We start from the raw sequence: 56249 nt of genomic DNA, 5'->3' as shown, positions 1-56249 counted from the left end.
GGCACCAGCGCCGCGCCGCCCAGCCGATCGGCCCTTCGGTCGCGATATGGACGATATCGGGCGCGAAGGCGGCGATGCGGCGTGCCGCCACCGCGCCCGGTTTCAGCGCCAGACGGATTTCCGAATAGAACGGCATCGGCATGCTGAGGAACTGGTCGGGCGTCAGCATCTCAACCACATGTCCGCGCCCGCGCAGGCGCGTGACCGTTTCCTGCAGCGTGCGGACCACGCCATTGACCTGCGGCACCCATGCGTCGCTGGCGATCAGGATACGCATCAGGCGGGCTCTTTCTCGCGCTCCGGCTTGAGCGCTGGCGCAGGCGTCAGCTTCGCGCGGGCTTCGCGTTCGCGCATGTCGGCTGCGTGGTCGATGATGCGCATTTCGCCGTCGGCTTCCTCGACCAGAGCGGTGCAGCTTTCGACCCAGTCGCCGTCATTGTAATAGGTGATGTCGCCGATCTGGCGGATTTCGGCGCAGTGGATATGGCCGCAGACCACGCCATCCACGCCAATCTCGCGCGCGGCATGGGCGACGGCCTCTTCATAGTCGCAGACGAACTGGACGACGTTTTTCACCCGGTGTTTCAGGTAAGCGGACAGCGACCAGTACGGGAGCTTCAGCATCCGCCGGGCGGCGTTGAAACCGACATTGGCTTTCAGCAAAAGCTCGTAAGCCTTATCACCCAGAAACGCGAGCCAGCGGGCATAAAGCACGACGCCGTCGAAGGCATCGCCGTGAGTGACCAGCAGGCGGCGGCCATCGGCGGTGACATGAATGGCCTCGTCCGCGATCTCCACGCCGCCGAAGTGCATGCCGGCATAGGCGCGCAGCATCTCGTCATGATTGCCCGCGACAAGGATCACGCGGGTGCCCCGGTGCGCCATCTTCAATATGCGGCGCACGACTTCATTATGTTCGTCGGGCCAATACCAGCCCTTTTTCAGCCGCCAGCCATCGACGATGTCGCCAACGAGATAGAGCGTCTCGCACTCGATCCCCGACAGGAAGTCGATGAGCAGGCCCGCATTGCAGCCCTTCGTTCCCAGATGCACGTCGGAGATATAGACGGTGCGATATTTGCGTTTGGGGCGAAAGCCGCGCGGTTCGGGATGGCTCAGCCAGTCGGGCAGCGATCCCGGCATGGGCATGGCGGTGGTCAGGCCGTTCTCGATCAGCTTCCGTGCAAAGGCATTGTGTTTCATCGTCCGGACCCCCTTTGGATCTGCGCCAAACCCTTGGCGAGTGACATGAACTTCGTGCTGATGCCGCCATGTCAGGCCGGTGTTGCGGTTTGGTGGCGATGTGACGGGGGTGTGACGGCGCGCTGGGCAAAGCTGTGGAAAAGCTGGGGGCGACTTGTGCGTTGCCGCACGCACCGGTGGCTATCGCCTGAGATGACAGGCAATACTGGGCCTTGAAATGCTGACCAGCTTGCAGATCCGCAATATCGTGCTGATTGAAGCGCTTGACCTTGCCTTCCCGGCAGGACTCGGCGTGCTTACGGGCGAGACGGGGGCGGGCAAGTCGATCCTGCTCGATGCGCTGGGTCTCGTGCTGGGGAACCGCGCCGAAACATCGCTGGTGCGCGCCGGCGAAGCGCAGGCGAGCGTGACCGCGACTTTCGAATTCACCCCCATGCCCGCCTTGATCACCGAGGTGCTGGACGATGCCGGCGTCGAGATGGAACCGGGCGAGCCGCTGGTATTGCGCCGTCAGGTAAAGGCAGATGGCGGGTCGAAAGCATTCATCAACGGCCAGCCTGTTGGCGTTGCCGTGCTGCGCGCCTTGGCCCCGGCGCTGGTCGAATTGCACGGTCAGCATGACGATCGCGGTCTTGTGAACCCGCGCGGGCATCGCCTGCTTCTCACCCGCTATGCCGGGATGGACGAGGGCGAGGTGGCTTCGGCATGGAACGCTTGGCGCAAGGCCGAGGACGCGCTGGAAGCCGCCATCGCCGCCATCGCCAATGCGGAAGCCGAGCAGGAACTGCTGGCAGCGCATGTCGAGGAGCTGGAAAAGCTGGGGCCCATGCCGGGCGAGGAGGAGCAACTGGCTCTGGCTCGCGCCGACATGCAAAAGGGCGAGCGGCTGGCCGATGATCTGAAAGACCTCGGCCATGTCTTTACCGGCTCTGACGGCCCGCTGGCGCAATTGCGTAGCGCCGCGCGCAAGCTGGACCGGATTGCCGAGGATCATCCCGCGCTGGGTGAGGCGCTGGAGGCGCTGGACCGCGCGCTGATCGAAGGGGGTGAGGCGGAAGAGGCGCTGAACCGCGCAAGCGAGGCGCTGAGCTTCGACCCGCAGGTTCTGGACGATACCGAAGAACGCCTGTTCGATCTGCGCGCCGCCGCGCGGAAACACGACACCACGGTCGATGCCCTGCCGGCGAAGCTCGAAGAGATGAAGGCCGCGCTCACCGATATCGAGCATGGCACCGAGCGCGTGGCCGAATTGAAGCGCAAGGCGTTCGACGCGGGCGCGCATTACCACGCGATCGCCGAAACGCTGTCGACCGCGCGGGTGGAAGCGGCGCGGCGGCTGGACAAGGCGGTCGCGGCAGAGCTGGCGCCGCTGAAGCTCGATGCCGCGAAATTCCGCACCGCGATCCAGCGCCTGCCCGAAGATCGCTGGGGCGCGCATGGCATCGACGCGGTCGAATTCATGATCGCGACCAATCCGGGCGCGCCTTTTGCGCCGCTGAACAAGATCGCATCGGGCGGGGAACTCTCCCGCTTCATCCTCGCGCTGAAAGTCGCGCTGGCAGAGGAGGGCGGTGCGGCCGTCATCATCTTTGACGAGATCGACCGCGGGGTGGGCGGCGCGGTGGCCGATGCCATCGGCGACAGGCTTTCGCGGCTGGCGAGCGGCACGGCCAATGGATCCGGCGCGGCGGGACAACTTCTTGCCGTCACCCACAGCCCGCAGGTCGCCGCACGTGGCGGCAGCCATTACATGATCGCGAAATCGAGCCAGGGCATCGTCACTCGCACCTCCGTCCGCCAGCTGGACAAGGGCGAGCGGGTCGAGGAAATCGCCCGCATGCTTTCAGGCGCGGAAATCACGCCCGAAGCGCGCGCGCAGGCCGAACGCCTGCTCGAAAAGGTCTGAGGGGGCAGGCGATGAAGGAACTGACCGAAGAGGAGCGCGAATTGCGCACCGACCGGGTGGAGCGCGGCGGCTTCCTGCTGTTCCTTGCGGCCATCACCGTGCTGCTGGCCGTGATCGCATGGCCATTCCTGTCACCATTGTTCTGGGCGATGCTGGCTGCGATCATGTTCCAGCCGCTGTTCCGGCGCATCCATTCGAACATGCCCGGAAAGCGCAATCGCGCCGCATTTTTGACCCTGTTGATCATCACATTCGCGGTCGTCATCCCGCTGCTGATCATTGGCATCATGATCGTGCGGCAGGCGACCGAACTTTACATCCTGCTGCAGGAGCAGCAGCTTAACGCGGTCGATTATTTCCAGTGGGCCTATGACGCATTGCCCGCGCGGGTGCAGGGCTGGGTCGACAATGCGGGCTATAATGATTTCGAGGCGATCCAGGAACGGATCGAATTGCTGATCGAAGCCAGCGTCGGGCTGATAGCGCGGCAGGCGCTGGCGATCGGCGGCGGGGTCGCGGGCTTTGTCCTGTCGTTCGGCGTAGGCCTGTACGTCACTTTTTTCCTGCTGCGCGATGGGGAGATGCTGGGCCCGCAATTGCGCGATGCGCTGCCCTTTCCGCCTGCGGTCTCCGTGCGGCTGGCTGACAGCTTCGTCGCGGTCGTGCGTGCCACCATTAAGGGATCGCTGGTCGTCGGGCTGGTGCAGGGCGCGCTGGGCGCGATCACCTTCTGGATCGCGGGCGTGCCCGCTGCGCTGCTGTTCGGCCTGTTGATGGCGATCCTGTCGCTGCTTCCGGCGGTGGGCACCGCGCTGGCGTGGATTCCCGTGGCGATCTGGCTGCTGTCGACGGGGCAGATCTGGCAGGGCGTGGTGGTTGTCGTTTCGGGTGTCTTCGTCATCGGGATGGCCGACAATGTGTTGCGCCCGATCCTGGTGGGCCGGGACACCGGCATGCCCGACTGGATCATCCTGATCACCACGCTGGGCGGCATCGCGATCCTTGGCATGACGGGGATCGTGGTGGGGCCGGTGGTTGCGGGGCTGTTCCTGTCAAGCTGGACGATCCTGCGCGAACAGCGCGACGCCCAAACCCAAACCCGGCCCCAATCAGTGCCTGCCGACGGTGAGGGCGCCTAGGCCCCCGCGAAAGAGCGTGAGATAGGTGCATGGCTTGGCCCTCTCCGGCTCACCCTTCGGCACGACGGTTCGTGTCGTCAGCTTGTCCGGCGGCTATCGCTAAAATCATGCAAATCGCCGCAATATGCATGATCTGCGAGCGGAAATTCACGGCCTGAAATTATACAAAATATGTATTTATCGCCGTTTGCGTCTGGTCGCGGCGAATCGGATTCTGCCTGCGAATCCGGTCGACACGCACAGGCTTTTGCCCCATGCCAGAAACCGTTCTGACGCAGAAAGTCACGCATCGACAAGCTATTAACGGAATTGTTGCCGGGCGCGGCTTGTGGTGCGGGGGCCGCGCCCGGCGCAGTAGGGGTTGGCTACTGCTGATGGCACTATGCATAAGTCGCTGTCGAATGGCTAATTAATACGTAGTTATTCGCAAAAATATGTAAGAGGTGGTCCATTATGGAACCGGGTCGTCTGAGCCTCATTCCCTCTGCATGAACCATCCCGATTTTCCCGGCTGGCTGCATGCTCTGGCCATGGTCTCGCTTTCCCTCGCCTTTGTTTCCAGCGCCATCATCATGTTCGACATTCGCCGTCATCCGCAAAAGATGGCGGTGATGAACTGGGTCTGGCCGCTTACGGGTCTGTTCGGGTCGGTGCTGTGGCTATGGCTGTATTGGCGCCACGGTCGGGCCGATGGATCCGGGGTCGGGGGCAATGCCGGCCGGCAGCCGGTCTGGGCAAGGTCGCCAAGGGCGCGAGCCATTGCGGCGCAGGCTGCACCCTGGGCGACATTATTGCCGAATGGGCGGCCTTTGCCTTTCCGGCCATCGCGGTGTGGCTGGGCTATCGCAGCATCTTTGCCGAGGAGATATTTGCCGTCTGGGTGCTGGATTTCATCCTCGCCTTTGGGATCGGCATCGTGTTCCAGTATTTCGCCATCGCGCCCATGCGCGACCTTTCCTTTGGCGAGGGGATCCGCGAAGCGATCAAGGCCGACACATTCTCCATCAGCTCGTGGCAGGTGGGCATGTACGGGATGATGGCGATCATCCAGTTCGGCTGGTTCCGCGCCGCGTTTGGCGCCGTTGCCCCGGTCGACACGCCCGAATTCTGGTGGGCCATGCAGGTCGCCATGCTGGCAGGGTTCGCCACCGCCTTTCCGGTCAACTGGTGGCTGATCCGCAAGGGCGTGAAGGAGGCGATGTAGCCTGCCCGATCATCGGGCGCGTTCAGTCGGCGGCGGGTCTTGCCACCGGCAGGCTGAGATAGATCAGCGAAATCGCTGCCATCGCGCCATATTGCCACGACCCGTGATCGGGTCCCGTGCCCAGCGGCATCTGCCATAGCTGGTACCCGGCGATCGCGATCACCTGAAACAGGCCCCACCAGTTGGCAATGGCGCAGCCCAATCCGATCTTCGCCCATTTCTTGCCTGCCTCGAATGCCTCGTCATCGGCCGCGCGCAGGAAAAACAGGACGAAGCCACCATAGATGCACGCGGCAGCGGCCGCACCCTCCAGCGCGAAGACGAGGGCCATGGCGATCACGATCGCCCAAGCGGGCGCCACTGGCAGCAGCGTGACCGGATAGGCGGCCTGATCCGCATGGCTGGTGGTATAGGTGAAGAAGTCGAAGGCCGCGCCGACATTGGCGATATTATGGGCAAGATAAAGCAGCGCCATGGCGCCGATGATAAAGCTCATCAGCGCCTTCAGTATCCGGTCGATCATGCTAACAGTCCCCCCGTTTACATCTGATCGTGCGCCCCTATGGCGGGTGCATACCATGCCAGAGGCAAAAGGACGAACCGAGTGGCGCTTGACGGGATCACCGAGGCCGAGGCCGCGAACGAGCTGATGCGGCTGGCGCGCCAGATCAGGCGGCACAACAAGCTTTACCACGCCGAGGACGCGCCCGAGATTTCGGACGCCGAATATGACGCGCTTGTCCGCCGCAATGCCGAGCTGGAAGAAGCCTTCCCGCATCTGGTGCGCCCGGATTCCCCGTCGCAGGAGGTGGGGCACGAGGTCGCGGCCTCGCCCCTGTCGAAGGTTCGCCACGAGGTGCGGATGATGAGCCTCGACAATGCGTTTTCGGACGAGGAAGTCGAGGATTTCGTCGCTCGCGTGCGCCGTTTCCTGCGGCTGGATGCTGATGAGCCGGTCGTGTTCACTGCAGAGGACAAGATCGACGGGCTCTCCTGCTCGCTGCGCTATGAGGACGGCAGGCTGGTCCGCGCCGCCACGCGCGGCGATGGGCAGGTGGGGGAGGATGTGACCCCCAATGTCGCGCATATCGCCGACATTCCGCAGCAGCTCACGGGCGACAATATCCCGGACGTGTTCGAGATCCGCGGCGAGGTCTTCATGGCCAAGGCCGATTTCCTCGCGCTCAACACCGCGCAGGAGGAGGCGGGGGGCAAGATCTTCGCCAATCCGCGCAATGCCGCGGCGGGCTCACTACGGCAAAAGGACGCGAGCGTCACCGCCAAGCGACCCCTTCGTTTCTTCGCGCATGGCTGGGGCGCGGCGAGCGAGGTGCCCGGCACCACCCAGATGGGCGTGATGCAGCAGATCGCGGACTGGGGCGTGCCCATTTCTTCCGCCTTGATCCGGTGCAAGAGCGTGGAGGCCATGCTCGACCATTACCGCCTGATCGGGCGCGACCGGGCCGGGATGCGCTATGACATCGACGGCGTGGTCTACAAGGTCGACCGGCTCGATTGGCAGCAGCGGCTGGGCTTCGTGGCAAAGGCGCCGCGCTGGGCGATGGCGCACAAGTTCCCGGCGGAAAAGGCCGAGACGGTGGTGGAGCAGATCGATATCCAGGTCGGGCGCACCGGCAAGCTGACGCCGGTGGGCCGCCTTGCCCCCGTGCTGGTCGGCGGGGTCACCGTCACCAATGTCACGCTCCATAACCGCGACGAGATCGAGCGGCTGGGCGTGCGCCCCGGCGACCGCGTGGTGATCCAGCGCGCGGGCGACGTGATCCCGCAAGTGGTCGAGAACCTGACCCGCGAAGACAAGCGCGACCCATTCCCGTTCCCGGACCATTGCCCCGAATGCGGCAGCGAGGCCGTGGCCGAGGAAGGCGAAGTCGATGTGCGCTGCACCGGCGGCCTGATCTGCCCGGCCCAGCGAACCGAGCGATTGAAGCATTTCGTCAGCCGCGCCGCATTGGATATCGAAGGGCTGGGCGAGAAGACCATCGACGAATTCTTCGGGAAAGGCTGGCTCGAAAGCCCCGCCGACATCTTCCGGCTGAAGGACCGGCGCGAGGATATACTTGCGCTGGAGGGGTGGCAGGACAAGTCTGTGGACAATCTGTTGGCTTCTGTGGAAGCCAAGCGCCAGCCGGACGCGGCGCGGCTGCTCTTCGGTCTGGGCATCCGGCACATCGGCGCGGTCACGGCCCGCGACATCATGAAGGGGCTGGGCGATATTCACCGCCTGCCCGATGTCGCTGCCAGGCTTCACGCCTATCGCACCGAAAATCCGCAAGGGGCCAGCGAAGCGATCAGCCCGTTCAAGGCCCGCATGGCCGAAACCGCCAAGGAAATGCTGGGCGGCGCGGACGGCATCGGCTGGGCCGTGGGCGAGGCGCTGGCCGATTTCTTTCACGAGGAACACAATCGCGAGGTCTGGGCCGACCTGATCGGGGCGCAGCCGGGCGAGGGCGTGGTGAACCCGCCGCCCTATGTCGTCGAAACACAGGAGAGCCGCGTATCGGGCAAGACGGTGGTCTTCACCGGCAAGCTTGAGACGATGAGCCGCGACGAGGCAAAGGCGCAGGCCGAACGACTGGGCGCGAAGGCGGCAGGGTCCGTCAGCGCCAAGACCGACCTGCTGGTCGCTGGCCCCGGCGCGGGGTCGAAGATGAAAAAGGCCGAGGAGCTGGGCATCGAGATTATCGACGAGGCGGGCTGGGCCGCGATCGTCGCCGAAGCTGGCTGAGCGCCGCCTGAGACAAATTGCCCGCCTGAGACAAACTGCCCGCTTGAGCCGTCGCCGCGGCAGGGATAGAGCACAGGCCATGGAGGGTTTCCGCCACAGCAGGCTTCATGCCGTGTGGATCGCGCTGGCGCTTGCCTTTGCGGTGCGTGCGCTGGTGCCTGCCGGGTGGATGCCTGCCGAGCTTGGCGGCGGGTCGGTGCTGATGCCGTGCCCGACCGATGCGCCCATGGCGCGCCTGTTCGGTGATGTGACCGCGCCCCAAAGCGCGCATGCCATGCATGGCGGTGAGATGGCCGAGGCGGCCAGCGGCGATCCGCATGACGCGCCGCCCTGCGCCTTTACCGCGCTGGCGGTCGATACGCCGCAGCCTCCCTTCGCCGATCTGCCGCAGCCCCCTTTGCCCGAAGCGCAGCGCGCCATTCCCGTGCGCGCGGCAATCATCCTTGCCCGCCTGTCGCGCGAACGGCCGCCGGGCCGCGCACCCCCTGTCATCGCCTGATCCGCTGCTGGCCCATGGCCGGCAACAGACACGCGAAAAGACAGGACTATATTCATAATGAAACGCATGATCCTGCGCGGCACCGCCGCGCTTTGCGCCATGGCGGCCGCGATGCCCGCCATGGCTGATGACACTATCAAGGCCCCCAACGATGCAGCCGATAGCGCCGCCATGGCGGCCATCGCCGCTGGTGAACCCATCGTCGTCGAACCGACGCTGATGCACCCGACGGCGGGTCTGATGAACGACCACATGCACGAAGGCGGCGAATTCATGATTGGCCTGCGCTGGCAGCGCGACCGTTTCGACGGCGCGAACCAGTCGGGCACCGGCAAGATTAGCGACGAGGCGATTTACGACGCGGGCTATGCGGTGAAGGCGCGGTCCATGACGATGGACATGGTGATGCTCGACCTGATGTATGCGCCGACGCAGGATATCACGCTGATGGTGATGCCGATGTGGATGCGCCACGCCATGACCATGGAGGGCATCGACCCGATGTCGGGCATGGACGAGATGGACATGAACTCGATGGCGATGGAGGACATGTCCACCGGCCACTCCATGCTCGGCTATGGCGAGACGATGAGCCATGCGACCGAGGGCTTTGCCGATACGCTGGTCTCGGCCTCCTATCGCCTTGTGCGCAGGCCCGGTTTGGATGCGCATGCGACATTTGGCGTGTGGGTGCCGACCGGATCCGTTTCGAAACGCGGGCACAGCGGCAATTACGTCCATTATTCGATGCAGCCCGGCAGCGGGACATGGGATATCGAGCCTGCGCTCACCGTCTCCTTCCACGATGGCGCGTTCGGCTATGGTGCGCAGGGCAGCTATAAATGGCGGGCCGAGGACCGGAACGCGCGCGGCTATCAGCTGGGCGACCTGGCGAAACTGTCGGGCTGGGCCAGCTATGCATTAAGCCCGCGCGTGGGCGCGGTCGCCCGTCTGGGGTGGGAACACAAGGGCGCGATCGAGGGGCAATATGAAAGCGATTTCAGCGTCGCTTCGCCCGCCGACAATCCTGATAATTACGGCGGTGACACGGTGCGGCTGGGGCTTGGCTTCAACGCGCTGCTGCCCTTTGGCGGCAGCCCTTCGCCGCAGATCGGCGTGGAGTTCAACGTGCCCCTCTATCAGGACCTCAATGGTATCCAGTTGCCGCAGGACTGGCGCCTGTCGGTCGCGCTGACCCGCACCTTCTGATCTATCGGGTGCCGCCGCCCTCTGGCTGCGGCACCCATTTCATGACCGAGCTTTCGAATGGCGTCCATGCGCCGGTGGGCAGGCCCGCCTGCCGCAATGTTGCGCCGGTCCATTCGTTGCAGGTGAGATACGCGGTATAGGTGCCGCGCGCGTCGTAGAAGACATCGTTCGTGCCATAGCCGGGATAGCGCTGCCGCTCTGGCGATCGGGGCGGCAGGTCGCGCAGCAATGCGCGGACCAGCGCCCGGTACTGATCGTGAGAGATCCGCAAGGGCCGGTAATTGGCACCCGGCTGCGGGTTCACCCAATGCTCCACATGCATCAGCCCATCGCCGCCCAGCGCCACGACCCGCAGCACCAGCCAGGGCGACAGGTCAGCCCATGTCGGCGTGTCGATGAAGACTTCCTTCTGCCCCCAGCTGATGCCGAGATGGGTATAGGGGCGCGACGGATCGGCAAGCTCGCTGGCGGGGAAGATGCGGCTCCAGTCCATGTCGGGCGACTGGATCGGCACCACGACCATGGTGTGAACGCCATTGGTGCCGATCATGATTTCGACGCCGTCAGCGGCCTGCCGGAAATCGCGGTTCGACGGGATGGACGATCCCACCCATCCCGCGAAGAAATAGGCGCCCAGCAATAGCGCCGCCCAGCCGATGACGGCGCGGGCGATCCGCCCCGTGCGCTTCAGGGCGCGGATCAGCGCGCGGCGCGTCGGCGCAGCCACAGGATCGACCAGTCGCCATTGACCACGCGCTTTGCCAACCGGAACCCGGCGCGGAAACAGGCGCGGCGAACCGCCTCCTCCTGCGTGGTCAGCAGCCCTGCCAGCAAGAGATTGCCGCCCGGCGCGCAGATCTTTGCAAAATCGGGGGCCAGCTCGATCAGCGGCCCCGCAAGGATGTTGGCGATGACAAGGTCATAGGGCGCACGCCCCTGTATCAGCGCATTGTCGCAGCCCGCCGCGATGGTCATCACCAGCTCACCCGCGCCGCCGCCCATGGTGAAACCGTTGGCGGCGGCATTGTCCTCCACCACCTGCGTGCACACCGCGTCGATATCGGATGCCAGCGCCAAGGCGCGCGGCCACAGGTCGAGCGCGGCAAAGGCCAGCAGGCCGGTTCCCGTGCCGATATCGGCGATGTTGCGGGCGGTGACGCCTTCGCCTTTCATATGCGTCAGCATGGCAAGGCAGCCCGCTGTCGTCGCATGCTGGCCGGTGCCAAAGGCCTGGCTGGCGGGGATCAGGAAATCGCGCACGCCGGGTTCGTCGATGGCGGGGTGGTCGCCGGTATGAACGTGGAAGCGCCCGGCGCGGATCGGTTGAACCTGCGTCTGGCTCATCACCAGCCAGTCGGTTTCGGGCAGTTTTTCGGCGGTCAATTCGGGCGCGCCATCGGCGAACAGCGCGGCAACTGCGGCCTTGTCCTTCTTGGTGGGCTTCCTCGGCAGCCATGCCTCCAGCTGCCAGTCGAGCGGCCGCTGCTCCTCGATCTCGCTCCCGGCGAGCACGATCTCGGGGTCCCAGTCCCACACCTCTTCATGCGCAAGGAGGGCGGCCTGAACCACGTCGCGTGGGGCAAAAGCGGTGATCTTCCAGCTCATTGCGAAGCTTCCTTGGCAAGCAGCCGGTCCAGCCCGGCTTCGGCGCGCTGCGCATAGGCCTTGCAGCCATCAGCATCGACCAGCGGCTTGTCGCCCTCGATCCGCTGATACATCGATGTCGCCTGCGGATGCGGGCTCATCACGATGTCGCAGGGAAGCGCGGCCACTTTGGCAAAGGCGGCGCGTGCGGCGGCCACGACTTGCGGGTGGTCGGTGAAGCGATAGCCGCCAAGCCCGAATGTCGTGAGCGAATCGACATAGGCCATGCGCTGGCACGTCCCGCTAGCGCAGCTTTCCCATGTGTAGCTGGCGGAGCCGGGCGCATGGGCAGGGGTGGCGTGAATGGTGACGGCGATAGGGCCGACCTGCATCACTTCTCCATCATGCACGATGCGCGTTACCGCCACCGGCGCCATGCCGCGCAACTCGCTCGCCTGCGGGTCGGCGGGGTCGGCCTTGCCGCTTTTCAGCAGCTCCGCGGTATGGGGCAGGGCTGCGACCGGCGCGCCCGTGATCTGCGCCAGTTCGGCCAGACCGCCCGAATGATCGAAATGTTCATGGGAGAGGAGGAGAAGCTTCACATCCTTCGGATCGAAACCCAGCGCGGCGATATTGCCTGCGATGATCTGCGCGCCCGGCGTGTCGGCGGCGTCGATCACGACATGCCCCTCCGGCGATGCAATCAGCAGCGCCGTGATGCCGCAGGTGCCGATATCATAGACATTGGCATAGACATGCACCGGCGGGGCGGGATCGTCCCAGCCGCGACCGTCGCAATCGCCCAGCACGCCGGTTGGCGCATGCTCATGCACATCGTCCTGCGCCTTCGCGGGGGTGGCCGCGGCCAATGCAGCGATCAGGGCAAGCGCCTTAACGAACATAGCTGGCTCCATTGGCGTCGAGCACTGCGCCGGTCATGCTGGGCGGGGCGTCGCTGGCGCAGAACGCGGCCATGGCGGCGATTTCCGTGGGCAAGGCCACGCGGCCCAGCGGGATGTCGTTGAGAAGCGCCGGCCCGCCCCGGCTGGCGAGATAATCCTCGGCATTGCCGCCGCTGGAATCGGTAAAGCCCGGGCAGATCGCAAAGGCCAATATGCCCTTCTTCGCATAGGCGCGCGCGATGGTCTTGGTCATGGCGACTTCGCCCGCCTTGGCCGCGGCATAGTGCCAGTGATCGGGCGAATCGCCGCGATAGGCGGAGCGGCTGGCGATATTGACCAGCCGTCCCGGCAAGCCGCCTTCCAGCCACCCCTTGACCGCAAGGCGCGAAAGCTGCGCCGCGCTGGTCAGGTTGACGCGCAGGCAGCGTTCCCATTCGGCCAGCCAGTATGCGTCGGTGCCGCTGATGGGGCTGGCTTCGAAAACGCCGGCATTATTGACCAATACGTCGATGCGCCCCGATGCGGTATCGGCGGCCAATGCGCAGGCATCGTCCCAAAGCCGCGCGGTCGCGGCTGCGTCGGACAGGTCGGCGGCCAGCGTCATGGGGCCGGCGGCGCGGGTTCCGTGGCGGATCACGGCAAGGCCGCGCGCTTCCAACGCGCTGGCGATGGCCGCGCCGATGCCGCGACTCGATCCGGTGACAAGCGCGGTCGGCATGGGCTGGCCCGCAGCAGGAGAGGTTTCAGGCTTCATGGCGGCTGCGGTAATGATGGCGGGCCGCCGCATCAAGTCATGGCAGCGCGCCCATGCGTCGGACAGATCCCGGATGTGCGGCCCGCCGAGGGCACCCTTGGCAGCAGCCCTTGCCGCAAAGGCGCGATTCGCCGGTCGCAACTGCGGCGAAACGACTGCCCAATGGTTCAGGAACTGCGATAAACCCTTGCCTCTGTGCCCGCGTCCTGTCATTCGCGCCCGCAGCACCTATTGAAAGGCGGCGCCCTTGCATGCCCTGTATGCATATCCAGCGCGCGCCGCAGCCGCAGGGGATTGATTACCATGGGTCATCCAACGGGAGCCGCGAAACGGCCTCTCTCTCCGCATCTCTCGATCTGGAAATGGGGTCCGGCGATGGCCGTCTCCATCCTGCACCGCGTGTCCGGCAATGCGCTGGCGGTTGCGGGCCTTGCCGTTTTGCTCTGGTTCGTCGGCGCGATCGCCGGCGGCGCGGCTTCCTATGAGACGTTTCAGTCCGTCATGGGCAGCCCGATCGGCATCATCGTCCTGATCGGCATCAGCTGGTCGTTCTTCAACCACCTGATGAGCGGCATTCGCCACCTCGTCCTCGACGTTGGCGCAGGCTACGAGGTGGAACGCAATAATCGCTGGTCGGTGATCACCATCCTGCTCGGCATCCTTCTTACCGCCCTGTTCTGGGCGGTGATCATTCTCGTCTGACGGAGGCGGTTCATGGGTAACGGAACTCGCATCGGCCGTGTGCGCGGGCTAGGCTCGGCGCATGAGGGCGCGCATCACTGGCTGCTGCAGCGCTTCACCGCGATCGGCAATCTCATCCTCGTGCTGTGGCTGGTCTTCAGCCTCGCCATGCTGCCCGATTACAGCTTCGCGACCGTGTACGGCTGGCTCTCCAGCCCGTTCTCGGCCACCGCGATGGTGCTGCTGATCATCTCGACCTTCTGGCACGCACGCCTGGGCATGCAGGTGATGATCGAGGATTACCTCGGCGGCGCCAATCGCTTTGCCGCGATCCTGCTTCTCAATCTCGTATTCCTCTCGCTGGGCGTCTTTGGCGTCATCAGCGTGATCCGCATCGCGCTGGGAGGCGCGTAAGATGGCTGAAACAACTGCACCCGCCTACAAGATCATCGACCACACCTACGACACCGTCGTCGTCGGTGCAGGCGGTTCGGGCCTGCGCGCCACCATGGGCAGCGCCGAAGCTGGCCTCAAGACCGCGTGCATCACCAAGGTGTTCCCCACCCGCAGCCACACCGTGGCGGCGCAGGGCGGCATCGCGGCTTCGCTGGGCAACAACACGCCCGACCACTGGACCTGGCACATGTACGACACCGTCAAGGGGTCGGACTGGCTGGGCGACCAGGACGCGATCGAATACATGGTCCGCGAAGCGCCGCAGGCCGTGATCGAGCTGGAGCACGCGGGCGTTCCGTTCTCGCGCAACCCCGAGGGCACGATCTACCAGCGCCCCTTCGGCGGCCACATGCAGAACATGGGCGAAGGCCCGCCGGTGCAGCGCACCTGCGCCGCGGCCGACCGTACCGGCCACGCCATGCTCCACGCGCTGTATCAGCAGTCGCTGAAATATGACGCGGACTTCTACATCGAATATTTCGCCATCGACCTGATCATGGTGAATGGTGAGTGCAAGGGCGTGATCGCCATGTGCATGGACGATGGCTCGATCCATCGCTTCCGCGCGCATGCCGTCGTCCTCGCCACCGGCGGCTATGGCCGTTCGTATTTCACCGCCACTTCGGCCCATACCTGCACCGGCGACGGCGGCGGCATGGTACTGCGCGCTGGCCTGCCCCTGCAGGACATGGAATTCGTGCAGTTCCACCCGACCGGCATTTATGGCGCGGGCGTGCTTATTACCGAAGGCGCGCGCGGCGAGGGCGGCTATCTCACCAACTCCGAGGGCGAGCGGTTCATGGAACGCTATGCCCCCTCGGCGAAGGACCTGGCATCGCGCGACGTCGTTTCGCGTTCGATGGCGCTGGAAATCCGCGAAGGCCGCGGCGTGGGTCCGCACAAGGACCACATCTTCCTGCACCTCGATCACATCGATCCCAATGTGCTGGCAGAGCGTCTTCCCGGCATTACCGAAAGCGGCAAGATCTTCGCGGGCGTCGACCTGACGAAGCAGCCTTTGCCGGTGGTGCCGACCGTCCACTACAACATGGGCGGCATCCCCTGTAACTATCACGGCCAGGTCGTGACCATCGGCGCCGATGGCGATCCCGAAACCGTGGTCCCGGGCCTGTATGCCGTGGGTGAAGCGGCCTGCGTGTCGGTCCATGGCGCGAACCGCCTCGGCTCCAACTCGCTGATCGACCTTGTCGTGTTCGGCCGCGCAACCGGCCACCACCTCAAGGACAACATCAAGCCGGGCACGGCGCACGACAACCTGCCCAAGGACAGCGCGGACTTCGCATTGTCGCGCCTCGACCACTTCCGCTACGCCAAGGGCGGTTCGCCGACCGCGGTCATCCGTGACGAGATGCAGCGCTGCATGTCGGCCCATGCCGCCGTGTTCCGCACCGACGAATCCATGGCCGAGGGCAAGGAAAAGCTGGCTGCGACCTACAAGAAGATGGAAGACATCTCGGTTGCGGACACCTCGCTGATCTGGAACTCGGACCTGATCGAGACGATGGAACTCGACAACCTGATTTCGCAGGCTTCGGTCACCATGCACTCGGCCTTCAACCGCAAGGAAAGCCGCGGCGCCCACGCGCACGAGGATTACCCCGAGCGCAACGATGCCGAATGGATGAAGCACACCGCCAGCTGGTTCGACGGCTGGGGCGGCAAGGGCGGCGGCGTGAAGCTCGACTACCGCCCGGTGCATGAATTCACGCTCACCGACGATGTCGACTACATCAAGCCGAAGAAGCGCGTTTACTAAGCCGCTTTGTTCGCTGCCGAAAAGAGGGCCGGGGGCGCAAGCCTGCCGGCCCTTTTCCTTGTCTTCGAGATTAGCTGCATACAGCGCGGCGCTTTGCTGCTAGGGGATTGTGCATCGCAGCAAAGATCCCCCTGTAGGCTTCTGCGACTGAGAGACCCGATGTGCTCCCGCTTACGACGAGGAGGACATCATGTCCCTGCCCAGCCATTTTTTCGATCATCATGACAGGGCTGCCAGCCCCGCGGCGATGGATAGACTTGGGGTCCCGCTCGATCACCGCCTTGGCGCGGCGGCTGCGATCAGCTGGACGGCCAGTGCCAGCAGGCGCGTTCTCAGGGACCGTGTCGTCATGGCTCAGGAAGCGAGGCGCGCATGAGCAGCGATGTCATCCGCCCCTTCCTCATCGCCAAGGATGAAACCGGCGCCTACCGCCTTACGGTCCGCGATGTGCATTATAATTCGCAGGACTACCCGGTGGTGACCTCGCATCTCCAGGATGAGAGTTTCACGACCATGGGCGCGGCCAAGGCGTTCGCGAAAGAGAAGTTCAAGGCAAAGACCGGCGAATTCGCGATGAAGTGATCGCCTGCCATCGTGCCGATGGGTAGGGGCTGATCGTCAGACCACAGCCAGCACGACAGCGGCGAGAAGATGGGTCGCCATGTGCGCCATCATCGCGGCTTCCAGCCCGCGGCGCACGAATAGCATGCCGAACAATATGCCGGGAATGGCATTGCCCAGCAGCACTGCCATCACCAGCGCGCCATCGGCCCCGCTTTCCAGAGCGTAAAGCGTGGGCAGGTGCCCGGCTGCGAACAGCGCAGCGGCAAGTCCCACCGCCATGGCGGCGATACCGGGCGGCAGGCTGGCAGGCTTTCGCCACATCAGCCAGCCCAGCCATGCGAACAGCGAGACGAGGCCCCAGCGGGTCATGATCTCCTCGGTAATTCCGCCATACAGGACGCGGGTGAGGAGCGGCGTGTCGAAGCCGGTCGAGCCCGTCAGCGAAGAGCCGGGGCCGAGCTGATAGAGCACCAGCACTGCCGCCCCGATCACGCCGACGACCAGAGCGGGCAGCCACTGCCGCTTTAGCGCGGGCAGCGGGCTTTCGCCGTCGACGACCGCGCGAATGGCGGGGGCCTGCAGCCCGATTTTAGGCGCGGTCAGGCTGCCCACCAACACGGCAAGGCAGGTCAGAATCGCAGGCTGGATCAGCGCCAGCGCGCGCAATGCGATCGGCGAAAGCTCGGTATCGACCAGCAGTTCCATCGGCAGCAGCATCAGCGATGCCACGCCGACCAGCCCCAGCAGCAGGATCAATTGCCAATGTTTCACGCGCATCGTTTCCCCGTATTTCACAGGGCGCGATCTAGCGGCAGGAGCGGGACGTGTACAAGCGCCGATCAGGGCTTTGCCATGGCAGCGATGGCCTCATCCACCGGCACGTCGCCCTCGGTCAGCTCGATAATGGTGCGCGACACCTGCGGCGCGTCAACGATCGCGGCCAGCGCGGCGGCGACATCGTCACGCGGTACGGTGCCATATTCCAGCGCCAGCCCGGCCTTGACCCGGCCCGTGCCCGCATCGTCGCGCAGCGTGCCCGGTCGCAGGACCACCCAGTCGAGATCGCTTGCGGCCAGATGCGCATCGGTGCGCTTTTTCACGCGCATGTAGTTTTCGAAACCGGCTTTCGGTTCGGAATCGCGGCCCGCTTCGGGAAAGGCGGAGACATGGATGAAGCGGCTGATGCCTGCCTGCCGTGCGGCTTCGACCGCTTTTTCAAGGCCATCACCGTCGACTGCATTGGTAAGGTCATAGCCTGCCCCGCCTGCGCCTGCGGAAAATACTACCGCATCGCTGCCCTGCATCGCGCCGGCCAGTTCGGCAGCGCTCATCTCGACAAGGTCGGCCTCGACCGACGACGCGCCATCGGCTTCCAATTGCGCTGCCTGTTCGGGCTTACGGTGCATCGCCATGGCCTTATGCCCGGCGCGGGAGAGTAGCGGCACGAGGCGCGAGCCGACCTTGCCGGCGGCCCCGATGATGAAGATCTGCATGGGTAATTCCGTGAGTGGGGAATGGGGGAGTGCCCCATCTGGCCCCGAAACTCACAAATGTAAGGGGCGCTTACTCCGCTGCCGTCTCTACCCGGCGGACCGAGAGGATCTTCACCGGCTCGGCCAGCATCTGCCCCTTCATCCAGCCTTCGCCCTTTTCAGGGTCGATGGGCGCGTTCCAGATCGCCTCCACCACCTCCATGCCCGAAACGACATGGCCGAATGCGGCATAGCCTGCGCGCCGCGCCGGGTCTTCATTGTCGGGATCGGCGTCGAGGCCGTACATGTCGCCCAACAGGATCGACCAGTCCCCGGTCGCACTTCCCGGCTCCAGCATCGCCATCGAGATCGCGCCCTTCGTGTGTTTCACGCCCGTCTCGTTCGTGGGTTCGTGCGGGATCGGGGGAAGGAGGCGGGCCGGATCGTTCTGCGCGCCGCCCTGGATCAATCCGTTGGGCTGCTCCCCCCATTTCAGATGCATGGCGCGATAGAACACCGTGTCGTCGAACCGCTTTTCGTCGGCATAGCGCAGAAAATTCGCCGCCGTGACCGGCGCGCGCTCGACCTCCAGAGCGAGGGTGATCGTGCCCATGGTGGTGGTGATCGCGACCAGTTCGGTCGCCGGTTCCGCCGCCGGGTTCGCGGCTGTGGGTGCGATCGGCTCGGCCTGCGCCGCGGCGGTCGCAGGCGTCGTCATTTCTTGCGCCTGCGGAGCGGCGGGCGGGGTATCCTGCGCGGCGGCGGGCACCGGGATCGAGGCGAGGAACAGGGCGGGCAGGAGAGCGAGCGCTTTGATCATGGCGGCCTTTATCGCCAGCAGGCCCGGCCAGCACAAGTGGTCAGGTCAAGGTCCATCCGCCGACGAACGACATATGCCTTTCGACCGGCGACATGGTTGCCCGGCCTCCACCGTTTACAAGCGTAATCGAATCCGTTTACACCTGTAATCGTAGTGAAGGGGGCAAGGCCCCCGCCAAGGGAATCACCATGACAGACAACGCCGCCCATCCCAATGAACGCATTTCCGAAGCCGAGCAGGCCGTATTGGAAGCGCTGTGGGACGCAGGCGAGCCGCTTACCGCCGCCAGCGTGGCGCAGCGCGTGGGTGAGAGCAGGGGGTGGAGCCTTGCCACGGTCAAGACGCTGCTGTCGCGGCTAGTGGGGAAAAACGCCATTGCCACCCAGCCTGACGGCCGCCGCTTTCTCTATTCGCCGCTGATCGCGCGTGAGGATTTTCTGGGCCACGAATCGCGCCGGCTGGTCGACCGCCTGTTCGGCGGCCGCGCCGCCAGCCTGTTCGCCCATCTGGCCGAGGCCGAGGCGCTGACCGAAAGCGACCTCAGCGAGATCGAAACACTCTTGAAGGAGCTGCGCAAATGACGGGGACTGCCTTGCTCGACTTCGCGATGGATACGATGATCGGCACCAGCTTGCTGATCGCCGCCGCCCTGCTGCTGCGGCGGCCTGTCGCCCGTTTCTTCGGCCCGCGCGCCGCCTATGCGCTGTGGCTGCTGCCATTGGCCCGGCTGATGATGCCGCCGCTGGTGCTGCCCGCGTGGATCGGGCCCTATATCGATCCGGGCATGGCGCGGGCAGCCGCATCTGCCGAACCGGTCGCCACGGCGCTGCCGGTCGATACCGTGGCTCCGGTCGCTGTCCCTGCTGCCATGGGCGATCCTGCGCCCGCCTTGATCGCGCCCGAAATCCTGACATCCGGCCTCATCGCCATCTGGCTCGGCGTTGCCATCGCCTTCCTTGTCTGGCGCTGGCGGTCCTATCACGCGATGCGCCGCATGTTGCTGGTCGGCGCGCGCCGGGTGGGGCAGTTCGAAGATATCCGCATGGTCGAGACCGCCGCTGTCGAGGCGCCCGTAGCCTTCGGCGTGCTGGACAAGGTCATCGCCATGCCGATCGGATACATGGCCAATGCTGACCGCGAAGGTCGCGATCTGGCCATCGCGCATGAAATTGCGCATCACCGGGGCTACGATCTCCTTGCCAATATCGCAGCGCAGCCGCTGATTGCGCTGCACTGGTTCAATCCGCTGGCCTGGGCCGGATGGCGCGCCATGCGCCGCGATCAGGAAGCGGCCTGCGATGCGCGCGTTATCGATACCCATGCCGATGGCGGCCGCGATGTGCAGGCCCGCGCCCGCTATGGTCAGGTCATCGCCGCTGCGGCGAAAGCCAAGAGCCAGTCGCCCGCCCTTTCGTCACCCCTTGCCATTGCCGCACCCATGGCCGGTTTCCGCGAAATCGCGCCGCGCCTGGGTGAAAAGGCCATTGTTCACCGTCTCAGGAGTCTTGCCATGTCCCCCAGCCGCCTGCGCCGTCGTCTAGGCATTGGCCTCGTTTCCGCCGCCGCGCTGGTCGCGATCCCGCTGACCGCATCGGTCTCCTATGCCGAGGCCGAGCAGAGCACCGTCAGCAGCGTTCCCGTCCCGCCTTCCGCACCCGCCGCCCCGGCTGCGCCCGAAGCCCCGCTTCCGCCCGAGGCACCTGCCGCACCGGAGGCTCCGGAAGTTGCCGACGGCAAGCATTTCGTCTGGATCAGCGAAGAGGATGGCGGCAGCGAAGATGGCAAGATCCGCAAGGAGGTGCGCGTCATCCACAAGGGCGAGATGACCGAGGCCGAGCGCATGCGTTTCGAGGCCGAGATCGAGCGCGCCACTGCCGAGGCGACCCGCGCCGGGGTCGAGGCCGCCAAGGCGGGTGCCGAAGCCGCCAAGGTCCACGCCTATGCCCATGCTCAAACGATGCGCGTCGCGGCCAATGCGCCCGAGGTCGAGGAAAAGATCTCCGCCGATGGCAAGGTCCGCACGATCCGCGTGTTCAAGACCATCGACGGTAATCGCGAACTGGTAAGCGAGAACATCGTCGATGAGGGCGCGATCCACCGCGACGCGATGAAGGCCGCGATCAAGGGCATCATGGCGGCCCGCGCCTCGCTCGCGACCAGCACATCGCTTTCAGCCGAAGAGCGTGCCGAAGTGTTGGCGGAACTGGACAGCGAAATCGCCGAGCTGAAAGCCGAGATGGCCGAGCCCAATTGAGCGCGACCACAGTTCACATTCAATTCATCGCCAAAATAGCACGGTTCGTCGCTCCATCAGGGGAGATGAACCGTGTCCGATTCCGAACTACCACACCGCCCGGCGCGTTCGCCGGGCATGAAATTGCTCTTCGTATTGCTTGTCGCAGGCTCGCTCGTCGTGCCTTTGCTCATGGTCTATGGCCTTGTCTGGGACCGGCAGGACCAGTCGCAAACCGCGCGCGCCACGATCACGCGCGGCTGGGGCGGGCCGCAATTGGTGACCGGCCCGGTGCTGGTCGTCCCTTATGAGCAGGACGTCACCACCACCACGACCGAGAACGGCAAGCAGGTCACGCGCACCGACCGGGTGACGCGCCAGTTCTTCGTCTCGCCCGTGGACCAGAAGGTCACCTCCACCATCGACCCCGAAGTGAAGACGAAGTCGATCTATGCCTCGGTCCTGTATGATGCGACGATCAAGGGATCGGCCCGTTTCGCCATGCCCGACAATCTCGCCCGTATCGGGATCGCGCCCGATGACCTTAAGCTTGACCGGATGGAATTGCGCTTTGGCGTTTCCGATCCGCGCGGGCTGCAAAGCGGGGGCAATGTCACCGTGGGCGGCCAGCCGCTGGCCACCATGCCCGGAGGCGGGCCGGAAGCGACCCGTGGTGCGGGCTTCCACGGCTTTCCCGAATGGGACGGCACCGGCATGCTGGATGTCGCCTGGGGCTATGAACTGCGCGGCAGCGAAACGCTGAGCCTTGTCCCGCGCGGCGGCAATACCGAATGGTCGGTCACCTCGCCCTGGCCGCACCCCAGCTTTTCGGGAAGCTTCCTGCCCGGCGACCCCGCAATTTCCGACGATGGCTTCAGCGCCAGCTACGCCATTCCGGATCTCGCGCTTGGCCAGTCGCTGGCAAGCCATGAGGACCTGTCGCCGCCCAATATCGATGGCACGCGGGAATATGGCATTGCCTCCAGCCCCGACGGATCGCAGGCCATGGCGGCGAGCATCGGGCTGATCGAACCGGTAGACCTGTATTCGCGCATCGATCGTTCGGTGAAATATGGCTTCCTCATCATCGGTTTCACCTTCCTTACATTCCTGATGTTCGACATCGTGGCGGGCGTGCCGGTTGCGGCGGCCGAATATCTGCTGACCGGCGCGGGTCTGGTGCTGTTCTTCGTGCTGCTGCTCGCCTTTTCGGAAGTGACGGGCTTTGCCATCGCCTATCTCGTCGCCAGCGCGGCGATCGTGGGGCTGATCACCGCCTATGGCGCGGCGGTGCTGCGAAGCTGGAAGCGGGCGCGCATCGTCGGCGCGCTGCTGGCTGCGCTCTATGCCGCGCTCTACGTCCTGCTCAGCCTAGAGGCATGGTCGCTGATCATCGGCTCGCTGCTGCTCTTCGCGGCGCTGGCGGGCGTGATGTATGGCACGCGCAAGGTCGACTGGTCGGCGATGGGCCGTCCGGTGATTGACTGACCGAGGGCAGGGAGGGGGCCTTAGTCCTCTCCCTGCACCACAGGCTGCGATACGAAACGCTTTTCTTCCGGAGGCGGGGCCGAAGCTGGAGCTGGCACAGGATCGGGGGCGGGGGCTTCGACTTCCGTCCCCGCGGTTTTCTCCGGGGGCGGGGCGGCTCTTGCCGCGTCTTCGTCGTCGAAATCGATCATCACTTCGGCTGGACGGGCGGGCCATGGGCATTCGCGCTGCAGGCCGAGACCTTTCAGGAAACCACGCCGTATCAGCGCCGCTGCAACCATGGCGCGAAGCTCTCGCCGGTGTGCATTGGCACCTGAAATTTCGCGCACGATGCCGCGAAAGGGGATCAGCCCGCCGACGAAATTCCCGGCGATTCGCCCCACCGAATTCGCGCCCTTTTGCAGGTCGGTGCTTTCATTGAGCGTATCGACATCCGGGCCGACCAGCGCGTCGATATCGGCGATGGCCTGTTCGATGTCGCCGCAGGTGACAAGCCCGCCCGAAGAATAGGGATGGTTCGCGATATCGACCAGCAGCGGCGGAATATCCTTTTGATCGATGTTGAGATCGCGCAGCGGCTGCAGGGGAATATCCTCTGCCCTGACATTGCCGTCGACCTCCTGCGCATGGGCTGGTGCCGCAAGGGCGAACGCCGCCAAAGCGACTGCGCCCAAGGTGTGGCGCAGCGTCATCCCAGCAGCGTCTCGAAGGTGTTGCACTGGTCTTCGTCGCCGGTGGTCAGGCCCTTCCTGAGCCATTCCATGCGCTGGGCGCTGGTGCCGTGGGTGAAATTGTCTTCCGAAACCCGGCCCTGCGTCAGCGCATCGTCGCCGATGGAGCTTGCCGCCTGCATGCCTTCCTCGAAGTCTCCCGGCTCCATCGCGCTTTTGTTCTTGCTTGCCCATACGCCGGCATAGCAGTCGGCCTGAAGCTCCATGGCAACCTGTATGCGATTGGCTGCGCCGGGATTACGCTGCTGCGCCTGCCGGACCATGTCGTTGGTGCCCGTCAGCTTCTGGATGTGGTGCCCGTATTCATGGGCCATCACGTAATAGCGCGCGAAATCGCCGCCTGCGCCCAATTGGCGCGAAAGCTGGTCGTAAAAGCTGGTGTCGATATAGATGCCTTGATCGGCCGGGCAGTAGAACGGGCCCATCGCGCTTTGCGCCGTGCCGCAGCCCGAACGGCCCGTACGGTCGTAAAAGTTGAGCGTCGGCTGCTGGAAGGGGATATTGGCTTCCTGGAACAGCGGCTGCCATGTCGCATCCAGCGAAGACAGCGCCGCGCAGCTTTCCTGGCTATATTCGTTGACCGAGCAGCTTTCCTCCACCGTGGTGCCGCCCGATTGCGGCGCGCTTGTCGTGCCGCCCGACATACCGCCCACCGTGCCCAGCATGGTGCCCGGATCGATGCCGAAAACGAGGACGCCGATCAGCACCACCACGATGCCGCCGCAACCCAGCTTTCCGCCCGGCATTCCGCCGCCGCCGCCCGATCCACGCTGATCACGCACACGGATGTTGCGGGAAATATCGTTGAGCCGCATCGTTGTCCCCTACATATAATATGAGCCAAGATTCGACTTGGCACAGATCCAACCTAATTGGAGACATAAATGTTCCTGACCGGCAAGACCGCACTCATCACCGGGTCCACCTCGGGCATCGGCCTCGCCTATGCCAAGGCGCTGGCGGAAGAGGGTGCGAATATCGTCATCACCGGTTTCGGTGACGCGGACGAGATCGAGAAGGAACGCAAGGAGCTCGAAAAGACGAGCGGGGCCGAGGCGATCTATGTCGGTGAGGACCTTTCGACGACCGAGGGCTGCGAAAAGACGATGGAGGCCGCTTTCGACAAGTTCGGCACGGTCGATATCCTCATCGCCAATGCGGGCATGCAATATGTCGCTCCCGTCGGCGAATTCCCGGTCGAGAAATGGGACAAGATCATCGCCCTGAACCTGTCGAGCGCTTTCCACTGTTCGCGCCTTGCCATTCCGAAGATGAAGGAAGCGGGCTGGGGCCGCATCATTTTTACGGCGAGCGCGCATTCGCTGACCGCTTCGCCGTTCAAGTCGGCCTATGTCTCGGCCAAGCACGGGCTTGCCGGCCTTGCCAAGACGATCGCGCTGGAAACCGCGACCGACAACATCACCTGCAATTGCATCAGCCCCGGCTATGTCTGGACCCCGATGGTCGAAAACCAGATCCCCGACACGATGAAGGCCCGGAACATGAGCCGCGAGGACGTGATCAACGAGGTCATGCTGGAGCGCGAGCCGACCAAGAAGTTCACCCAGCCCGAAGATCTTGGCGCACTGGCCCTGTTCCTGTGCCGCGATGTCGCCCAGAACATCACCGGCTCCAACATCAGCGCCGACGGCGGTTGGACCGCCCAATAGGCGCTGCGCCGGACAAACCGGCGCAAAAAGGCAAAAAATCGGCGGAAACCCCTCTAGCGGGAACGGGGCGGTCTGGTTACATGGGCCGCCACGATTCCCCCCGTTTACCCTTTTTGCATGAAGGCAGGCTGCCCCGTGGCGAACCGCATCACTTCCGACATCCCGATGGGACTTACTTTCGACGACGTGCTGCTGCGTCCGGCGGAATCCAATATCGTCCCTTCGATGGCGGATACGAAGACGCGCATCACCCGCGATATCGCGCTGAACATCCCGATCCTGTCTTCCGCGATGGACACGGTGACCGAGGCCGACATGGCCATCGTCATGGCGCAGATGGGCGGCATGGGCGTGCTTCACCGCAATCTGACAGTGGAAGAGCAGTGCGCCGCCGTGCGGCAGGTGAAGCGGTTCGAGAGCGGTATGGTGGTGAACCCCATCACCATCGCCCCCGACGCGACGCTGGGCGAAGCGCGGCATATCATGCAGGTGAACCGCATTTCAGGCATTCCCGTGGTCGAAGCATCGGGCAAGCTGGTCGGCATCCTCACCCACCGCGACGTGCGCTTTGCCGATAATGACGCGCAGCCGGTCAAGGAACTGATGACGGCGGATAACCTTGCCACCGTGCGCGCCGATATCGGTCAGGAAGAGGCGAGGAAGCTCCTCCACCAGCGCCGGATCGAGAAGCTGCTGGTGGTGGATGCCGATTACCACTGCACCGGGCTTATCACGGTGAAGGACATCGAAAAGGCCGTCACTTTTCCCGACAGCACCAAGGACGCCGCTGGCCGCCTGCGCGTGGCCGCCGCCTCGACCGTGGGCGAAAAGGGCTTTGCCCGGACCGAGGCGCTGGTCGATGCCGAGGTGGACGTGGTGGTGATCGACACCGCCCATGGCCACAACAAGGACGTTGCCGCCGCGGTCACGCGGGCAAAGCGCCTTTCCAACACTGTCCAGATCATCGCGGGCAATGTCGCCACGGCAGAGGCGACCAAGGCGCTGATCGATGCGGGCGCAGACGGGATCAAGGTCGGCATCGGACCGGGGTCGATCTGCACCACGCGCATCGTCGCGGGCGTGGGCGTGCCTCAGCTGACCGCCGTGATGGAAAGCGCGCAGGAAGCGATGAAGCACAATGTGCCCGTCATCGCCGATGGCGGTATCCGTTCATCGGGCGATGCGGCCAAGGCGGTCGCGGCAGGTGCTTCGACGATCATGGTTGGATCGATGCTGGCAGGCACGGAAGAAGCACCGGGCGAAACCTTCCTTTATCAGGGCCGCGCCTATAAGGCCTATCGCGGCATGGGGTCCGTCGGCGCAATGGCGCGTGGGTCAGCCGACCGCTATTTCCAGCAGGACATCAAGGACCAGATGAAGCTCGTCCCCGAAGGGATCGAGGGCCAGGTCCCTTACAAGGGTCCGGCGAAGGACGTCGTTCACCAGCTGGTCGGCGGAATAAAAGCGGCCATGGGTTACACTGGGTGCGGTGACATCCCATCTATGCAGACCAGGGCCGAATTCGTGCGCATCACCAATGCCGGGCTTTCCGAAAGCCATGTGCATGACGTGACCATCACGCGCGAAGCGCCGAATTATCAAGGACGATAGATGCCAAAAGGGTCCGATCCGTTCGCGCTGGCGAGCAGCGCATGGTGGCTTTGGGCCGAAAGCTGGTTCGTTATCTGGTCGCGCACCATGCTCATCGCCACCGGCGATGCGAATGGCCAGCGCGAGGCGAGCCGCATGGTCATGGAAAAGCTGGAGGCCAATGCCGAGCTGGGCATGAAGCTGATGACCGGCCAGCTGGGCTATGGCGACAAGGCGGTGAAGAACAGCCTTGTCCATTACGGCCGCAAGGTTTCGGCCAATCGCCGCCGCCTGTCGGGCCAGAACAAGAGCAAGTGATACAGTGACCCCCGCAGCCCGCATTCAGGCCGCGATCGAATTGCTGGACGGCGTGATCGAGGCGGCGAAAAAGGGCGGGGCCCCCGCCGATCGCATCGTCGCCGATGGGCTGCGCGCGCGCCGCTATGCCGGATCGAAGGACCGCCGCGCCATTCGCGAACTGGTCTATGGCGCAATCCGCGCCTGCGGGCCGGTGCCCGAAACCGGGCGTGCCGCAATGTTGCGGCTGGCCGAGGGCGATCCCGAAATCGCGCCCTTGTTCGATGGTTCTGGCTATGGTCCCGCTGCCATCACGGCGGGAGAGCCGGTGGCCGAGGGCGGCATCGCGCCCGAATGGCTGGCGGCGAAACTGGCGGAATCGGATATCGCCGGGGAAGAGGCCGAGGCGCTGCTCGGCCGCGCCCCGCTCGACATACGCGTCAACACGCTGAAAGCATCGCGCGACACCATCGACCTGCCCGAAGCCGGCGTGCCTTTGCAAACGCCCCACGGCCTGCGCTTGCCTGCCGGGACCCCGGTCGAAAGCTGGAATGCCTTTCGCGAAGGGCTGATCGAGGTGCAGGACGCGGGCAGCCAGATCGCCTGCATGGCGACCGAGGCGCGGCCCGGTGAGCTGGTGGTCGACCTGTGCGCGGGCGCGGGGGGCAAGACGCTGTCGCTGGCCGCCGCGATGGAGAACGCCGGCACGCTGATCGCGTCGGACACCAACCGCCAGCGCCTGTCGAACCTTGCCCCCCGGGCCGAGCGGGCAGGGGTGACCAATGTGACCCAGCTCCTGCTCAACCCGGGGGAGGAAGATGCTGCATTTGCGCCCTGGAAAGGAAAGGCGGACGCGGTTCTGATCGACGCGCCGTGCAGCGGCACCGGCACATGGCGCCGCAATCCCGAGTCGCGCTGGCGAATCACGCCGCAAGAAATCGCCCGATTGGCCGAATTGCAGCGCCGTCTCGCGTTTCTGGGCGCGGGCCTGCTGCGGCCCGGCGGGCGGTTGATCTATGTCGTATGCTCTCTGCTCGACGAGGAAGGGGCGGCGAATTTCGGCCAATTCCTTGGGGAAACGCCCGATATGGTTGCCAGCCCGTTTACCGCGCCCGCTGGCCGGTCAAGGGGAACCGGGACCCGGCTTACGCCGTTCCATGATGAAACGGACGGATTTTTCTTCGCACGCGCGGTGAAGGTCTGGTAGCCTTGGTCCATCATGGCTGACGCACCTGCACGATCCAGCCTGTTTGATGGCCTGAACAACCGCGAAGGCCCCGCTCGTCGTCATGCGGGCGGTGCCGGACCTTCGCCGACGGAGATGTTGATGCGCTATTCGCCGCTTGCCCTTGCCCTTTCGCTTGCTGTCGCGGTTACCGCCAGCACCAGCTATGGGCAGGCTCCGCAGACCGACGATGCGCGCGTGACCGAGCTTCTTGCCACGGGACGCGCCGCTCTGGCGGCAGGCGATGTCGAAGGCGCGACCGACAGGTTCGAAGCCGCGCTGGCGCTCGATCCCGGCTATGCCGGCAGCTATCTCGAACTGGCCGACGCGGCGCGGGCCCGCGGCATGCAGGGCAAGGCGATCCATTATTATCGCGAAGCGCAGAAGCGTGATCCCGGCAATCTGGTCGCGATTTCTGGCGAAGGCGCTGCGATGGCCGAAAAGGGCGCGACGGCCAAGGCCAAGCAGAACCTTGCCCGCCTGCAAAGCCTGTGCGGTTCGAATTGCGCCGAAGCGGGCGAGCTGGCCGCCGTGATCGCACGCGGTCCGTTGCCGCAGGTGAAATCGGCCGATGCCGGCAATCACGACCAGATGGGCAAGCCAGCCACCGAACAGAACTGATCGCGCCAGTGGTCGATCAGATCCGTCGCCAATCAGATCAGTCGGCAATCAGATCCGTCGCCAATCAGATCAGCGGGCGGAATTCGGCCAGAACCTGTTCGTAAACCGGGCGCTTGAACGGAATGATCAATTCCGGCAGCTGATCGGGCTCGATCCAGCGGAAAGCGTTGAATTCGGCCGGATCATGCGCGGCAAGGTCGATGTCCGCGTCTTCGCCCGAAAAGCGCAGCAGCAGCCAGCTCTGGCGCTGGCCGATATATTTTCCGCCCCACAGCTTGCCGTGCAGTTCCTGCGGCAATTCGTAAAACAGCTCTTCCTGCGTGGTGGCGATGATTTCCACCTTTTCGCGGGTGATGCCCGTTTCCTCGTGAAGCTCGCGGAATGCGGCCTCGTGCAAATCCTCGCCCTTGTCGATCCCGCCCTGCGGCATTTGCCACCAGTCGCCTTCCTTGGTGTCGATCCGCTTGCCGACAAAGACATGGCCCGCCGTATTCACGATCATCAGCCCGGCGCAGGGGCGGAAGTCGGATGGATTGCGATTCGGTTGGCTGGGGGAACTCATGCGGAATATCATCCTTGATTGGCACGGCACGCGAATGCCTCTTGCCCCCGTTTTCGGGATCGCGGTCCCCGGATGCAAGCGGCTGACTCCAATTAGCCACGAAGGCGCAGCTATGCAGGACACAAAGTTTTTCTCGATTGCAACTGCAAGGGGGCGCTCCTAGGTCGGGCGCATAGGAAGGCCGTTGACTTGTTGCGTTCTACAGCTACGCGCGCAACGGTGGGTCCCGGATGGGACCGGATGGCCACACAGGCAAGAGTTTACGCGAATGGCAAACAGCACCACCCCAACTGCGGCAGAGGCCGTAACCGTCCGCTTCGCAGGCGATTCGGGCGACGGCATGCAGCTGACGGGCGGACAGTTCACCCTGTCGACCGCGCTCGCCGGAAACGATCTGGCGACTTTCCCCGATTTCCCGGCGGAAATCCGCGCGCCGCAGGGCACCTTGTTCGGCGTTTCGGCTTTCCAGATCAATTTCGGATCGACCGCAATCGAAACGGCGGGCGATGCGCCCGACGTGCTGGTGGCGATGAACCCCGCCGCGCTGAAGGTGAATGTCGCCGCGCTGAAGCCGGGCGGCCTCATCATTGCCGACAGCGGCGAGTTTTCGAAGCGCAACCTTGAGAAGGCCAAGTACGACAGCAATCCGCTGGAAGACGGAAGCCTTGCCAAATGGGACCTGCTGGCCTTCGACATCAGCGCCCAGACGCTGGAAGCGGTGAAGCCCTTCGGCCTTGGCAACAAGGAGGCGCTGCGCTGCAAGAACATGTGGACGCTGGGTCTGGCGCTGTGGATGTTCGACCGCCCGCGCGAACCGCTGCATGACTGGCTGCGCGCCAAGTTCAAGAACAAGCCCGAGATCGCCGACGCGAATATCGCGGCGCTCGATGCTGGCCACGCCTATGGCGAAACCGCCGAGCTTTCGGGCCCGATCAAGCAGGTCCATGTCGATCCCGTCGCCAGCGAACCGGGCCTGTATCGCACCATCACCGGCGCGGAAAGCGTGTCGCTGGGCCTCGTCGCCGGTGCGCAGCTTGCCGATCTGCCGATGTTCTTCGGCGGCTATCCGATCACGCCCGCTTCGGCGATCCTGCATCACCTGGCGCGGCTGCGTGAATTCAACGTCACGACCTTCCAGGCCGAGGACGAGATCGCCGCAGTCTGCGCCGCCATTGGCGCCAGCTATGCGGGCCAGCTGGGTGTAACCAGCTCTTCGGGCCCCGGCATTGCCTTGAAGACCGAAGCCATCGGCCTCGGCATCATGACCGAGCTGCCGCTCGTCATCGTCAATTCGCAGCGTGGCGGCCCCTCGACCGGCCTGCCGACCAAGACCGAGCAGTCGGATCTGTATCAGGCGGTCTACGGCCGTAACGGCGATGCGCCCATGCCGGTCGTCGCCGCGCGCAGCCCCGCCGACGCGTTCGAATGCGCGATCGAGGCCTGCCGCATCGCGGTACAGTACATGACCCCGGTGATGCTGCTGACCGACGGTTACATCGCCAATGCGGCGGAGCCGTGGAAGGTGCCCGATCCGGCTGCCTATGCACCGTTCCCGGTCAAGTTCACGACAGAGAAGAACGCGCATGACGTTGAGGGCAATGACATCCTCCTCGCCTATAAGCGCGATGAAAAGGGCGCCCGCCCGTGGATCAAGCCCGGCACCCCCGGCCTGATGCACCGCATCGGCGGGATCGAGAAGGACGCGCTAACGGGCAATATCTCTTACGACCCTGCGAACCATCAGCACATGACCGATGCGCGCAAGGACAAGGTCGAGGGCGTTGAAGTCCCCGATCAGGACGTGTGCCTCGGTAATGAAAGCGGCAAGCTCGTGCTCGTCGGCTGGGGTTCGACCTATGGCCCGATCCATCAGGCGGTGCGCCGTGCGCGCAAGCGCGGGCTTGATGTCAGCCATGTCCATGTCCGCCATGTCTGGCCGATGCCGAAAAACCTTGGCGCCCTGCTCAAGGGCTTCGACAAGGTGCTCGTCCCCGAGATGAACACCGGCCAGTTCAAGACCGTGCTGCGCGACCAGTTCCTCGTCGATGCGCAGCCGCTTACGAAAACCAGCGGCCAGCCTTTCGCCATTGCAGAGATCGAGGACGCCATCTGCGACGCTTTGGGCGAGCCGCGCCCCAGCCAGATCGGCGGCGAGGTCGAAGTGAACGACACCCAGCTTCCCAGCCCCGAAACCGCAGCACAGTAAGGGCAAAGGACAGAGATCATGAACGAACTGACCAAGATCGAAACCACCCTGAAAGACTGGGAAACCGACCAGGAAGTGCGCTGGTGCCCGGGCTGCGGCGACTATGCCATTCTGAAGGCGGTGCAGCGCACTCTGCCGCAGATCGGCGCGGACCCGGCGAAAACCGTGTTCGTCAGCGGTATCGGCTGCTCCAGCCGCTTCCCCTATTATGTCGAAAGCTATGGCTTCCACACGATCCACGGCCGCGCGCCCGCGTTTGTCACCGGCATCAAGCTGGCGAACCCGGAGCTCGACGTGTGGATGGTGACGGGTGACGGCGATGGCATGTCGATCGGCGGCAACCACACCATGCACCTGCTGCGCCGCAACGTGAATTGCCAGGTTCTCTTGTTCAACAACGAGATCTACGGCCTGACCAAGGGGCAGTATTCCCCCACCAGCCGCCGCGGCACCACCAGCCCGACCAGCCCCGGCGGCTCGGTCGACCGCCCTGCCAACCCCTGCGCCTTCGCGCTGGGTTCGGGTGCGCGCTTCATCGCGCGCGGCTATGACGTGTCAAAGGACCTGTCCGACGTGCTGGTCGCCGCGCACGCCCATCAGGGCGCGGCATTTGTCGAGATCTTCCAGAACTGCATCGTCTACAACAAGGACGTGTTCGACGACTTTACGCAGAAGAAGGTCGCCGCCGACACGCAGGTCTGGGCCATCCACGGCCAGCCTCTGGTATTCGGCGCAGGCAAGGACAAGGTCCCGACCAAGGGTCTCGCCCGCGACATCGAGACGATGACGCTGAAGGTCGTCGACATCGTGGATGGCGACTGGGAAGCAGCGGGCGTCATGGTCCACGACCAGACCAACCGCAGCCTTGCTCACATGCTGGTCGAGCTGGAGTTCGGTCCGTTCCCGATGGTGCTGGGCGTCATCTATGACGATCCGCGCCCGACCTATGACGGCGCGGTGGCAGAGCAGATGGAAACCGCCCGCGCCAAGGGGCGCGGCGATCTTGCCGGCCTGCTGGCCAAGGGCCAGACCTGGACTGTCGACGGCACTGCGCAGGACCCTGTCTGAACTGGCTGGTCGCCCTCAAGCAGCAAAGCGGTAGGGCAGATAAGAAGCCATGGATAATCTGACGCACAGCCTCGTCGGTGCCCTGTTGGGGCAGGCGGGGCTGAAGCGCCGGACGGGCCTTGCCATGCCTGCGCTGATATTCGGCGCGAACCTTCCCGATATCGACCCAGGCTGCGTGGTGTGGGGCACGCAAAGCCTCGCCATGCGGCGCGGGCTGACGCATGGGCCGATTGCATGGGTTCTGCTGCCGCTGGCGCTGGCGGGGTTCCTGTGGTGGTTTGACCGTTGGCAGACACGGCGCGGAACAAGGCCCGAAAACCGCCTGCCGGTGCGATTTGGGTGGCTGCTTGCGCTGTCCTTGATCGGCTGTCTGACCCATCCGGCATTGGACTGGCTCAACACCTATGGCGTGCGCTTTCTGGAGCCGTTTTCGCATCGCTGGTTCCATGCCGATGTGCTGTTCATCATCGACATTTGGCTCTGGGCCGGAATGGGGTTGGGCATGTGGCTGTCTTTGCGCCGGGAAAGGCGCGGGCAAGACTGGCGGCGCATCGGCCGTATCAGCCTGAGCGCGGTACTGGCCTATATCGGGGTGAACGCCGCGATCACCCATGCGGCGGAAACCGCTGCCAATCTTGAGGCTCCCTATGCCGGCGATGCAATCGCCGTGCCGGTCGCGCTGAAATTCTGGGAGCGGCCGATCATCAACCGCACGCAGGATGGTCAATGGATCGGCACCGACTGGTCGGGTGAAGAATGGGGCTACGGTTACCGTTACCCCGCTGGCGTGCGGTGCCGCCTTCCCGATCGGCAGGCCGCATCGCGGGGCCGCCCCGATGTCGCGGCATTCCTGTTCTGGAGCCAAACGCCATTTGCCCTGCAGGGAGCGGGTGGCGGCACGGTGATCCATGACGCGCGTTTCTTCGACGCGCGGACGAGGGGCCGCTTTTCGGTAGCGCTCCCGGACATCCCCTGCCGCCTGCTCGAATAGGGGCCTGCCCGCTCAGCTAGCGGGATCGAGCCTTTGCGCGGTCTCGCTGTCAGCCGCCATGTCGGATGGGCGGCGCAGCAGCGCGTGGCCAGCGAACGCCCAGCCCGCGCCGCCCAGCCAGCCCGCCATCGCATCGCTGGGCCAATGCACGCCCAGCCATACCCTGCTCCACGCGATGGAGAGTGACAGGATGAGTGCGCCGCCGATGATGGCCGCGCGCACGCCGCCGCGCCGCGACAGAGCGGCAAAGGCGAGGGCGATGGCGATATAGACCACCGCCGCATTGAAGCTGTGCCCGGATGGGAAGCTGGCGCCGCCCGCTTCGGTCAGATGCGGCACGATTTCGGGGCGGGGGCGGCCAACAGCGATCTTGATGCCCCATTCGACCAGCCAGCCGCAGGCCACTGTAAGCGCCAGCAGCATCGCTTCACGCCGGCAGGCCATGAAGAGCAGCGCCGCCGCCGCGCCCAATGCGACCAGATTGCGAAGCAATACGCCGCCCAGCGCGGTCAGGTCGCGCACCATTTCCAGAAGGAACGCGCCGCCGCGCGGCTCCAGCGCTGCGCCAGCGCGCCAGAACAGCAGCCCGGCGCGGTCGATTGTCGCAGACCGGCCTGTCAGCACCAGCCATGCGACGATGGCGAACCCCGCCCAGCACAAGGCAGCGGCAATGACCGCATTGCGGCTGTGGATGCGGGCGGTGCGGTGAATCGGCGTCATTGCCTTTGGAACCCCCGACCGCCAGCCTGTGTTCCATTATCAAGACCCGCCCGATATCCGGAGACAGAATGACCGCCCCCCAGATCGTATGGCTGCGCCGCGACCTGCGCCTTGCCGACCAGCCCGCCCTGACCGCCGCTGCCGGGGCGGGGCCGGTGATCTGCGTCTATGTGCTGGATGACGAAGGGCCGGGGAACCGCAAGATGGGCGGCGCGTCGCGCTGGTGGCTGCATCATTCGCTGGATGCGATGGCGACCGAACTGGGCAAGCACCAGTCGCGCCTGATCCTGCGCAGGGGCGAAGCGGCGAAGGAAATCGCGAGGCTGGTCAGGGAAACCGGGGCCGAAGCCGTCCATGCCATCCGCCATTACGAACCGTGGTGGCGAAAGGCGCAAGGCGCGCTGGGCAAGGAGGTCGAGCTGCATCTTTACGACGGCAATTACCTGCTGCCGCCCGGCACGGTGACGACGGGATCGGGCGATCCGTACAAGATCTACACCCCCTTTGCGAAATCGGCGCGCCAGTGCCTGCCCGCCCGCGAAGTGCTGCCTGCGCCCAGCCTCACCAATCCCGATAGCTGGCCCGATAGCGACGATCTGGCAGACTGGAACCTGCTGCCGACGAAGCCCGATTGGGCCGAAGGTTTTGCCAAGGAATGGCGCGCAGGCGAACCGGCGGCGCATGACCAGCTGGACGATTTCGCCGAGCGGGTGAAGGATTACGAGGAGGACCGCAACATGCCCTCCATCGACGGGTCATCGCGCCTGTCGCCGCATCTGCATTTCGGCGAAATCAGCCCTGCGCAGGTGTGGGACCGGCTGTCGCAGCACCGCGGCGAAGGGGTGGAGAGCTTTCGCGGCGAATTGCTCTGGCGCGATTACACGCAGAACGTGATTTGCCAGTTTCCCGCCTATCCATCCGAAAGCTATCGGGATTTGGGCGGCGAGAAATTGTGGCGCAATCCCAATCGCGGCCATGTCATACAGGAGGAGCTGGAGGCATGGCAGCAAGGGCGCACCGGCTATCCCATCGTCGATGCGGGCATGCGCCAGCTGTGGCAGACAGGCTGGATGCACAACCGGGTCCGGATGATCGCAGCGAGCTTCCTGATCAAGCACCTGCTGATCGACTGGCGCCACGGCGAACAATGGTTCTGGGACACGCTGATCGATGCCGATTACGGCAATAATGGCGTGAACTGGCAATGGGTGGCCGGGACCGGGGTCGACAGCAACATGTTCCCGCGCATCATGGCGCCGCTGTCGCAGTCCGAGAAATTCGATGCGGGCGACTATATTCGCGAATATGTGCCCGAACTGGCCGAGCTGTCGGATGCGCAGATCCATGACCCCGACGACGATCATCGGCCCGGTGATTACCCCGCGAAAATCATCGGTCACAGGGAAGCGCGCGAACGGGCGCTTGCTGCCTATAAACAGGCCAAGGGATAACGCTTCGTCTCGGTTGAAAGGCGGTCAAACGCGTCATATTGCTGGCTGAATGGAGCGGCGAGGATTGCATCTGATCGAGGCGGCGGGCGGTTCGCGTGAATCGGCCGGCCTCTTGGCAAGGCTGTTTGCGGGCGGGCGCGAACGCATGCTGCGCAAGCTCGATGCGGGGCTTGCCACCGGGTCGATCCGCGCGACCTTGCCCGATGGCCAGAAACGCGTGCTGGGTGGCAAGAGATCTGGCTTTGAGGCTGAAATCCATGTCCATGACTGGCGCTGCATTTTGCGGCTGGCGACCGGCGGATCGGTCGGCTGGTATCGCGCATGGGAAAAGGGTGAATGGTCGAGCCCCGATCCGGTGCAGATCTTTGCCCTGTTCATGGCCAATGCCGACAGTCTTGGTCAGCTGGGCCGGGCCAAGGGGCCGTGGCGCATGGCGGCGCGCGCCTATCACTGGGCGCGGCGCAACACGCGCACGGGCTCCCAGCAGAACATCTCCGCCCATTACGATCTCGGCAATGATTTCTATGCCCCCTGGCTGGGCGAGACCATGGCCTATTCCAGCGCGATCTGGCGTGAGGCGATGACGCTGGACAAGGCGCAAGCCGCCAAGATGCATGCCATGGCAGCACGGATCGACGGGGCGCCGGGCAATCATGTGCTGGAAATCGGCTGCGGCTGGGGTTCGCTTTCCGCGATGCTCGCCGAGAACGGCTATGAGGTGGAGGCGATCAGCCTGTCGGATGAACAGCTCGCCCATGCGCGCGCGCTGGCGCCCGATGTCGATTTCAGGAAGCAGGACTACCGCGACGTCGACGGGCGCTATGACGCGATCGTCAGTGTCGAGATGGTGGAGGCGCTGGGGCAGGAATACTGGCCGACATTCATGGATTGCATCGCCCATAATCTGAAAAAGGGCGGGCGCGCGGCGATCCAGTTTATCTCTATCCGCGATGAATTGTTCGACGCCTATTCGCGCAGCGCCGATTTCATCCAGACCTACATCTTCCCCGGCGGCATGCTGATCCGCACATCCGAATTTCGCGCCTTGGCAGAGGCGAGGGGGCTGACATGGAGCGACGAGACGCGCTTTGGCCTAGACTATGCGCGCACTTTGGCAGATTGGCGGCAGCGGTTCGACCGGGCCTATGCACAGGGCAAGATGCCCGCCGATTTCGACGACCGCTTCGCCGATCTATGGCGCTATTACCTGATGTATTGCGAAGGCGGCTTCCGCGGGGGCGGGATCGACGTGCATCAGGTCACGCTGATCAAGCCGTGATTTGTCTCAACCGCTGGCCCTGACGAAAACGCCCCGCAGCGGGCGGGCTGCGGGGCGTATCCGAAATCATGTTGTTCCTGCCGGTCAGAGCAGGCTGCGCGTGATCCCGCCTTCGCGATATCGCGAGACGATATCGTCGTAGATCACCGGGCTGAGAAGGTTCTGGAAGGCGCAGCCGACCAGATTGTTCTGCCACCAGATAACCTCGCACTGCAGCGCCTCAAGGCCCGGGAGCTTCAGCCAGCACAGCGAACCCACCGCAAGTCGGTTGACGCATTCGGCTGAAAAACCGCCAAGCGAGAGATCGCCGACTGTCGTCGAAAATCCGTGGCCGCCGGTGGGGCGAAGGGTCGCGGGGATCGCGACGCGCAGACGCGGCGACGAACGATCCTCTTGCGAGGCCGCGTAATAGCGGTCGGTCGCCTGAAAGCGATCCCCTCCAAGTGGCTTTGTCCTGTACTCGGTCATGGCAACTCCTTTGCAAGAGCAGGACCCTTTGCCATCCGCCAAACAAGGCAGATTGCGCGTACGCACGGCCGTTCCTGATGGCCAAGAGTATGACAAGTGAGGTTAAGAGGGCGTTAAAACGGTCAATTAACGCGAACTTGCGTCCCGTTAGGTACTCCATCCCGCACGAACTCTAGGATCTTGTCCGCCACGACCTCCGGGCCCTTCAGCGTTTTGGGGTCTTCGCCGGGATAGGCGCGGGCGCGCATGTCGGTTCGCGTGGCGCCCGGATCGACGATCGCGGTGGCGATTCGCGTGGTGTTCGCGGTTTCCTGGCTGAAGCTCAAAAGCAGGTTGTCGAACGCCGCCTTGGTCGAGCCATAGGCCCCCCAATAGGCGCGCGGTTTCGCGCCCACCGAGCTTGTGAGGCCGATGACCTTACCCGCGTCCGCCTTCTTCAGCATCGGCGCAAAGGCCGAGAGCAGCGTCTGCGTCGCCAGCACATTGACGGTCATCGCCTTGGAAAAGGCCTGCGCGTCGATATCGGTGACCGACGACAGCTGCGGCAGGAGCGCGGCATTGATGACGAGCGCGTCGAGCTTGTCCCACCGGCCCGATACGGCGGCGGCAAGCCGAGCGACGGCATCGGGTTCGGCAAGGTCGATCGGCGCGATGGTGGCGCTGCCGCCAAGGCTGTGGATCTCTTCCTCCACCGCTTCGAGCAGCTTGTCGCTGCGCGCGGTGATGATGACGTGCATGCCTGCCGATGCCAGCGCCAGCGCGGTCGCCTTGCCGATTCCGCGCGATGCGCCGGTGACGAGAGCGAGCTTTCCCGCAAGCGGGCCGGTATGTTCGGTATCGGTCATGGGATCAGGCGACCTTTTCGGTCTTGGGCAAAAGGCTCAGCTGGCTGGGATCGGTACGTTCGGCCAGATCGGTGAGCCGCGTCGGATAGTCGCCGGTGAAGCACGCGTCGCAATATTGCGGGCACTTCGACTTGCGCTCATTCTCGCCCACGGCGCGATAGAGGCCGTCGATCGAAACGAAAGCAAGGCTGTCGGCCTGGATGAACTCACGCATCGCGTCCATGTCCATCCGCGCGGCGAGCAGCTTGTTCCGCTCCGGCGTGTCGACACCGTAGAAGCAGCTGTGCATCGTCGGCGGGCTGGCGATGCGCATGTGCACCTCCGTCGCGCCGGCATTGCGCATCATCTGCACGATTTTCAGCGAGGTGGTGCCGCGCACGATGGAATCGTCGATCAGCACGATGCGCTTGCCCTCTACCAAAGCGCGGTTCGCGTTGTGCTTGCGGCTGACGGAGCTGGAGCGCGCGCCATCCGAGGGCTGGATGAAGGTGCGGCCCACATAGTGCGAGCGGATGATGCCCAGTTCGAACGGCACGCCCGATTCCTGCGCATAGCCGATGGCGGCGGGCACGCCCGAATCGGGCACCGGAATGACGAGATCGACATCCGCCGGGCTCTCGATGGCGAGCTGCTGGCCGATGGCCTTGCGCACCGAATAGACCGATTGCCCGGCCGAGATGGAATCGGGGCGCGAGAAATAGACATGTTCGAAAATGCAGGGGCGCGAGGATGCCTCGACGAAGGGGCGGTGGCTGGTGACCTTGCCGTCCTGGTCGACCTCGATCAGCTCGCCCGCCTCGACCTCGCGGTCGAAGGTCGCGCCGACAATGTCCAGCGCCACGGTTTCGGAGGCGAAGACGACCGCGCCCTTTTTCCCGTCGGCTTCGGGGATGTGGCCCATGACCAGCGGGCGGATGCCCAGCGGATCGCGGCATGCGATCATGCCTTCCTTGGTGGTGCAGATGAGCGAATAGGCGCCTTCCAGCATCCTCAGAGCATCGACGAAACGGTCGAGCAGCGTGGGATAGCGGCTGGTCGCGACGAGGTGGATGATCACCTCTGTATCCGCCGTCCCCTGGAAGATCGCGCCGCGCTGCACGAGATCGCTGCGCAGGTGCATCGCGTTCGAGATATTGCCATTATGCGCGATGGCGAAGCCGCCCGATGCGAGCTCTGCATAAAGCGGCTGCACGTTGCGAAGGCCCGATCCGCCGGTCGTCGAATAGCGGACATGACCCACCGCCATGGATCCCGGCAATTCGGCCATCGCCTCGCCGGTCGAGAAATTCTCCGCCACGTGGCCATTGCCGCGCCGCACGTGGAATTCCTGCCCGTCGAAGGAGACGATGCCTGCCGCCTCCTGCCCGCGGTGCTGCAGGGCGTGGAGGCCCAATGCCGTCACCGCCGCCGCGTCGCGGGCGCCGATGACGCCAAAGACGCCGCATTCTTCGCGCAGCGAATCCCCGTCCTCGTCGTGGAAGGGATGGTGTACCGTGTCGCCTAAATCATTGTGCTGCAAAGCCAAACTCACGTCGCCTAGAGGGGGTCGCCGTGGCGCCTGACCCGCCAGAAGCGGGCCGGTTTGCCGTCGGGGGTCGCTTTGCCGATGTTTCATCCCGATTACAAGGTGAGTCTTGGGCCGGTTTCGTTGCGGTACGGGGAACAGCCTGCCCCCTGGTGGATTTATCGCTTCTTGCCACCGCCACTTGCGACCCCTAGTTCAGGCGAGCCTCATCCGCATGCCCTATTCGGGGCATGACATCTTCATAAAGCCGGAGCCCGACCGCTTGATCCTCTCGCCCTTCGAATGGACCATCGCCAAGCGCTATATGCTGCCCGGCCGCGGCGAGGCGTTCATCGCCATGGTCGCGGGCATCAGCCTCGTGGCCGTCATGCTGGGCGTTGCCGCTCTTGTCATCGTGATGAGCGTGATGAACGGTTTCCGCGCAGAACTGATGGACAAGATCGTGGGGTTGAACGGCCACGCCATCGTGCAGGGCTATGGCGGGCGTATAGCCAACTGGCAGGACGTGCTGGAGGACGTGGAAAACACGCCCGGCGTCACCCGCGCATCGCCTCTGATCGAACAGCCGCTGCTCGCCACCTATGAAGGGCGGGTCGAGGCCGTGCTGGTGCGCGGCAATACGCAAAAGGACATCGACCGGCTGAAGCCCAAGGTGATCTCGGGCAATCTCACCGCGCTCACGCCCGGCAGCCAGCGTGTTGCCGTCGGCTCGCAGCTGGCGCAATCGCTGGGCGCGACGGTGGGCGATACGCTGACCGTGATCAATCCGGCGGGACGCACCACGCCATTCGGCACCGTGCCGCGGCAGATCGGTTACCAGATCGGCGCCATATTCGAGATCGGCATTTATCAATATGACGATGCCTTCGTCGTGATGCCCATGAGCGATGCGCAGACCTTGCTTTTGACCGGCGACCAGATCGGCATGATCGAGGTGACCACCACCAATCCCGACACGGTGGACGAGACCATGGCCCCCATCCGCGGCAAGCTGCAGGGCAGGGCGGTCGTTTCCACGTGGAAGACCATCAATGCCTCCTTGTTCGAGGCGCTGGCGGTGGAGCGCGTCGCCATGTTCGTCGTGCTCTCGATCATCGTGCTGGTGGCGGTGTTCAACATCCTGTCCAGCCTGATCATGCTGGTGCGCGCGAAAACGCGGGACATCGCGATCATGCGCACCATGGGGGCGACAAGGAAAAGCATCCTCAAGATCTTCGTGACGGCGGGCTTCCTGATCGGCGCGCTGGGCACGATGGCGGGGCTGGGCCTCGGCTTCTTCGCGCTGTTCTTCCGGCAGAGCGTCGTCAATTTCTTTCAGGCGGTGACGGGGCAGAACCTGTGGGACCCTTCCATTCGCTTCCTGACCGAACTGCCTGCCCGCACCGACCCGTCAGAGGTGGTGGTGATCATCATCATGGCGCTGGTGCTGTCTTTCCTCGCCACGCTCTACCCCGCCTTCAAGGCGGCGAGTACCGATCCCGTGCAGGTGCTGCGCTATGAGTGATGCAAGGGGGAGTGATGCAAGGGGGAGTGATGTCATGACCAAAACAGTCGTCGAACTTTCAAAGCTCACCCGCAGCTTCACGCAGGGCGGGGTGACGATCGACGTGCTGAAGGGCGTCGACCTCACCATCATGCCCGGCGAAATCGTGGCGCTGCTTGGCCCGTCGGGTTCGGGCAAGTCGACCATGCTTCAGGCGGTTGGCCTGCTCGAAGGCGGCTTTGGCGGAGAGATCACGATCTGCGGCCGCTCTGCCGAGAAATCGGATGGCGATGCGCGCACGGCATTAAGGCGCGAACATCTGGGTTTCGTCTATCAGTTTCATCACCTGCTCCCCGATTTCGACGCGCGCGAAAACGTGGTTCTGCCGCAGCTGGTGGCAGGCGTGCCGAGGAAGGACGCGGAAACCCGCGCTGACGAGCTGCTTTCGGCATTGGGCCTAGCCCAGCGGCTGGATCATCGCCCCAGCCAGCTGTCGGGCGGTGAACAGCAGCGCGTCGCCGTGGCGCGCGCGCTGGCGAACAAGCCCGAACTCGTGCTGGCGGACGAACCCACCGGCAATCTCGACGAGGCGACCAGCGACCGGGTGCTCGATGAATTCCTGCGGCTGGTGCGCGGGCAGGGCAGCAGCGCGCTGATCGCAACGCATAATGAAAGGCTCGCGGCCAAGATGGACCGGATCGTGCGGCTGCATGATGGCTTGCTGGAGCAGGGGTGAAACCCGATATCGAGGGTGACCCGTGCCGGAACGCAGACGGGTTGCGGCGCGTTCCATGCTTGCAGCGGCGGATTTGACCGCTAGAGATTGCAAGACAGACTGAGAAAGACGATGAACATGACCCGCCCCACCACCTTTCATGGAGAGTCCGACGTGCCCAATGGGATCGACTGGAATGACCATGCCGCGCTTCACCGCCGGCCCGAAGGGAACAAGAGCGACATGTTCCGCGGCTTCTCGGTAATCCGCGAAGGCACGTTTGCCGAAATGGTCGGCTTCGTCGCCTCGCTGCCCGAGGATGAACGTGAAGGTCTCGCGATCCAGAAGTCGGGCGACCGCCTGTTCGAACTGGGTGAGATCATGGCCCTGTCTCGGCGCGAGGATTTTCCCGCGGCCTAATCCTGCGCTCCACTTCCGGCTTTCGGAACGGGCCAGCGGGTTTTCCAAGCATTTTTCCCCGACCGGCCTGTGGCGACCCTTGGCCGGGGCGGGGCGGGTTGCCATAATCGCAGCCATGCCATTTGCCCCGTTCGTTCCGCTCCGAGTCTTTTCCAGCTACTCCATGCTGGAAGGCGCGATCGACCCGAAGAAACTCGCCAAGCTGGCGCGCGAACGCGGCTTTCCCGCTATTGCCATTTGCGACCGTAACGGGCTTTACGGCTCCATCGCCTTTGCCGGAGCGGCGAAGGATGCGGGCGTGCAGCCGATCATTGGCACGCTATTGGGCGTGGCGCGGCCCGGCTCCTCGGAAGGGGATGGGGCCAACACCAATGGCGATCCTGCGGTCGACTGGCTCGCCCTTTATGCCCAGAACGAGGCAGGATACGACAATCTGTGCCATCTCGTGTCCAAGGCGCATCTCGAACGGCCGCTTCACCTCGATCCCCATGTCACCCTGTCGGATATCGAGGGCCATACCGACGGCCTGATCTGCCTGACCGGCGCTGGCGATGGCGCGTTGGCGCGGCTTTACGCGCATGGGCAGGGCGATGCGGCACGGCGCTATGCCGACCGGCTTGAGGCCCTGTTTCCCGGCCATCTCTATATTGAGATCGCCCGCAGCGGCGCGGAGAACGAGCGCGAGAGCGAAGAGGCGCTGATCGAGCTGGCCTATGCCCGTGACCTGCCCTTGATCGCGACCAATCCCGCCCTGTTCGACGAGGCGACCTTCCACGCCGCGCATGACGCCATGCTCTGCATTGCGAACAGCACCCATATCGACGCCGAAGACCGACCCCGTGCGCCCAGGGACGCATGGGTCAAACCGGCGGAGATGATGCAGCAATTGTTCGCCGACCTTCCCGAAGGCCTGTCGAACTCGCTCGTCATCGCAAAGCGCTGCGCCTATGCGCCGCCTTACCGCAAGCCGATCCTCCCCAGCCTTGCCGGTGATTTCGAGGGGGAGGCAAAGGCGCTGGCCGAAACGGCGCGTGCTGGCCTTGCCAAGCGGCTGGAGGTCTATGACGACCTCACCGACGAACAGCGCGCCGAATATGACAAGCGGCTTGAGTTCGAGATCGACATCATCATTCAGATGGGCTTTCCCGGTTACTTCCTGATCGTTGCCGACTTTATCAAATGGGCGAAGGATAATGGGATCCCGGTGGGGCCGGGCCGCGGGTCCGGCGCGGGCAGCGCGGTGGCATGGGCGCTGACCATCACCGATCTCGACCCGCTGCGGCTGGGGCTGCTGTTCGAACGTTTCCTCAATCCCGAACGCGTTTCGATGCCCGACTTCGACATCGACTTCTGCGAAACCCGGCGCGGGGAGGTGATCCGTTACGTGCAGGCCAAATATGGTCATGACCACGTGGCGCAGATCATCACCTTCGGTAAGCTGAAGGCGCGCGCCGTGCTGCGCGACTGCGGGCGCATCCTGCAGATGAGCTATGGCCACGTCGACCGGCTGTGCAAGATGGTCCCGAACCATCCCACCGATCCTTGGACGTTGAAGCGCGCCATGGACGGCGCGGCGGATTTCCACACCGAGTACAAGCGCGACCCCGATGTGAAGCGGCTGGTCGATCTAGCCATGCAGCTGGAAGGTCTGCCGCGTAACTCTTCGACCCACGCGGCCGGCGTGGTGATCGGGGACAGGCCCTTGTCGCAGCTGGTCCCGCTTTACCGCGACCCGCGTTCGGACATGCCGGTGACGCAGTTCGACATGAAGCATGTCGAAAGTTCGGGCCTCGTGAAGTTCGACTTCCTCGGCCTGAAAACCCTCTCGGTGCTGAGGAAGGCGGTCGACCTGCTTAAACGCCGGGGCATCGAGGTCGATCTCGACGGGCTGGCGTGGGACGACAAGGGCGTGTTCGAACTGCTCAAACGCGGCGACACCGTCGGCGTGTTCCAGCTGGAATCGGAAGGCATGCGCCGCACGCTTTCCGCCGTGAAGCCGACCAAGTTCGAAGACATCATCGCGCTCGTCTCGCTGTATCGACCCGGCCCGATGGACAACATCCCACTGTTCGGCCAGCGCAAGAACGGCCTTGCCGAGATCGAATATCCGCACCCGAAACTGGAAGGCATCCTGGCCGAGACCTACGGTATCTTCGTCTATCAGGAACAGGTGATGCAGGCCGCGCAGATCCTGGCCGGATATTCGCTGGGCGATGCAGACCTCTTGCGCCGTGCCATGGGCAAGAAGGTGCAGGCCGAGATGGACAAGCAACGCTCGCGCTTTGTCGAGGGCTGCAAGACCGTGTCCGATATCGAGCCGAAGAAGGCCAACGAATTGTTCGACTTGATCGACAAGTTCGCAGGCTACGGCTTCAACAAGTCGCACGCCGCTGCCTATGCTTTGCTTGCCTATCAGACCGCATGGCTGAAGGCGCATTATCCGCATGAATTCTATGCTGCGGCCATGTGCTTCGACATGCACCAGTCGGAAAAGCTGTCGATCTTCGTCGATGACATGCGCCGGGCGGGGATTGCGCTGGCGGGCCCGTGCATCAACCATTCGGAAGCGGAATATACGGTCGAGCCGACGCAGGAGGGCCATCAGGTCCGCTATGCGCTCGCCGGGCTTCGCAACGTGGGTGAAAAGGCGATGGACGCCATCGTCGCCGAGCGTGAGGCGAGGGGGCGGTTCGAGAGCCTCAAGGACATGTTCGAGCGGCTTCCCGCCGGATCCATGAACCGCCGCCAGCTGGAAGCGCTGGCCGCAGCGGGCGCATTGGACGCGCTGGAACCCAACCGCGCCAAGATTACGGCCAATGCCGAACTGCTGCTGGCCGTCACCGATGCCGCCGTGCGCGAAAAGGCGAGCGGGCAGGCGGGGCTTTTTGGCGGCGAGGATCACGCCGAGGCCGACCTGCGCCTGAAAGATTGCGACCCATGGCCGCGCAAGGAGCAGATGGAGAAGGAGCGCGAGAATTTTGGCTTCTACTTTGCCGCGCATCCCGTGTCGCAATGGCGCGCGGTTGCCAGCGCCAATGGCGCGCGCAGCCACGCGAGCCTGATTGAGGGCGGCGTGGCCGAGAACCCCGGCGAACCTGCGCGCAAGGGCCAGCGCCCCGGCGCCAGCCGATCCAATGCCGTCATGGCGGCGCTGGTGGAAAGCGTGAACAAGCGCAAGACCAAGCGCGGCAATGATTTCGTCATGGCCGAATTTTCCGACCAGACCGGCAATTTCTCGGCGAGCTGTTTCGAGGAAGCCTTGGTCGAGCCGTTCCAGAAATGGGCGGCGGCGGGCGAATGCGTGCTCCTCAATGTCGAGCTTGACCGGCCCAATCCGGATGAACCGCCGCGCATCACCGTGCGCGGGGCGCGGCCGCTTTCGGAAGTGACCGGCAGCGCCCGCATGGAACTGACGCTGACCGTCGCGCGGGAGGAGGCCCTGTCCGAACTCGCGCTGGCGCTGCCTGCCGATGCGAAATCAACAGGCGAGGTCATTGCAACCCTGCTTTTGGGCAATGGCAAGCACGCGAGGGTGCTGCTGGGCCGCAATTTCGCGCTGGATGGCGAGATGACGGACCGGATCAGCGAGATCGAGGGTGTTTCGGCCGTGGCGCTAAAGGCGAGGGCGGTGGCGCAGATGCGTCTGGTCGCCTGAACGCGCGCGTAGCGGCGGCGGGCCGGCCCGCGCTTGGGGCCGCTTTGATCGAAATTTTCCGCAGCCGCGAAATTTCCGGCTTGATCCATGCTGCGACCGCGTCTAGATCGCGTGATATGTTATATCATGCGCCCCTCCGAGCCGCCCGGATGTCCCTCCTTCTGGCCGGTGCTGCCACCCTCATCCCCGCAACCGCCTTTGCAAAAGAGGGCACGGCTGAGCCTTCCGACCAGACCGCGCCCTCGCAGCAGCGCCAGACCCCTCAAGCGGGTCAAACCCCGTCCCCTGCCCCTGCCGCGCGCGATTATGGCGATGATTTCCACGCCCCCGATATCACCGTGACCGCAGCCGGCGTCGGCACGCTCGACGTGCTGGCCGGGACATCGGTCATGGACGGGACCGACCTTCAGGAAAACATGGCGGGCCAGATCGGCGACGTGCTGGTCAAGCTGCCGGGCGTATCGGCCACGGGCTTTGCACCCGGCGCATCGCGCCCCGTGCTGCGCGGTTTTCAGGGAGAGCGCGTGCGCGTGCTGACCGATGGCATCGGCTCCATCGACGCATCGAACACTAGCAGCGATCACGCCGTCACCATCGACCCGCTGACCGCCGAACGGATCGAGGTCCTGCGCGGCCCCGCCGTGCTCCTCTATGGCTCGTCGGCCATCGGCGGCGCGGTCAATGTCATCGACAAGCGCATTCCGAGGAAGCGCCCCGACGAGCTGGTCCATGTCGATACCGTCATGGCCGCCGACACCGCCTCCGACCTGATCGAGACCGGCGGTTCGCTCGACGTGCCGCTGGGCAAGTCATTCGCGGTGCATGTCGATGGCAATTACCGCGTTTCGGACGACATCTCGATCCCCGGCTATGCCGCCAGCAATGCGCTGCGCGCCGAATTGCTGGGCGAGGCCGCCGAAGAGGCCGCCGAGGCCCCCGAAGAAGCAGCCGAACTGACCGAAGCGGCCAACTTTCGCGGTAAGGTCAAAAATTCCGGAACGGAGACCTATACCGCCGGTGCCGGCCTGACCTGGTTCGGCGAGCGGGCGACGCTGGGCGTTTCGGTCGGCCTTTACGACACGTTCTATGGCGTCCCCACGCGCCCGGGCACAGGCCATGCGCATGAAGAGGAAGGCGCAGGGGAAGAGCTGGCCGAGGAAGAGCACAGCGAGGAAACCGTCGACATCGACATGCGCCAGTGGCGCGGCGATCTGCGCGGTTCGTTCGAATTCGGCGGCGGCCCGTTTGAAAGCGTGAACACCCGCTGGGGGATTACCGATTATACCCATGTGGAACTGGAAAGCGGCGAGACCGGCACGACCTTCAACGTCAATGGTCTCGAAGGACGGCTTGAGCTGGTCCAGCGCCGCGGGCTGATCGGCGGCGCGAATGGCGGCGGTACCATCGGTGCGCAATTCTATCGCCGCGAGCTGGAAGCGATCGGCGAGGAGGCGTTCGTCGCCCCGAACACCGCCAGGCAATATGCGCTGTTCACCCTGCAGCAGATGGATTTCGGGCCGATCGTGGTGGAAGCCGCCGGTCGCTACGAACGGTCGGAGCTGGAAGGCGAAGGCTATGCCTCGCGCGATTTCGATGCGTTCTCGGGCGCTATCGGCGTGTGGCATGAAACCCCCGGCGGGGTGCGCCTTGGCCTGAACGCCAGCCGCGTTGCCCGCGCGCCCGCCGCCGAAGAGCTTTACGCCAGCGGCCCCCATGTCGCCACGCAGCAGTTCGAGGTGGGCGATCCCACGCTGAGCCTTGAAAAGGCGCTTGGGCTTGAAGCCTATGTCCGCGGCGCGCTGGGGCCGGGCGTGTTCTCGCTGACGGCCTATGCCAGCAAGTTCGACGATTACATCTATCTCGTCGGCACCGGCGAGGTGGAAGACGACCTGCCGGTCTATCAGCAGATGCAGGACGATGCCGACTACATTGGATTTGAAGCGGAAACCAACATGCCCCTCGCCACGCTGGGGCCGGTTGCCGTTTCGACGGACTTGTCGGCCAGCTATGTTCGCGCCGAATTGAAGGACGGTACCCCTCTGCCGTTGATCCCCCCTTTCTCGGCACGGGCGGAGCTGGTCGGCAAGACCGACAGGCTGGAAGGCAAGGTCGGCGTCGACTGGAACGCGAAGCAGTCCCGCATCGCGCCCTATGAGACCGAGACCGGGGCCTTTACGCTGGTCGATGCCTCGCTCGCGTGGAAGCCGCTGCGCGGTAGCGAGAACGTGACCATCATCGCACAGGCTGAAAACCTGCTCGACGTCACGGGCCGCCGACATTCCAGCGCGACGAAGGATTTCGTGCCGCTGACGGGCCGCAACTTCAAGCTCAGCGTGCGGTTGAGTATCTGATCGTGAGAGCGTCGCTGGTCCGGGGCCTGTGTCCGGCCAGTCGGCGTTCGGCGAGCATCCAGCCTATCGCCACCAGAAGGCACAGGCAGATCGTGGCCTGCGCGTTCAGTCCGGCCATGGCGCTGAACTGTATTGTGGGGACATGCAGCGCATAGAGCGGAAAGGAGAGGTTGCCGAGCCACTCCCAAAGCCGTGCCGACGCGCCAGCCGGCGCCAATCCCGATGCCAGCATGACAGGCGCGATGGCGAAGATGAAGGGCAGCTGCCACAGCGGGAAGGGGGCGAAGGCGACCAGCGCCGCATAGGCTGGCAGCGCGATCAGCCCGGCCCATAGGGGGATGGGCAGCACCGGCCTGTCGCGCAAGAGGCGAAAGGCGAGAATGCCGATCAGATAGGAGGTGAGGGCGCGGGGTATCACCAGCAGCTGGATCTCCAGGCTTGTCACCGCGAGGATGCGGGGAAATTCCACCAGTGCCGTTGCCGCGACCAGCATCGAGGCGCAAATCCCGAGCAGACCGAAGAGCGCGCGATTGCCCATGCGTGCGAAAACCGCCGCATGGCCTGCGTTGGCGAGAAGTTCGTAGAAGATCGACCACGCCGCCAGATTGAGCAGGAATGGCGTGGTAGCACCTGCCGGCACCATCATCAGGCCAAGCCCATAGGCGATCGTGCCATCGACCAGCGGGCCGCCACGGGCAAGATAGACGATGAAGCCCAGCGTCACCCCGCCAGCCATCGGCGCCCACAGCCTGCGGTAGCGCGCGGCCAGGAAGCGCAGGGGCGAGAGGCCGCCGCCAGCCAGTCGCTCTTCATAGGTGCGGGTCATGACATAGCCCGACAGCATGAAGAAGAAATCGACCGTGAGGTGGCCGGCGGCAAAGCCGAAGACATGCATGAACAGCACGACCAGCGCTGCCATGCCGCGCAGGGCATCGAGGCCGTGAAGACGGTGCAAGGCTTATCCCCGTTCGTTCGGTTACCGGGCACAAGCCTATCGGGGCGCGGTTACCACCGGGCTAACGGAAATGAATATGGCTTATTCCGTAATTGCGCGCGGCCTTAGAAAAGCGCCAGCTGCCCATCGAGCGACGGCGCGCGGAACGACGAGCAGTCAAGCTGCATGCGCCGCTGCGGGATGGCGCTTCTCTTCACAGCAAGGCGGAAACGGGCGCGGATCATCTCTGCCCATGCGCCCTTGCCGCGAAAGCGTTCGTGAAAGCGATGTTCATTGTCTCGCCCACCGCGCATTTCCTGCACCAATGCCATGACCTTGCCCGCGCGGTCGGGGAAATGGACATCCAGCCATTCACGGAACAAGGGCGAAACCTCGTGCGGCAGTCGCATCAGGATCCAGCCTGCGCTGTCCACATTCGCCTCGGCCAGCCGCGCCACGGTGCGTTCGATGAATTCGTCGGTGATCGCCGGAATGACCGGGGCCAGCATGCCATGCGTCGGCACGCCCGCCTGGGCCAGCCGGGTCAGCGCCGCCAGCCGCTTCTCGGGCGAAGGTGCGCGCGGCTCCAGCGTTTGCGACAGCCGCGCATCCAGCGAGGTGACCGAGATCCCCACGGCCACCAGATTGGCCCGAGCCAGCTCTGCCAGGAGGTCGAGATCGTGCAAAACCCGGTCCGACTTCGTGGTGATCGTGACGGGGTGCCTTACCTCCAGGCACAGCTCCAGCACTTGCCGCGTGATCCGGTATCGCCCCTCTATCGGCTGATAGGGATCGGTGTTCGTCCCCATCGCGATCGGGCGCGGGGTGTATCCGGGCTTGGCCAGGGTCTTGCGCAGCAGGTCCGCCGCATTCGGCTTGGCAAACAGCTTCGTTTCGAAATCGAGGCCGGGGGACAGGTCGTGATAGGCATGGGTGGGCCGGGCGAAGCAATAGATGCAGCCATGCTCACACCCGCGATAGGCATTGATGGAACGGTCAAAGCCGATGTCGGGCGAATTGTTGAAGGTGAGGATGGAGCGGGGATGCTCCTCCGTCACAGTGGTCCGGCGCTTCGTCGGCGCGCCATCGATGGCTTCGGCGGCGTCCAGCCAGTCGCCATCTGCCACGCGCGATGCCAGCCCGAAACGCTGCGGCACCGCATTGCTGGGCGCACCACGGCCGCGCTCGGCATCGGGATGCGCGGGGTGAGGGGTGGGGCGATTCGGCATCGGAGCATTCTAGCCGATAGAGTGAACATAACAAGAACATCTAACATGCTCGTTTGTTTAATTCTTCGGCGCTAGGGTGGCGCGATGGATGGGGTAATCGAATGGACGGGGCAATCGATCAGCCGGTGAGTTTCCGGGTTAGCGAACGCGATGTGGTGGAGGCCATGCAGGCCACGCTGTGGCGGCGCATGTTTCGCGGGCCGGGCGCGGTGATGCTGGGCATCGTGATCGCGGCATGGCTCGTGCTGGCCGTGCTGACGCTGCATCTGGGGCAATCGCTGCGCGATGTGGTCATGTTTGCCGTGGCCATTCCGCTGCTGCTCGCCTTGCTGCAATACGGTTTCGTGCCCGTGCTGGCGCGGCGGCATTTCCGGCAGAGCAAGGCGCTGCAAACGCCTTTGCGGTTCTGGCTGGAGGGCGAGGTGATCCACCTTGAGGGCGAACGCGGTCAGTCCGCCATGCCGATGGACGAGCTTTGGCGCTGGGGCGAGACGAAGCGCCTCGTCATGCTGTTCCATTCGGAAATGCTTTACAACATCGTGCCGAAAGAGGTGCTGGGCGAGAGCGGAACGCGTGCCCTGATCGCGGCTCTGCAGGCCGCGGGCGTGAAGGAAGCCTAGGGCCTCACTTCTCCCGCAAGCGGGGCATCAGTTCCACGAAATTGCAGGGGCGGTTGCGGGCGTCGAGCTGTTCGGCAAGAATGCCGTCCCACCCGTCCTTTACCGCGCCATTCGATCCGGGCAGCGCGAAAATATAGGTCCCGCGCGCCACCACCGCGCAGGCGCGCGACTGCACCGTGCTGGTGCCGATGGTCTTGTAGCTGAGATAGCGGAAAAGCTCTCCGAATCCCGGAATGTCGCGGGTCTTCACCCGCTCCAGCGCCTCGGGCGTGACATCGCGGCCGGTAAGGCCGGTGCCGCCGGTGGAGACGACCGCATCGACGTTCTCGTCCTCGATCCAAGTGTGCAGCTGGGCTGCGATCACCTCGGCATCGTCCTTCAGGATCATGCGGTCGATCAGCGTGTGGCCCGCATCGCGGATACGCTGGGCGAGGATGTCGCCGCTGGTGTCTTCGTCGGGGCCGCGCGTGTCGGACACGGTCAACAGGGCGATGCGCACCGGTTTGAAGGTGCGGCTTTCATCGATTGCCATGGGATCAGCCTCCGCTGCGGATCGTGTCGGACAGAACTTCGTGCCCGTGCTGCGCCACCGCGTCGGTGCCGGCAACGCCCGGGAAGCGGGGCCATAGGTTCTGGGCATAGGCTTCGCGCGAATCGGAATCGCGGTTCTGCTGGCGCTGGTACATCCAGTAATTGCGGGTCACGATCGCGACATAGGACCGCGTTTCGAAATAGGGAATCGATTCCATCCAGAGCAGCGGATCGCCCTTGTCGTTGATTTCCGTATTCCAGCGCGTGATCGGGGAAAGCCCGGCATTATAGGCGGCCATGATCTTGGGCAGCAGGCCCTGCGTACCGCGGCTGTCGCGCAGCATCTCCAGATTCTTCTGCCCATAGCTCATGTTAGTGGCCGGGTCTTTCAGCGCCGCGGTATTCTGGCCAAGGCCGAGACCTGCGTGCTGGCGCGCGGTGATCGGGGTGATCTGCATCAGCCCGACAGCCCCCGCCGGGCTGACCGCGCCGGGCTGGAACCGCGATTCCTGCAGCGTATGCGCATAGGCCAGCGCGGGATCGACGCGCCAGCCATCCACCGGCGCCCAGCGCGTGACGGGAAAGCGGGTGGATGGATCAGGATCTGCCCCCGCGGGAACACGGGTCGACATGGCAAGCTGCGTTCCGGCCAGCCCCAGCGTGCGCGCCAGCCGGGCGAGCGGCTGATATTCGCGCGCATCGCCGATCTCGGCCTGGTGGCGCAGCACCTCGTCGGCCAGGCCTTCGCGCCCGATTTCGACCAGTGCGACGGCGGTGCGGACATTGGGATCGTCCTGCAGAGTATTCCAGTCGGCGGGCGAAAACTTCGCCGCGCTGGCAAGCTGCGGCAGGCGCATGCCCAGCCTTTCGGCAGCAAGCATGCCGTAAAGCGTGTCGGAATAGCCCGCAGCGCGGCGGAGCGCAGGCGCAGCCTCGCCCGGCTGGCGGCAGCGGGTGAAGGCGCGGGCGGCCCAGTAATGAGCCGCGGCGCGCAATTCGATGTTCTGCGCGGTTCCGGCGGCGCGGGTAAAGCCATCGGCGGCCAGTTCGCAATTGTCGAGGCGCCATGCGGCCAGCCCTGCGACCCACCACCCTTCGGCCACCCACGGTCCGGCGCCATTATCGGCAACGCGGCGGGCAAGAGCCAAAGCGGTCTGGTCGTCATTCTCGATATAATGGCTCCACGCCACGCGCTGGCGCCATTCGGCGCGCGCTGCGGGCGAAAGCGTGGCATCGACGCCATCGAGCAATTGCCGCGCGCCGCCCGGATCATCGTTGACGATGCGGTCATTGATCGCCTCGGCAATGGAGTCGGGCATGGTGCCATCGCCCACGCCGCGCGGGCGAGTGCGCAGGGCAGGGCCGCGCACATAGACCAGCCGCTGCTGCGAGGGGAGGTCGGGCGCGCGTTCCAGCCCGCGCTTTAGCGCAAGGCGACCGATCTGTCCGGCCTGCGGCAATTCGCGCCCCTTGGCGAGCCATGTGTTGAGATCGGAAAGTTCGATCCGGGGCGAATTGGGGGCAAGGTAATATTCCGCCAGCGCGAGCTGCGTCAGCGGGCCGTCGGGCCGCTGTGAGAGCAGGTACTGCACCTGCCCCCAGTTCTCTGCATCGAGCTGGTTGAAAACCTCTCGGTAAAAGGCGCGGTCGGCATCGGTCAGCTGCGCCGGGATATGCGCGCCGCGTTCGATGCTGATCGCGGCATTGCTGGTGCCATCGGCGGCGGCGGGCTGGGCAAGGGACAGCGCGGCGACAAGCGCCGGGATCGCGGTAAGGGGCCGGGGGATGCGAACAGCCATCGTGGTCCTGTTGCCTTTCATTACGCCAAGAATCCTGCGCCCCGGCCTGACCGGGGAGCCCACGCGTGCATGCGGGCATGCATCGGGCAGGCGGAAACCTGCCCTATCGCGCTGAACGAAGGGTGAATCCGCGCGCGTTTTTCGTCAAGCCGTCTGCGAGAGGCCGAGCCAGCATTGCCACCAAAGGGCCTTTCTTTGCGGCCTTGTCGCCATCACGCCCAGTGGATAACCCGCGATCAGCGGAATTTCGCCGCCTTCCAGCGAGATCGAACCGGTCATCGCGGACCCGTCGAATCGCTCTGGCGCGATCATGCGCACGGTGTCGCGCCCGAACACGGCCAGCAGCCGGGGCCGGGCCAATGCGACATGGTGACGCAGCAATTCGCCCAGACCGTCTTCGTGCAATTGGCGCCAGTCGGGCGCAGGCGTGTGGCGCGGCAGGGCAGAGGCGAGATAGCAATCCTCACGCGTCAGCCCCATCGCCGCCAGCATCGCATCGAGCATGCGGCCATCCGTGCCCGACAACAGCGCGCCGGCTTCGCCAGCCCTATCGTCGGCGGCAGGATCGGATACCAGCACCATCAGCCGCGCGCCCGCCTTGCCCGCCGGTGCGACACGGCTGGTGGCTGGTGCCTCATCAAGCATGGGTGCGCTCATCCACCAGCTGCGGAAATCCTCCAGCGTTTGCGGCCAGCTTTCGCGCGGGCCGCCGATCTTCGGCTTGGCGGTTTCGCGGGGCGCGACGGCGCGCGCGGGCTGGCGCTCTCCTTTTTGGGGGTTGTCGGCGGGCTTTGCTTCGGCCAGCCAGTCACGCGGATCGTCGAGGAAGTCGCTGTCTACACCCGCATCGGCCCAGAAAGCGGACCAGCTGGCGACCAAAGCGTCCATATCGTCTCGCCCACTGTCCAAGTTTTCCGGGTCCCTAACATCGCGTCCGTGCATTTGATGGGTGAACCCTTGACCGCAGGGCCAACAGCAATCAAGCCCTGCATTGAAGATCGAACAGCCCATCAATGGGCAAATGAAACCGGGAGCCAAGAATGTCCGAACGCGAATCCATGCCTTATGATGTCGTCATCGTCGGTGGCGGCGTTGCGGGATTGGGCGCCGCGATCCGGTTGAAGCAGGTGAATGCGGATCTTGAGGTCTGCGTGCTTGAGAAGGGTTCGGAGATCGGCGCGCATATCCTGTCGGGCGCGGTGGTCGATCCCAAGGCGCTGGACGAACTGCTGCCCGACTGGCGCGATGACGATTGCCCGATGGCCGAGACCCCGGTGACGGATAACTGGCACTGGACGCTGTCGGCCAAGGGCAAGTTCGCGATGCCGCATCTGGCGATGCCGCCCTTCATGTCGAACGATGGCAATTACACCGGTTCGCTGGGCAGCCTGTGCCGCTGGCTCGCGGAAAAGGCCGAGGGGTTGGGCGTGGAAATCTTCCCCGGCTTCCCGGCGGCCGAGGTGCTTTATAACGATGACGGTTCGGTCAAGGGCGTGGCGACCGGCGACATGGGCGTGGCCGCCGATGGCAGCCACAAGGCCGATTACCAGCCCGGCATGGAACTGCACGGCAAATACACGCTGTTTGCCGAAGGCGCGCGCGGGTCGCTGACCAAGCAGCTGAAGGCGAAGTTCGACCTTGAGGCGAATTGCGAACCGCAGGTCTATGGCCTTGGCATGAAGGAATTGTGGGACATCGATCCCGCCAAGCACGTGCCGGGCCGCGTTCTCCACACACAGGGCTGGCCGCTTAGCGAAAACGATGCGTGGGGCGGCGGCTTCCTCTATCACCAGGCCAACGGGCAGGTGGCCTTGGGCTTCGTGGTCGCGCTGGATTACGCCAACCCGTATCTGTTCCCGTTCGAGGAATTCCAGCGCTGGAAGCAGCATCCTGAAATCCGCTCGATCCTCGAAGGCGGGAAGCGCGTTTCCTATGGCGCGCGCGTCATTAACGAAGGCGGCTGGCAATCGGTGCCGAAACTCACCTTCCCCGGCGGCGCGCTGATCGGATGCAGCGCGGGCTTCGTCAATGTGCCCCGCATCAAGGGCAGCCATACCGCGATGAAATCGGGCATGCTCGCGGCCGAAGCCGTGGCCGAGGCCATCGGCGCCCAGCGCGCGGGCGACGAGGTCGTCGATTACGAGACGACATTGCGTTCGAGCTGGATCGCGGATGAACTGAAGAAAGTGAAGAACGCCGAACCCGCCGTCGCCAAGTTCGGCGGCGCGCTGGGCACGGTGATCGCGGGCGCGGACATGTGGATGCGCACGCTGAAGATCGGCCTGCCGATCACCATGAAGCACCACCGCGACTGCGATCAGACGATGCGCGCCGATCTGTTCAAGCCGATCCAGTATCCCAAGCCCGATGGCGTGATCAGCTTCGACCGTCTTTCCAGCGTGTTCCTGTCGAACACCAATCATGAGGAAGATCAGCCCTGCCACCTTCAGCTCAAGGACCCGGATGTTCCGCTGAAGATCAACCTGCCGGTCTATGCCGGGCCTGCGGCGCGTTACTGCCCGGCGGGGGTGTATGAATATACCGGTCTCGACGAAGAGGGCGCAGAGCCCAAATTCGTGATCAACGCGCAGAACTGCGTCCACTGCAAGACCTGCGACATCAAGGA

At 64.5% G+C, this 56249-nt stretch carries 53 protein-coding genes (1 of these 53 running past the window's edge); 31 read left to right on the top strand and 22 right to left on the bottom strand.

The annotated features are described in order from the left end of the window. Both A9D13_RS07790 and A9D13_RS07785 read right to left on the bottom strand, forming a co-directional pair. On the bottom strand, window positions 1–277 hold the 5' portion of the coding sequence (locus A9D13_RS07790; RefSeq protein WP_066772238.1) for a glycosyltransferase family 4 protein. It extends 794 nt beyond the left edge of the window; 277 of the gene's 1071 nt are visible here — the first part of the coding sequence; the start codon lies at window positions 275–277; the stop codon falls past the left edge of the window. Next, a complete protein-coding gene (locus A9D13_RS07785) occupies window positions 277–1143 on the bottom strand; it encodes a UDP-2,3-diacylglucosamine diphosphatase (RefSeq protein ID WP_066773822.1) in 867 nt (288 codons plus the stop codon). The genes A9D13_RS07790 and A9D13_RS07785 overlap by 1 nt, the downstream gene beginning before the upstream one ends. Window positions 1144–1420: 277 nt before the next feature. On the opposite strand from A9D13_RS07785, the gene recN reads away from it, so the two are divergent. The 3 genes from recN (at window position 1421) to A9D13_RS07770 (ending at window position 5452) form a co-directional block, all read left to right on the top strand. Next, complete coding sequence (recN, locus tag A9D13_RS07780; RefSeq protein ID WP_066772235.1) at window positions 1421–3109, top strand: DNA repair protein RecN; 1689 nt, start codon at window positions 1421–1423, stop codon at window positions 3107–3109. Window positions 3110–3120: 11 nt separating this feature from the next. Then, a complete protein-coding gene (locus tag A9D13_RS07775) occupies window positions 3121–4248 on the top strand; it encodes an AI-2E family transporter (RefSeq protein WP_066772234.1) in 1128 nt (375 codons plus the stop codon). Between the two features lie 661 nt (window positions 4249–4909). Next, the gene (locus tag A9D13_RS07770; RefSeq protein WP_229665167.1) at window positions 4910–5452 is read left to right on the top strand and encodes a DUF4396 domain-containing protein; all 543 of its coding nucleotides are present in this window, start codon (window positions 4910–4912) and stop codon (window positions 5450–5452) included. A gap of 22 nt (window positions 5453–5474) precedes the next feature. On the opposite strand, the gene A9D13_RS07765 is transcribed toward A9D13_RS07770, so the two are convergent. Further along, window positions 5475–5975 (bottom strand): DUF2165 family protein, encoded by a 501-nt coding sequence (locus A9D13_RS07765; RefSeq protein WP_066772231.1) that lies wholly within the window; start codon window positions 5973–5975, stop codon window positions 5475–5477. Window positions 5976–6014: 39 nt separating this feature from the next. On the opposite strand from A9D13_RS07765, the gene ligA reads away from it, so the two are divergent. The 3 genes from ligA (at window position 6015) to A9D13_RS07750 (ending at window position 9906) form a co-directional block, all read left to right on the top strand. After that, on the top strand, window positions 6015–8198 hold the full coding sequence (gene ligA, locus A9D13_RS07760) for an NAD-dependent DNA ligase LigA (protein WP_172808124.1): 2184 nt from the start codon (window positions 6015–6017) through the stop codon (window positions 8196–8198). A gap of 79 nt (window positions 8199–8277) precedes the next feature. Then, complete coding sequence (locus A9D13_RS07755; protein WP_066772228.1) at window positions 8278–8697, top strand: hypothetical protein; 420 nt, start codon at window positions 8278–8280, stop codon at window positions 8695–8697. A gap of 57 nt (window positions 8698–8754) precedes the next feature. Beyond that, window positions 8755–9906 (top strand): transporter, encoded by a 1152-nt coding sequence (locus A9D13_RS07750; RefSeq protein WP_066772226.1) that lies wholly within the window; start codon window positions 8755–8757, stop codon window positions 9904–9906. A gap of 1 nt (window position 9907) precedes the next feature. Here A9D13_RS07750 and A9D13_RS07745 read toward each other — a convergent pair whose 3' ends face one another. Genes A9D13_RS07745 through A9D13_RS07730 form a run of 4 tightly spaced genes read right to left on the bottom strand, consistent with a single transcriptional unit; the run spans window position 9908 to window position 13110 of the window. Further along, a complete protein-coding gene (locus A9D13_RS07745) occupies window positions 9908–10633 on the bottom strand; it encodes a DUF2459 domain-containing protein (protein ID WP_229665165.1) in 726 nt (241 codons plus the stop codon). Continuing rightward, the gene (locus A9D13_RS07740; protein WP_066772224.1) at window positions 10606–11511 is read right to left on the bottom strand and encodes a 50S ribosomal protein L11 methyltransferase; all 906 of its coding nucleotides are present in this window, start codon (window positions 11509–11511) and stop codon (window positions 10606–10608) included. The genes A9D13_RS07745 and A9D13_RS07740 overlap by 28 nt, the downstream gene beginning before the upstream one ends. Then, on the bottom strand, window positions 11508–12392 hold the full coding sequence (gene bla / locus A9D13_RS07735) for a subclass B3 metallo-beta-lactamase (protein ID WP_066772222.1): 885 nt from the start codon (window positions 12390–12392) through the stop codon (window positions 11508–11510). The genes A9D13_RS07740 and bla overlap by 4 nt, the downstream gene beginning before the upstream one ends. Next, window positions 12382–13110, bottom strand: a complete 729-nt coding sequence (locus A9D13_RS07730; protein WP_066773816.1) for an SDR family NAD(P)-dependent oxidoreductase — start codon at window positions 13108–13110, stop codon at window positions 12382–12384. Before A9D13_RS07730 ends, bla begins: the two co-directional genes overlap by 11 nt. A 339-nt stretch (window positions 13111–13449) precedes the next feature. Here A9D13_RS07730 and sdhC point away from each other — a divergent pair, with 339 nt between their 5' ends. The 5 genes from sdhC (at window position 13450) to A9D13_RS07705 (ending at window position 16642) form a co-directional block, all read left to right on the top strand. Next, window positions 13450–13848, top strand: a complete 399-nt coding sequence (sdhC, locus tag A9D13_RS07725; protein ID WP_066772220.1) for a succinate dehydrogenase, cytochrome b556 subunit — start codon at window positions 13450–13452, stop codon at window positions 13846–13848. A gap of 12 nt (window positions 13849–13860) precedes the next feature. Continuing rightward, entirely contained in the window at window positions 13861–14241 is a 381-nt protein-coding gene (gene sdhD / locus A9D13_RS07720; protein ID WP_066772218.1) for a succinate dehydrogenase, hydrophobic membrane anchor protein, read from the top strand. 1 nt (window position 14242) lies between these two features. Continuing rightward, on the top strand, window positions 14243–16060 hold the full coding sequence (gene sdhA, locus A9D13_RS07715) for a succinate dehydrogenase flavoprotein subunit (protein ID WP_066772213.1): 1818 nt from the start codon (window positions 14243–14245) through the stop codon (window positions 16058–16060). Between the two features lie 190 nt (window positions 16061–16250). Then, window positions 16251–16436 carry a hypothetical protein gene (locus tag A9D13_RS07710; protein WP_066772211.1) on the top strand — a complete coding sequence of 62 codons (186 nt, stop codon included), beginning with the start codon at window positions 16251–16253 and terminating at the stop codon, window positions 16434–16436. Then, entirely contained in the window at window positions 16433–16642 is a 210-nt protein-coding gene (locus tag A9D13_RS07705; RefSeq protein WP_066772209.1) for a hypothetical protein, read from the top strand. Before A9D13_RS07710 ends, A9D13_RS07705 begins: the two co-directional genes overlap by 4 nt. 36 nt (window positions 16643–16678) lie before the next feature. Here the strand turns inward: A9D13_RS07705 and A9D13_RS07700 are convergent, their stop codons facing one another. The 3 genes from A9D13_RS07700 to A9D13_RS07690 form a co-directional block, all read right to left on the bottom strand. Next, window positions 16679–17401, bottom strand: coding sequence for a CPBP family glutamic-type intramembrane protease (locus tag A9D13_RS07700; RefSeq protein WP_066772207.1), 723 nt, complete (start codon window positions 17399–17401; stop codon window positions 16679–16681). A 62-nt stretch (window positions 17402–17463) separates the two neighbouring features. Next, a complete protein-coding gene (locus A9D13_RS07695; protein WP_066772205.1) occupies window positions 17464–18117 on the bottom strand; it encodes an NAD(P)H-binding protein in 654 nt (217 codons plus the stop codon). A gap of 70 nt (window positions 18118–18187) precedes the next feature. After that, a complete protein-coding gene (locus tag A9D13_RS07690; protein WP_066773814.1) occupies window positions 18188–18916 on the bottom strand; it encodes a peptidylprolyl isomerase in 729 nt (242 codons plus the stop codon). 188 nt (window positions 18917–19104) lie between these two features. On the opposite strand from A9D13_RS07690, the gene A9D13_RS07685 reads away from it, so the two are divergent. The 3 genes from A9D13_RS07685 (at window position 19105) to creD (ending at window position 22637) form a co-directional block, all read left to right on the top strand. Then, a complete protein-coding gene (locus tag A9D13_RS07685) occupies window positions 19105–19497 on the top strand; it encodes a BlaI/MecI/CopY family transcriptional regulator (RefSeq protein ID WP_066772203.1) in 393 nt (130 codons plus the stop codon). After that, window positions 19494–21170 (top strand): M56 family metallopeptidase, encoded by a 1677-nt coding sequence (locus tag A9D13_RS07680; RefSeq protein WP_082922206.1) that lies wholly within the window; start codon window positions 19494–19496, stop codon window positions 21168–21170. Before A9D13_RS07685 ends, A9D13_RS07680 begins: the two co-directional genes overlap by 4 nt. A 72-nt stretch (window positions 21171–21242) precedes the next feature. Further along, window positions 21243–22637 carry a cell envelope integrity protein CreD gene (gene creD, locus A9D13_RS07675; protein ID WP_229665162.1) on the top strand — a complete coding sequence of 465 codons (1395 nt, stop codon included), beginning with the start codon at window positions 21243–21245 and terminating at the stop codon, window positions 22635–22637. A gap of 20 nt (window positions 22638–22657) precedes the next feature. On the opposite strand, the gene A9D13_RS07670 is transcribed toward creD, so the two are convergent. Both A9D13_RS07670 and ypfJ read right to left on the bottom strand, forming a co-directional pair. Continuing rightward, window positions 22658–23329 carry a hypothetical protein gene (locus tag A9D13_RS07670; RefSeq protein WP_066772199.1) on the bottom strand — a complete coding sequence of 224 codons (672 nt, stop codon included), beginning with the start codon at window positions 23327–23329 and terminating at the stop codon, window positions 22658–22660. Continuing rightward, complete coding sequence (gene ypfJ / locus A9D13_RS07665; protein WP_066772197.1) at window positions 23326–24183, bottom strand: KPN_02809 family neutral zinc metallopeptidase; 858 nt, start codon at window positions 24181–24183, stop codon at window positions 23326–23328. The genes A9D13_RS07670 and ypfJ overlap by 4 nt, the downstream gene beginning before the upstream one ends. A gap of 69 nt (window positions 24184–24252) precedes the next feature. On the opposite strand from ypfJ, the gene A9D13_RS07660 reads away from it, so the two are divergent. The 5 genes from A9D13_RS07660 to A9D13_RS07640 all read left to right on the top strand — a co-directional run bounded on the left by A9D13_RS07660 (window position 24253) and on the right by A9D13_RS07640 (window position 28771). After that, a complete protein-coding gene (locus A9D13_RS07660) occupies window positions 24253–25038 on the top strand; it encodes a 3-hydroxybutyrate dehydrogenase (RefSeq protein ID WP_066772196.1) in 786 nt (261 codons plus the stop codon). A gap of 165 nt (window positions 25039–25203) precedes the next feature. Further along, entirely contained in the window at window positions 25204–26649 is a 1446-nt protein-coding gene (gene guaB, locus A9D13_RS07655) for an IMP dehydrogenase (protein WP_229665254.1), read from the top strand. After that, window positions 26650–26946 carry a hypothetical protein gene (locus A9D13_RS07650; protein WP_066772192.1) on the top strand — a complete coding sequence of 99 codons (297 nt, stop codon included), beginning with the start codon at window positions 26650–26652 and terminating at the stop codon, window positions 26944–26946. A 4-nt stretch (window positions 26947–26950) separates the two neighbouring features. Then, a complete protein-coding gene (locus A9D13_RS07645) occupies window positions 26951–28132 on the top strand; it encodes an RsmB/NOP family class I SAM-dependent RNA methyltransferase (RefSeq protein WP_066772190.1) in 1182 nt (393 codons plus the stop codon). A 12-nt stretch (window positions 28133–28144) separates the two neighbouring features. Further along, the gene (locus A9D13_RS07640; RefSeq protein WP_308420348.1) at window positions 28145–28771 is read left to right on the top strand and encodes a tetratricopeptide repeat protein; all 627 of its coding nucleotides are present in this window, start codon (window positions 28145–28147) and stop codon (window positions 28769–28771) included. A gap of 64 nt (window positions 28772–28835) precedes the next feature. Here the strand turns inward: A9D13_RS07640 and A9D13_RS07635 are convergent, their stop codons facing one another. Next, window positions 28836–29333, bottom strand: coding sequence for an RNA pyrophosphohydrolase (locus A9D13_RS07635; RefSeq protein ID WP_156521961.1), 498 nt, complete (start codon window positions 29331–29333; stop codon window positions 28836–28838). A gap of 268 nt (window positions 29334–29601) precedes the next feature. Between A9D13_RS07635 and A9D13_RS07630 the strand changes: the two genes are divergently transcribed. From A9D13_RS07630 to A9D13_RS07620, 3 genes are read left to right on the top strand one after another with little or no spacing between them, the layout of a single operon-like run. Further along, window positions 29602–31539 (top strand): 2-oxoacid:acceptor oxidoreductase subunit alpha, encoded by a 1938-nt coding sequence (locus A9D13_RS07630; protein ID WP_066772186.1) that lies wholly within the window; start codon window positions 29602–29604, stop codon window positions 31537–31539. An 18-nt stretch (window positions 31540–31557) separates the two neighbouring features. Then, window positions 31558–32607, top strand: a complete 1050-nt coding sequence (locus A9D13_RS07625; RefSeq protein ID WP_066772184.1) for a 2-oxoacid:ferredoxin oxidoreductase subunit beta — start codon at window positions 31558–31560, stop codon at window positions 32605–32607. A gap of 49 nt (window positions 32608–32656) precedes the next feature. Further along, complete coding sequence (locus tag A9D13_RS07620) at window positions 32657–33598, top strand: metal-dependent hydrolase (protein ID WP_066772183.1); 942 nt, start codon at window positions 32657–32659, stop codon at window positions 33596–33598. 12 nt (window positions 33599–33610) lie between these two features. On the opposite strand, the gene A9D13_RS07615 is transcribed toward A9D13_RS07620, so the two are convergent. Next, entirely contained in the window at window positions 33611–34318 is a 708-nt protein-coding gene (locus A9D13_RS07615; protein WP_066772182.1) for a phosphatase PAP2 family protein, read from the bottom strand. Between the two features lie 68 nt (window positions 34319–34386). Between A9D13_RS07615 and A9D13_RS07610 the strand changes: the two genes are divergently transcribed. Next, a complete protein-coding gene (locus tag A9D13_RS07610) occupies window positions 34387–35769 on the top strand; it encodes a cryptochrome/photolyase family protein (protein ID WP_066772181.1) in 1383 nt (460 codons plus the stop codon). Between the two features lie 49 nt (window positions 35770–35818). After that, on the top strand, window positions 35819–37048 hold the full coding sequence (locus A9D13_RS07605) for a class I SAM-dependent methyltransferase (protein WP_066772179.1): 1230 nt from the start codon (window positions 35819–35821) through the stop codon (window positions 37046–37048). An 84-nt stretch (window positions 37049–37132) separates the two neighbouring features. Here A9D13_RS07605 and A9D13_RS07600 read toward each other — a convergent pair whose 3' ends face one another. The 3 genes from A9D13_RS07600 to purF all read right to left on the bottom strand — a co-directional run bounded on the left by A9D13_RS07600 (window position 37133) and on the right by purF (window position 39880). Continuing rightward, window positions 37133–37516, bottom strand: coding sequence for a PilZ domain-containing protein (locus A9D13_RS07600; protein WP_066772178.1), 384 nt, complete (start codon window positions 37514–37516; stop codon window positions 37133–37135). 122 nt (window positions 37517–37638) lie between these two features. After that, window positions 37639–38361 carry an SDR family NAD(P)-dependent oxidoreductase gene (locus tag A9D13_RS07595; RefSeq protein WP_066772177.1) on the bottom strand — a complete coding sequence of 241 codons (723 nt, stop codon included), beginning with the start codon at window positions 38359–38361 and terminating at the stop codon, window positions 37639–37641. A 4-nt stretch (window positions 38362–38365) separates the two neighbouring features. Next, window positions 38366–39880, bottom strand: a complete 1515-nt coding sequence (gene purF / locus A9D13_RS07590; RefSeq protein ID WP_066772175.1) for an amidophosphoribosyltransferase — start codon at window positions 39878–39880, stop codon at window positions 38366–38368. Between the two features lie 268 nt (window positions 39881–40148). Between purF and A9D13_RS07585 the strand changes: the two genes are divergently transcribed. From A9D13_RS07585 to A9D13_RS07565, 5 genes are all read left to right on the top strand, one after another. Further along, window positions 40149–41390, top strand: coding sequence for a lipoprotein-releasing ABC transporter permease subunit (locus A9D13_RS07585; RefSeq protein ID WP_066773808.1), 1242 nt, complete (start codon window positions 40149–40151; stop codon window positions 41388–41390). 34 nt (window positions 41391–41424) lie between these two features. Beyond that, window positions 41425–42105: an ABC transporter ATP-binding protein gene (locus A9D13_RS07580; protein WP_066772173.1), complete on the top strand. Its 681-nt coding sequence runs from the start codon at window positions 41425–41427 to the stop codon at window positions 42103–42105. Window positions 42106–42222: 117 nt separating this feature from the next. Then, the gene (locus A9D13_RS07575; RefSeq protein WP_066773806.1) at window positions 42223–42504 is read left to right on the top strand and encodes a hypothetical protein; all 282 of its coding nucleotides are present in this window, start codon (window positions 42223–42225) and stop codon (window positions 42502–42504) included. A gap of 115 nt (window positions 42505–42619) precedes the next feature. Continuing rightward, a complete protein-coding gene (gene dnaE / locus A9D13_RS07570) occupies window positions 42620–46159 on the top strand; it encodes a DNA polymerase III subunit alpha (protein ID WP_066773801.1) in 3540 nt (1179 codons plus the stop codon). 149 nt (window positions 46160–46308) lie between these two features. Beyond that, the gene (locus A9D13_RS07565; protein ID WP_082922203.1) at window positions 46309–48510 is read left to right on the top strand and encodes a TonB-dependent receptor; all 2202 of its coding nucleotides are present in this window, start codon (window positions 46309–46311) and stop codon (window positions 48508–48510) included. On the opposite strand, the gene A9D13_RS07560 is transcribed toward A9D13_RS07565, so the two are convergent. Both A9D13_RS07560 and A9D13_RS07555 read right to left on the bottom strand, forming a co-directional pair. Beyond that, window positions 48488–49465 (bottom strand): acyltransferase family protein, encoded by a 978-nt coding sequence (locus tag A9D13_RS07560; protein WP_066772169.1) that lies wholly within the window; start codon window positions 49463–49465, stop codon window positions 48488–48490. The two genes, A9D13_RS07565 and A9D13_RS07560, sit on opposite strands and share 23 nt — an antisense overlap. 104 nt (window positions 49466–49569) lie before the next feature. Next, on the bottom strand, window positions 49570–50673 hold the full coding sequence (locus A9D13_RS07555; RefSeq protein ID WP_066772167.1) for a PA0069 family radical SAM protein: 1104 nt from the start codon (window positions 50671–50673) through the stop codon (window positions 49570–49572). 101 nt (window positions 50674–50774) lie between these two features. Between A9D13_RS07555 and A9D13_RS07550 the strand changes: the two genes are divergently transcribed. Further along, a complete protein-coding gene (locus A9D13_RS07550) occupies window positions 50775–51293 on the top strand; it encodes a YcxB family protein (protein ID WP_066772165.1) in 519 nt (172 codons plus the stop codon). 4 nt (window positions 51294–51297) lie between these two features. Here the strand turns inward: A9D13_RS07550 and moaB are convergent, their stop codons facing one another. The 3 genes from moaB to A9D13_RS07535 form a co-directional block, all read right to left on the bottom strand. Continuing rightward, window positions 51298–51825 (bottom strand): molybdenum cofactor biosynthesis protein B, encoded by a 528-nt coding sequence (gene moaB / locus A9D13_RS07545; protein ID WP_066772164.1) that lies wholly within the window; start codon window positions 51823–51825, stop codon window positions 51298–51300. A 4-nt stretch (window positions 51826–51829) separates the two neighbouring features. Further along, window positions 51830–53623 (bottom strand): lytic transglycosylase domain-containing protein, encoded by a 1794-nt coding sequence (locus A9D13_RS07540; protein WP_082922322.1) that lies wholly within the window; start codon window positions 53621–53623, stop codon window positions 51830–51832. A 144-nt stretch (window positions 53624–53767) separates the two neighbouring features. Further along, window positions 53768–54511, bottom strand: a complete 744-nt coding sequence (locus A9D13_RS07535) for a uracil-DNA glycosylase family protein (protein WP_172808123.1) — start codon at window positions 54509–54511, stop codon at window positions 53768–53770. Window positions 54512–54663: 152 nt separating this feature from the next. Between A9D13_RS07535 and A9D13_RS07530 the strand changes: the two genes are divergently transcribed. After that, the coding region (locus tag A9D13_RS07530) for an electron transfer flavoprotein-ubiquinone oxidoreductase (RefSeq protein WP_066772159.1) at window positions 54664–56249 on the top strand (1586 nt) is incomplete at its 3' end.

The organism is Croceicoccus mobilis (assembly GCF_001661965.1).
GTDB classification, from domain to species: domain Bacteria; phylum Pseudomonadota; class Alphaproteobacteria; order Sphingomonadales; family Sphingomonadaceae; genus Croceicoccus; species Croceicoccus mobilis.
This window is presented reverse-complemented; position numbering and strand designations above follow the sequence as displayed.

Bases quoted from the DNA above. Each gene is read 5' to 3' on its own strand.
- A9D13_RS07785 (WP_066773822.1), bottom strand. From the start codon at position 1,143: ATGCCGGGATCGCTGCCCGACTGGCTGAGCCATCCCGAACCGCGCGGC.
- recN (WP_066772235.1), top strand. From the start codon at position 1,421: ATGCTGACCAGCTTGCAGATCCGCAATATCGTGCTGATTGAAGCGCTT.
- A9D13_RS07775 (WP_066772234.1), top strand. From the start codon at position 3,121: ATGAAGGAACTGACCGAAGAGGAGCGCGAATTGCGCACCGACCGGGTG.
- A9D13_RS07770 (WP_229665167.1), top strand. From the start codon at position 4,910: ATGGCTGTATTGGCGCCACGGTCGGGCCGATGGATCCGGGGTCGGGGG.
- A9D13_RS07765 (WP_066772231.1), bottom strand. From the start codon at position 5,975: ATGATCGACCGGATACTGAAGGCGCTGATGAGCTTTATCATCGGCGCC.
- ligA (WP_172808124.1), top strand. From the start codon at position 6,015: ATGGCGGGTGCATACCATGCCAGAGGCAAAAGGACGAACCGAGTGGCG.
- A9D13_RS07755 (WP_066772228.1), top strand. From the start codon at position 8,278: ATGGAGGGTTTCCGCCACAGCAGGCTTCATGCCGTGTGGATCGCGCTG.
- A9D13_RS07750 (WP_066772226.1), top strand. From the start codon at position 8,755: ATGAAACGCATGATCCTGCGCGGCACCGCCGCGCTTTGCGCCATGGCG.
- A9D13_RS07740 (WP_066772224.1), bottom strand. From the start codon at position 11,511: ATGAGCTGGAAGATCACCGCTTTTGCCCCACGCGACGTGGTTCAGGCC.
- bla (WP_066772222.1), bottom strand. From the start codon at position 12,392: ATGTTCGTTAAGGCGCTTGCCCTGATCGCTGCATTGGCCGCGGCCACC.
- A9D13_RS07730 (WP_066773816.1), bottom strand. From the start codon at position 13,110: ATGCCGACCGCGCTTGTCACCGGATCGAGTCGCGGCATCGGCGCGGCC.
- sdhC (WP_066772220.1), top strand. From the start codon at position 13,450: ATGGGTCATCCAACGGGAGCCGCGAAACGGCCTCTCTCTCCGCATCTC.
- sdhD (WP_066772218.1), top strand. From the start codon at position 13,861: ATGGGTAACGGAACTCGCATCGGCCGTGTGCGCGGGCTAGGCTCGGCG.
- sdhA (WP_066772213.1), top strand. From the start codon at position 14,243: ATGGCTGAAACAACTGCACCCGCCTACAAGATCATCGACCACACCTAC.
- A9D13_RS07710 (WP_066772211.1), top strand. From the start codon at position 16,251: ATGTCCCTGCCCAGCCATTTTTTCGATCATCATGACAGGGCTGCCAGC.
- A9D13_RS07705 (WP_066772209.1), top strand. From the start codon at position 16,433: ATGAGCAGCGATGTCATCCGCCCCTTCCTCATCGCCAAGGATGAAACC.
- A9D13_RS07700 (WP_066772207.1), bottom strand. From the start codon at position 17,401: ATGCGCGTGAAACATTGGCAATTGATCCTGCTGCTGGGGCTGGTCGGC.
- A9D13_RS07695 (WP_066772205.1), bottom strand. From the start codon at position 18,117: ATGCAGATCTTCATCATCGGGGCCGCCGGCAAGGTCGGCTCGCGCCTC.
- A9D13_RS07690 (WP_066773814.1), bottom strand. From the start codon at position 18,916: ATGATCAAAGCGCTCGCTCTCCTGCCCGCCCTGTTCCTCGCCTCGATC.
- A9D13_RS07685 (WP_066772203.1), top strand. From the start codon at position 19,105: ATGACAGACAACGCCGCCCATCCCAATGAACGCATTTCCGAAGCCGAG.
- A9D13_RS07680 (WP_082922206.1), top strand. From the start codon at position 19,494: ATGACGGGGACTGCCTTGCTCGACTTCGCGATGGATACGATGATCGGC.
- A9D13_RS07670 (WP_066772199.1), bottom strand. From the start codon at position 23,329: ATGACGCTGCGCCACACCTTGGGCGCAGTCGCTTTGGCGGCGTTCGCC.
- ypfJ (WP_066772197.1), bottom strand. From the start codon at position 24,183: ATGCGGCTCAACGATATTTCCCGCAACATCCGTGTGCGTGATCAGCGT.
- A9D13_RS07660 (WP_066772196.1), top strand. From the start codon at position 24,253: ATGTTCCTGACCGGCAAGACCGCACTCATCACCGGGTCCACCTCGGGC.
- guaB (WP_229665254.1), top strand. From the start codon at position 25,204: ATGGGACTTACTTTCGACGACGTGCTGCTGCGTCCGGCGGAATCCAAT.
- A9D13_RS07650 (WP_066772192.1), top strand. From the start codon at position 26,650: ATGCCAAAAGGGTCCGATCCGTTCGCGCTGGCGAGCAGCGCATGGTGG.
- A9D13_RS07640 (WP_308420348.1), top strand. From the start codon at position 28,145: ATGGCTGACGCACCTGCACGATCCAGCCTGTTTGATGGCCTGAACAAC.
- A9D13_RS07635 (WP_156521961.1), bottom strand. From the start codon at position 29,333: ATGAGTTCCCCCAGCCAACCGAATCGCAATCCATCCGACTTCCGCCCC.
- A9D13_RS07630 (WP_066772186.1), top strand. From the start codon at position 29,602: ATGGCAAACAGCACCACCCCAACTGCGGCAGAGGCCGTAACCGTCCGC.
- A9D13_RS07625 (WP_066772184.1), top strand. From the start codon at position 31,558: ATGAACGAACTGACCAAGATCGAAACCACCCTGAAAGACTGGGAAACC.
- A9D13_RS07620 (WP_066772183.1), top strand. From the start codon at position 32,657: ATGGATAATCTGACGCACAGCCTCGTCGGTGCCCTGTTGGGGCAGGCG.
- A9D13_RS07615 (WP_066772182.1), bottom strand. From the start codon at position 34,318: ATGACGCCGATTCACCGCACCGCCCGCATCCACAGCCGCAATGCGGTC.
- A9D13_RS07610 (WP_066772181.1), top strand. From the start codon at position 34,387: ATGACCGCCCCCCAGATCGTATGGCTGCGCCGCGACCTGCGCCTTGCC.
- A9D13_RS07605 (WP_066772179.1), top strand. From the start codon at position 35,819: ATGGAGCGGCGAGGATTGCATCTGATCGAGGCGGCGGGCGGTTCGCGT.
- A9D13_RS07600 (WP_066772178.1), bottom strand. From the start codon at position 37,516: ATGACCGAGTACAGGACAAAGCCACTTGGAGGGGATCGCTTTCAGGCG.
- A9D13_RS07595 (WP_066772177.1), bottom strand. From the start codon at position 38,361: ATGACCGATACCGAACATACCGGCCCGCTTGCGGGAAAGCTCGCTCTC.
- A9D13_RS07580 (WP_066772173.1), top strand. From the start codon at position 41,425: ATGACCAAAACAGTCGTCGAACTTTCAAAGCTCACCCGCAGCTTCACG.
- A9D13_RS07575 (WP_066773806.1), top strand. From the start codon at position 42,223: ATGACCCGCCCCACCACCTTTCATGGAGAGTCCGACGTGCCCAATGGG.
- dnaE (WP_066773801.1), top strand. From the start codon at position 42,620: ATGCCATTTGCCCCGTTCGTTCCGCTCCGAGTCTTTTCCAGCTACTCC.
- A9D13_RS07565 (WP_082922203.1), top strand. From the start codon at position 46,309: ATGTCCCTCCTTCTGGCCGGTGCTGCCACCCTCATCCCCGCAACCGCC.
- A9D13_RS07555 (WP_066772167.1), bottom strand. From the start codon at position 50,673: ATGCCGAATCGCCCCACCCCTCACCCCGCGCATCCCGATGCCGAGCGC.
- A9D13_RS07550 (WP_066772165.1), top strand. From the start codon at position 50,775: ATGGACGGGGCAATCGATCAGCCGGTGAGTTTCCGGGTTAGCGAACGC.
- moaB (WP_066772164.1), bottom strand. From the start codon at position 51,825: ATGGCAATCGATGAAAGCCGCACCTTCAAACCGGTGCGCATCGCCCTG.
- A9D13_RS07540 (WP_082922322.1), bottom strand. From the start codon at position 53,623: ATGGCTGTTCGCATCCCCCGGCCCCTTACCGCGATCCCGGCGCTTGTC.
- A9D13_RS07535 (WP_172808123.1), bottom strand. From the start codon at position 54,511: ATGGACGCTTTGGTCGCCAGCTGGTCCGCTTTCTGGGCCGATGCGGGT.